The organism is Streptomyces sp. NPDC032745, assembly GCF_055579465.1.
Genome location: NZ_JBVING010000008.1, coordinates 159875 through 217545 on the forward strand (window position 1 = coordinate 159875; position 57671 = coordinate 217545).

Below are 57671 nucleotides of genomic sequence, written 5' to 3' on the forward strand. Positions count from 1 at the left end.
GTCCTTGCCCGGAACCTCCTTCGTCACCTCACCCGGAACCTTCTCCGTGTCCTTGCCCGGAACCTCCTTCGTCACCTCACCCGGAACCTTCTCCGTGTCCTTGCCCGGAACCTCCTTCGTCACCTCACCCGGAACCTTCTCCGTGTCCTTGCCCGGAACCTCCTTCGTCACCTCACCCGGAACCTTCTCCGTGTCCTTGCCCGGAACCTCCTTCGTCACCTCACCCGGGACCTTGTCCGTCCCCTTCTCGGGGTTCTGGCCCGTCTGGGTCCCCTTGTCTGTTTCCCTTTCCTGCTCCCTGCCCTTGTCCTTCTCGGGGAGCTTGTCCACCGGTCGCGAATCGGTCGGGGGCAGGACCGGGTACGGCGAGTCGGGGGTTTGGCCCTTCGGGGGCGGGACCGCGTGGTCGTGCTTGCCCTGTACGTCGCCGCTCGCCCGCTCGTACCAGCCCTTGCGGTCGTGGTCGAACATCGTGACCGTCTTCACCGGCCTCTCGGCGGGCTTGACCGCAACCAGGTCGGAGGACCGGAACGACGACCACTCCTTGCCGCTGTACGTCTGCTTGCCCTTGACGGCGACAGGCGGGGCCAGGGGGTTGCCGCAGGCGCAGCGGACGCGAGGTACGCCGCGGTTGTCGACCAGGACGGGCGTACCGGCCTGCAGGACGGCCTGATAGCTGGTGGGCGCGGCGTTCTTGTACCCGTGGTTGGTGACCCGGGTGTCCCAGCCGAGCCGGACGGGAGTCAGCGACCGTAGATACGAGGGGATGTCGGGCTGCTCGATGCTCAGGGGGGCGGCGAAGGCCTTCCCCTTGTCCTTGTGCTGCGAGAGGAACTGGATCTGCTTCTCGACGTCGCAGCTCGCGAGGTTCCGCGTGCCCCCGTAGAGCCCCGGGTACGCACCGTTGACCTCGAGGGTGCGCGCACCGGCCGTGCCGTCTTTCGGCCGAGCAGCAGCCACAGGAACGACTCCGGTGTCCGCGGATTCCGCGGCCGTCGAGGGGGTGAACGGGTCGGGGCCGGCCGCCGAGGCGGCCTGCAGGAAGACCTCTCCGCCGACTGCCTTGTTTCCGCCCATGACGGTGAAGGCGAGGACCACCGCCGTTGCCATGGCCACGGCGGTGCCGGCGCTCAGCAGCGTTCTGCGCGACCGCCACCCGTGAGCCGACCCCCCGCGGCGCCGGCCGGGCTCACCCGGCTCGCCACTGACGGTCGGCGGCCCAGGAGGACCAGGGGGCCCAGGAGGACCAGGAGGCGGCGGAGGCCCCGGCGGCGGAGCCTGCTCGTCTGTCGGCCGACCGGACAGCGGACCGGACGGGGGCCCGGTGGGGCGCTCGGACGAAGGAGGTAGGGAACTCACGACACACTCCCCCCGACGAGGGACATCGGGAAAACAATGGTCATTCGCATGTGCTCGCTCCTAATCGTCAGTATGACCTCCGAGTCCTGGAGGCGTGAATATTGAAAATTTCGCTCCCGCGAAAAAAGGTGAAGAGGCGCCCGGACGGGCCCGTCTCTTCCACGTGTTGACGCGGGAAGGGCCAGCGGGTGCGCGTGAGCCCATGCCTTGAGTAAGCCCTCTACTTCGGGTCGCGTCACGTTCCGGGTTTTCGTGACTTGACGAATGGCGATAGCGGTCCCCGGTGGCGGACGCGGCCGCTCTTGCCCACTCCAGCGCCTGGGACATGACGGGGGGAGCGGGTTTCGCCATGCGGGCGGGGGACGCGCGGGCGGCCCTGGAACGTGCCGCGTCGGCTGCACGAGTCGTGCAGCCGACGCTTGCTCTGCGGGCGTGCTGTACCGCCACCCCCACACAGCAGTAGCCGGAGAGGCGACGGGCCTCTCCGGCTACTGCTGTGTGGGGTGGTTCCGAGTGTGGGCTGCCAGGCCTCACTGGCCGAGCTTCTGCTTCAGGTTCTCCTTGACCTGCAGCTTGATGTTCTGCTTGTTCACCTGGCCGCCCTTGCCCGTGCCGTCGCCACCCACGGCGGTCGCATCGCCGGTGTTGACAGCATCGGCACTGGCGTTGCCGCCGGTGGCGTTACCGGTGGTGATCACACACTTGCCCTTGCAGTTGCCGACGCCGCTGGAGGCATTGCCGCCCTTGGCGGTACCGCCGACGGTGGTGTTCTCGGCGTTGGCGTCGCCGCCGGTACCGATGCCGTCGGCGCTGTCGTCCTGGAGGAGGTTGACGGCCTGCTGCGGGGCGGCGGTCGGTGCGGCCATCGCGGTCGCCGGCAGGGCGATGCCCCCACCGACCAGCGCAACGGAAGCTCCGGCCAGGACGATACGACGGGTCCAAAAACGCTCAGACATGATGATTCTCCATTCGGTTCCAAAAGGGTTTGCATTCCGCCCCGCAGAAAAGGCCGGGGATAATGTTCCGGCCTCGTGTTCTCCGGGAGTTCCCCGGTGAGGGCGTACTCCAAATAAACCCTGCAGGGGCACGTGCGTCACGCCACTCGAATACGTGGCTTGACCCCTGGAACCGATCTTGGTAAAAGCCGCCGTCGGCCGATGCGGCCCGGCCCGCGGGCGTCCGCGACGCCCGCGGGCACGAAGGCGGCGCGCACCCCGGAACCCCACGCCGGTGTGGCCCGCCTGGACTCCACCGGCCGACTCGAGGTGAGCGCCGCGCGCCCGGGCGGAATCCGGGGTTTGCGCGCTTGGCGGCCGGCCCCGGGTCCTGCTACTTCAGGCCGATCTCTTCACACGCGGGCTTGAACCTCCCGGTGCAGATCTCGTCGACCGTGTAGACGCCGTCGTCGACCACGGTGGACTTCACATTGCTCCTGGTCAGCGCAACGCCCGGAACGAGGACCGAGGGCACGCCCTTGGTGGTCGGGCTGTTGACGATCTGGTTGATGATTCCGTCGATCTTCTCGCCCTTGGCGAGGGCAACGGCCATCTCCGCGGCGGCGGCGGCCTCCGGCGCGTACCGCTTGTAGACGGTCATGTATTGCTCGCCCGCGACGATCCGCTGCACACCGGCCAGTTCGGCGTCCTGGCCCGTGACCGGGGGCAGGTTGGAGATTCCGGCTGTCTTGAGGGCGTTGATGATGCCGCCGGCCATCCCGTCGTTGGCGGAGTAGACGCCGACGATCTTTCCCTTGCCCAGCGCCGTGAGCGCGGCCGACATGTTCGTGTTGGCGTTCTCCGGCTTCCAGTCGACGGTGTCGTACTCCTTGCCGACATTCACCTTGTCGTCGAGGACGGAGTGCGCACCGGACTTGAACATTTTGGCGTTCGGGTCCGTGACCGAGCCGTTCATCATGACGATCTGGCCGTCCTTGGCCTTGTCGCCCAGCGCCTCCAGCAGTGCCTTGCCCTGGACCTTACCCACGTCTTCGTTGTCGAAGGAGGTGTAGGCGTCGATCGGGCCTTCCGCCAGGCGGTCGTAGGCGATGACCGGAATACCGGCGTCCTTGGCTTTCTTGACCGAGCCGGCGATGGCCTTGGCGTCCACCGCGTCGATGACGAGGACGTGCACCTTGTTGGCAATCATCGCTTCGACCTGGGAGTTCTGGGCGGCCGCGTCCTGTTTGGCGTTGGCATAAACCACTTTGCCCTTGCCTCGCGTGAATTTGGCGACTTCCTTCTCGATCAGCGGCTTGTCGAACTTCTCGTAGCGCGCCGTCTGGTCCTCCGGAAGCAGGAGGCCGACCTTGACCGCGTCACCCGTGGCCGAGGCCCCGGGTCTCGCGCCGGAGTCCTCATCCGTACTGCCGCAGGCACTGAGCGAAACGGTGACCGCGGAAGCAACGACCGCAACGGCGACTCGACCCAGATATGTGTTCACGATGTAAACCTCCCTGACGAGGCCCTGTACTGGCGGCCGAGGTAGACGCAGTCAACTCGGCGCCGACACCACCGTCAAGAAGTGAACTATTAACGAGATGGCAACGTTGCCATCACGCTCCGCATCCACACAATCCAGGGATTACTACGCCTTTTCAGCACGATTGACTCCCCGATAGCAGTTCAACTTTTGAATAGACCACCCGGACTCTGACTACCCGTCGACGCTTGAACGTCGGGGTCGGCCTGTAGAGGCCGTGTGAAAATCCGCCCCCAGGCCCCACCGATCCGCGACGCAGCATGCCTGAGCGGAACCGAACGTGACACGGTGGACACGTCTTGCAGTCGGCCATCACAGCTTGGAGGGCATCCCGTGATGTACGCACGCCAGAAGAGGGTCCGGTCGGTGACACCCACGCGCCGCCGATTGGCGACGGTCTCAGCGGCCCTCGCAGCCGCCTGTGCTTCGGCCTTGGTGACCGCAGTACCGGCGAGCGCCGAGGTCAAGTCCACGTGCGGGACCTACATCTGCGTGGCCACCGCCTATCAGGGGCGCGACTACGTCCAGGACATCACGGTCACCACCAGGGACGGACTGCCGGGGACGCTGCGCGCCTTCGTGGGCGACTACCGGGGGAGCAAGGCCGGCGTGTCGCGGGCCCGGTTCGTCATCAACCGGGAGTTCAGGGCGTATCCGCGGTTGGCCGTCTGCGGCGGCCTGGACCGCAGTGGCAGGGTGATCGAGAACCACTGCGTGATGATCCCCTGACCGCTCCCAGTACCGGCGGCTCCGCGCCCCGCCATCCGGTCCTTCATCGAGCGGGCCCCGGCCGAAGCCGGGACCCGCTCGATCCGTCGAAGATCATCGGGTGCAGAATGGCCGGTATGTCGATAACAAACACCCCCAAGACGGCATCGATCGACGACGCTTCACCGATCGGCCACACCCTGGCCCGCGCTTTCGACGACGACCCGATGATGCGCTGGTTCTTCCCCGACGCCGCCACACGCGAGGCGGGGCTGGGCCGCTACTTCAGCACGATCTTCACGCGCCAGTACGGCCGGCACGGCGTATGCGAACGCACCGGGGCGGCGGCAGCTTTCTGGGTGCCGCCGGGCGCACAGGACAAGGCCGTTCCCGACGCGGAGACCATCCGGGAACTCGAGGAGATCCTGGGCGACCGGGCTCCGCTGTTCCGCGAAGCCGTGGCGGCGGCCGCCGGGCACGGACCCCAGGAGCCGCACTGGTACCTGGCCGTGGTCGGTGCGGACCCGGCCGCGCAGGGTCAGGGACACGGAGCCGCCCTCCTCCGCTCGGGCCTCGCCAAGGCCGACGCGGCCGGCCTGCCGACGTACCTGGAATCCTCCAAGCCGTCCAACCTCCCGGTCTACGAGCACTTCGGCTTCACGGTGCTCGGCGAGTTCCAGCTCCCGGGCGGCGGACCGACCCTGTGGCCGATGCGCCGCGCGCCGCGCCACCCGGCCGACGCCTGAGGCTTTCCCGGCGGCCCGCGAGAAGCCGCAGCCTGCTGAACAGCGGGCTGCGGCCCCCGGCCCCGCCGTGTCGGAGGTCGCTGGAGCCGAGGGCCGGGCCGGTGGGGCCCGGCCCTCGGTACTCTGCTGCGTCACATTTCCGCGACGGCCTCCAGCGGGCTCAGGGCGGCTGCCCGGCGGGCCGGGACGGCTGCCGCGATCGCGCCGATCGTGAGGGACAGCAGGCACACGAGGAGCAGCGTCCCCCAGGGCAGAGCCAGGGAGTACTGCGTCATCGCGCCGTTGGCCAGAGCACCGACCGTCCAGGCTCCGAACAGCCCTCCTGCCAGGCCCAGGAGTGTGCCGAAGGCGGCGACGGTCACCGACTCCAGGCGGATCATCCGCCGGATGCCGCTGCGGTCCATGCCGATGGCGCGCAGTACGCCGATCTCTCGGGTGCGTTCCGAGACCGACATGGCCAGCGTGTTGACGATGCCGAGTGCGGAGATCACGGCGCCGATGGCGAGCAGTCCGTACATCAGGGTCAGCAGGTTGCCCAGCGAGCCGGCGGCCTCCTGGACGAGTTCCTTCCGCTCCTTCACCTGCGCCAGCGGGCTGTTGCCCACGGCGGTGCGCAGCCGGTCCTCGGTGGCCGCGGAGACCGCGCCGCGGTCGGTGCGGACCAGGATCCGCTGGATGGTGCCGGTCTTGAAGCTGTGCTGCTGCACCTCGGTGCGGTCGCCCAGTACCTCCCCGGCGGTGGGGTTGTCCTCGTAGACGCCGACGACGGTGTACTGCTCGAGCTCCTGGCTGCGGCCGATGCGGGCGCCGAGCCGGCTGCCGGTGCTCAGGTGCTGTTCGCGGGCGGTGGTGACGGAGACGGCGATCCGGCCCGGTCCGAGGTCTTTCAGGGAGCCGCTGACGAAGTCGAGCTTCATGACGGCGTTTACGGCGCCGGGGTCGACGCCGGCGATCCCCTGGACACCCCCGCCGGGGGTGAACACGACGGAGTCCGCGACGGCGGCCGCCGTTTTCACCCCCGGGGTGTCGGCCACCCGCTTCTCGGCGGCCGGGTCGATGGAGGTCATCGTCGTACGGCTGCCGATCACGTAGTCGGCGCCGAGGCCGGCCGCGGCCTGCCGGTCGAGTGCCTGCCCGCTGGAGTTGCCGATGACGGCGAGCCCGGCGACCAGGGCCGTACTGATCATCAGGGCGGAGGCGGTGGCCGCGGTGCGCCGCGGGTCGCGCAGCGCGTTCTCGCGGGCGAGGTGCCCGGTGATCCCGAAGCGGCCGGTCAGTCGTCCGCTCAGCCGGATCATGGGGGCGGCGAGAAGCGGCGCCAGCACGATCATGGCGACGACGAAGAGGGCGCAGCCGAACATCGCGTTCTGCAGGTTCTCCTCCGAGGCGTCCTTCGCCCCCATGAGCGATACCAGCAGCCCGGCGCCGACGGCGAGCAGGGCCAGCCCCACCGCACCGCGGACCCGGGATGCGGTGGCGGTGGGCGGCTGCTCCGCCGAGCGCAGCGCCTCGATGGGTGCGACCTTCGCCGCCTTGCGGGACGGCAGCCACGCGGCGAGCACCGTGACGCCGACGCCCACGCCGAGCGCAGCCACGACGGGGAGCGGACCGATCACCAGGGGGCCGCGGGGCAGTGTGTCCTGCGAGGTGCTCAGGATGTCGGGCAGTACGGAGGCGATGCCCAGGCCGAGCAGGAAGCCTGCCGCCGACGCGGCGAGGCCGACCAGGATGGCTTCCCAGAGGATGGAGCGGACCACCTGGCGGCGCGAGCAGCCGATCGCCCTCAGCAGTGCGATCTCCCGGGTACGCCGGGAGACGAGCATGGTGAAGGTGTTGACGATGAGGAACGAGCCGATGAACAGCGAGACCCCGGCGAAGATCATCGGCATCTTCTGGTAGCCCCGGGTCAGCGTGTCGAGGTACGTGGCCTGCTGGGCGGCCTGGGCGGCGCCGCTGACGGCCTCGGCCCGGTCGGCCGGGAGCAGGGCGGTGACCCGCTCGGAGAGCGTGAACCGGTCGGTGCCGGGCGTCGCGGACAGGTCGATCGAGGTGTACCGGCCGGGGGACGCGAACAGCTGCTGGGCGGTCGCCTTGTCGAACAGGGCGAGGGTGCCGCCCGCGGTCACCCGCGTGTCCTGGGTGGTGACGATTCCCACCAGCCGCTTCTTCATGACCGGGCCGTCGGTGGCCAGCGTGACCGTGTCGCCGATGCCGAACCCGCCTGCGGCGGCCGTGCCGCTGTCCACGGCGAGTTCGTCGCCGTTGCGGGGGGCGTGGCCCTTGACCAGCGGATGGCGGCTGTCCTTGCCGCCCTTGCCCGGTACGTAGGCGCCGGCCAGGTTCGCCCACGCCTTGCCGGCGCGCAGCGGAGCGCCGTCCGCGCCGTTCAGGGTTGCCGAGCCGTCGGCCGCGGGCCGCGCGGCGGCGACACCGGGTACGTCGGCCAGTTTCCGTACGAGCGCGTCGTCGAGTGCTCCGGGCTCGTCGTCCGCGGCCCCGGGCGGGGAGTCCTTCGGGGTCACGGTGACCGCGATGTCCGCGAAGTTCTTCGACGCGGCGGCGCGGTAGGCCGCGGCGGAGGACTCCGCGAAGACGAGGGTGCCGCAGACGAACGCGACACCCAGGCAGACCGCGAGGACGGTCATGACCAGACGGGCCTTGTACGCCAGGACGTTGCGCAGGGCTGTTCTCAGCATGGGCAGCTTTCAGGGACGTGGGGGTACGGGAATGTGGGACGCGGGCGCCGGGGTGAGGCCGGGTCAGCTGGTGCGGGAGCGTGCGGCGAACGCCTTCATCCGGTCCAGGACCCGGTCCGGGGTGGGGTGGGCCATCTCGTCTTCCAGACGGCCGTCGGAGAGGAAGACCACGCGGTCGGCGTAGCCGGCGGCGACGGGGTCGTGGGTGACCATGACCACGGTCTGGCCGAGCTCGCGCACCGAGTCGCGCAGGAAGCCGAGGACCTCGGTCCCGGCGCGGGAGTCGAGGTTGCCGGTGGGCTCGTCGCCGAAGATGATCGCGGGGCGGGAGACCAGGGCCCGGGCCACGGCGACGCGCTGCTGCTGCCCGCCGGACAGCTGTCCGGGCCGGTGGCCGAGGCGCTGGGAGAGGCCGACCATGGCGACCACGCGGTCCAGCCACTGCCGGTCGGGGCGGCGTCCGGCGATGGTCAGCGGCAGCGTGATGTTCTCCAGCGCGGTCAGCGTCGGCAGCAGGTTGAACGCCTGGAAGATGAACCCGACCCGGTCGCGGCGCAGCTCGGTGAGCTGCCGGTCGTTCAGCGTGCTCAGTTCGGTGGTGCCGATGCGGACGGAGCCGGAGCTGACCGCGTCGAGCCCGGCGGCGCAGTGCATCAGGGTGGACTTGCCGCAGCCGGAGGGGCCCATGATCGCCGTGAACTCGCCTTCCCGGAAGGCGATGCTGACCTGGTCCAGGGCGACGACACGGGTGTCGCCGCTGCCGTAGACCTTCGACAGGTCGCTGGTGGCGGCCGCGATCCCGGCGGTCGTCGGATACGGCGCGAGGGCGTCAAACGGTGCGGCGGTCACGGGGGACTCCTCTTCGGGTGCCAATGGGTGCACTTCGAAGGGTGTCCGGGGCGTGTATCGGGAGCCGGGGCGGCCGTGTATCGGCGTCCGCGTCGCTTCGTATCGGTTCTGTAGGGGCGGGGCCGCCGGGCCGGGTGGTCAGGTCGGCAGGCGCAGCGTGGCGACGGCGCCGCCGTCCGGGGCGTTGTCCAGGCGCAGCTCGGCGCCGAGGACCCGGGCCTGGCCCAACGCGATGGTCAGGCCCAGGCCGTGACCCGAGCCGCGCTCCGCCGCTCCCGTGTGGAAGCGGCGCGGACCGTCGCGCAGCAGGTCCGGGGGGAATCCCGGGCCGTGGTCGCGTACGACGACCGCACGGCCCCCGACGGTGACCTCGACTGTGACCTCGACTGGGGTCGCGCCGTGCCGGTGCGCGTTGACGACGAGGTTGCCGACGATCCGTTCGAGGCGGCGCGGGTCGGTCTCCACCGCCTCGGCGGACTCCCCGCCCGGCGCATCGGCGACGACGACCTGCGCATCGAGTCCGGTCCGGGCCACGGCCTCGCGGACGACTGCGCCGAGCGGCACACGGGCGCGGACCGGCTGCTCCGCGCCCGCGTCCAGCCGGGAGATCTCCAGCAGGTCCTCGACCAGGCCGCGCAGGTCCCGTACGCGGCCCCGGAGCAGATCCTCGGTCTCGCCGGGCGGCAGCAGGTCGGTGGTGACCAGCAGGCCGCCGACCGGGGTGCGCAGCTCGTGGGCCACGTCCGCGGTGAACTGGCGCTCGGCGCGCAGCCGTCGGCCGAGACTGTCGGCCATGTGGTCGACGGTGGCGGCGATGTCGGCCACCTCGTCGCCGCCCTTGATCGGCCCGGTACGGGCATCGAGGTCCCCGGCGGAGATCCGGACCGCCGTCTCGGAGACCCGGCGCAGCCTGCGGCCGAGCAGCCCGGCCCCGTAGACCGCCAGGGGTACGGCCGCAGCGAGCGAGACCAGGGAGGCCACCGCCATGCTCACGTCGAGGCGGCGCAGCCCGTGGAGGTCCGAGTTCATGTTGAACCGGACGGCGAGCACCGGGCTGCCCGGGCCGCCGACCCGCTGGGCGCCCCAGACGCTCGGCCCCAGATTGCCGCTGACGTATCCGTCGTAGGCAGTACGCCGGTTGCCGTCGGCCGGGTGGCGCAGTACGTCGGGCAGGCCGGCGGGATCGAGTTCGGCACCGTCCGCCAGCGTTCCGGTGCGCCGGTAGGTGTCCATGGCCGAGTAGACGGTGTTGAACGCGTCCCGTTCGGCCCGGCTGCGGATGTCGCTCGCGGTCCACAGATGGACCAGAACGCCCACCGCCGCCGCGACCAGGCAGGCGGTGGCCGCGGCCAGTGCGGCGATCTTCCGGCGCAGGGACGCGCGGGCCGGTCGCAGCCGGTGGAACGTGCGCACCGGCCTCAGCGCCTGAACTTGTAGCCGAAGCCGCGGACCGTCTCGATCCGGTCCCGGCCCAGTTTCCTGCGCAGCCGCTGCACGCACAGGTCCACGACCCGGCTGTCGCCGTCCCAGCCGTACTCCCAGACGTTGCGCAGCAGGGTGTGCCGCTCGAGCACGACGCCCGGGTGGGCGGCGAACTCCAGCAGCAGCTTCAGCTCGGTCGGGGTGAGCGCCACCGGGCTGCCGGACACGAACACTTCCAGGCCGCCGGTGTCGATGGCCAGGTCCCCGAAGACCAGCCGGTCTCCCCCGTACGACGGTGCCTCCTCGCCCGCAGCGCGCCCGGTTCCGGAGGCAGGCGCGTAGGTGGCCCGCCGCAGCAGCGAGCGGATGCGTGCCACGAGTACGTAGGTGTCCACGGGCTTGACCACGTAGTCGTCCGCGCCGGCCTCCAGGCCGGCGACGACGTCGAGCCCGTCGCCGCGAGCGGACATCATCAAGATCGGCACCAGGCTGGTTTCCCGGACTCTGCGGCACAGGCCGATCCCGTCCAGACCGGGCAGCATCACGTCCAGGATCAGCAGGTCGAAGCTGTCGTCGCGGAAGGACTCCAGCCCCGCGAGCCCGTCGGCCGCCGCCTTCACCTCGTAGCCGTAGCGCTCGAGGGCGACGGCGAAGGACCGGCGCATCAGCTCGTCGTCCTCCACCAGCAACACGCGAACGGGGCGCGGCGAGGCCGGAGCAGGGGTGGGCGAGGACACGGGACGACTCCTGTTCGGGCGGGCCGGGTGAGGTATCGGTCCCGTGTGCGCTCACGCACGGCCGGCGACCTGAAAGGAACGATACGGCAGACACCGGGCGCGCGGACCGCGTCGCGCGCCGGACACACATCGCCCTCCCGGGAGCCTCCCGCATCAGAGAACATGCAGGTCAGATGGGGTTTCGGGGATCGGGCGGACGGCGGATCCAGGGCCGTCCGGTGCTCTGTGGGCCCTTCATCGCTCAGGGCCTGCGCGCCGTTTCGATGGGCAACCAAGCGCTGCCTGATACGCCGCAGATACAAAACCCGCCCCGGCAGCGGCGCCCGGGGCCGTTGGTTGACATGGAGCGCACTCCAACACCTAGCGTCCTGGGCAGATGATCCCGACATCAGGAGGCAGCACCATGACCGACGTCCTCACCCGGCACCTGGGCGACCTGGCGGTCTCTGCACAAGGCCTGGGGTGCATGGGCATGAGCCACGGCTACGGCGCCTCGGACGACACCCGGTCGATCGCGACCCTGCACCACGCCCTCGACCTCGGGGTGACCTTCCTGGACACCGCCGACTTCTACGGCGCCGGGCACAACGAGGAGCTGATCGGACGGGCCGTCGCCGGACGCCGCGACGAGGTGGTGCTGGCCACCAAGTTCGGCTTCGCCAACCGCCTCGGCGAGCCGACCCTGGTCCGCGGGGACGCCGCCTACGTACGGCAGGCGTGCGAGGCGTCGCTGCGCCGGCTCGGGGTCGACCACATCGACCTCTACTACCAGCACCGGGTCGATCCGCAGGTCCCGATCGAGGAGACCGTCGGCGCCATGGCCGAGCTGGTGCAGGCCGGCAAGGTCCGTCACCTCGGGCTGTCCGAGGCCGGCGCGGGCACCGTCCGGCGGGCGCACGCGGTGCACCCGATCGCCGCGCTGCAGAGCGAGTGGTCCCTGTGGACCCGCGACCTGGAGGCGGAGATCGCCCCGGTCTGCCGCGAGCTCGGCATCGGCCTGGTCCCGTTCTCCCCGCTCGGGCGCGGATTTCTGACCGGCCGGTACAGCTCGGTCGAGGGGCTGGCCGAGAACGACGTACGGCGCACTCAGCCGCGGTTCGCCGACGGCAACCTCGAACGGAACCTGGCGATCGTCGCGAAGCTGAACGAGCTGGCGGCGGCGAAGGGAGTCACCGCCGGCCAGCTCGCCCTGGCCTGGGTGCAGCACCGGGGGGACGACGTGGTGCCGATCCCCGGCACGCGGCGGCAGCGGTACCTGGAGGAGAACCTCGCGGCCCTGGCCGTCGAACTGTCCCCCGAGGACCTCGCCGCCATCGAGGCCGCGGCCCCGCCCTCGGAGATCGCGGGCACCCGCTACGACGCGACCAGCCTCACCTTCGTCAACAGCTGAGCCCGCCGCGGCAGCGGGTCTTCATGCCCGGCTCCGGCCGCGGCACCGGGTCAGCTCGCTGACCGGGGTCAGCCGAGCTGGCGGCCCAGGAAGTCCAGCATCCGCTCCGCCGCGACGGTCCAGTAGGGCCAGCCGTGGCCGCCCGGTTCCAGGACCACCTCGGCGTCCACGCCGCGGGCCGCGAACACGGTGCGCAGATCTTCGGTGCCCGGCAGGTAGTTGGTGTCCTCGGTTCCGCAGCCGAGGTGGTAGCGGGTGCGCCGGAGCCGGTCGGGGGCGGTGCGCCGGATGATGTCGGCCAGGTCGTACTCCCGGGCGCGGTCCGTCAGCCGGGCGGATCCGGCCAGGTCCCGGCCGAAGGCATGGCCGTAGAAGCGGTTCCACTCCCCCATCGGCATCGCGCGATAGCCCTCGTCGGTGAAGTGTGCCGTGCTCAGCCCGGCGGCGGCGCCGAACAGGCCCGGGTACCGCAGGGCGTACATCAGCGCGCCGTAGCCGCCCATGGAGAGCCCGGCGACGGCCCTCCTCTCCGCCCGGCCGCCCAGCCCGTGGGCCTGTTCCACGGCCGGGACGAACTCCTCGATGAACATGTCCTCGTAGCGCAGGGCGTCGGCGCCGGATCCGGCGTCGTTGATGTAGAACGTCTCGTCCTGGCCTCCCCCGGGCGTGCCGGGGTCCCGCCGGGCGTCGGGCATGACGAGGGCGCACGCCGGGATCCGGCCCGCCGCGACGGCCCGTTCCAGGGTGGGCACAATGCCGCCCTTCACGACCCAGTCGGTGTGCTTCCCGCTCGCTCCGTGCAGCAGGAAGAGGACCGGGATCCCGCCGTCGGGCCCGCCGCCCGGGGTCGCGGAGCTCACCCCGGCCGGCAGGTAGAGGCTGTACGGGACGTCCCGGCCGAGCAGCCGGCTGCGCAGGGTCGGGTCGGTGCGCAGCGAGCCGCCCCCGGAGGCGGACGGAGCGGGCGAGGTGGCGGACGGCTCCGGTCCCGGCGCCCCGGAGACCCGCCGCAGCAGGAAGGCCGCGGATGCGGCCGCGAACGTTCCGCCGGCTCCGGCCGCGAGCAGGGAACGGCGAGCAGGAAGTTTCACGAGGATTCCCTCACGCGGCCGGGCGTTCACAGGACCGGGCACATGACACGGACCTCACACATGACACGCCCGGCATCCGCATCGGGGCAAGCAGCCGCGCCGGAGAAGCCGCCCAGGTCACCACCCGGTGGGCTACCGGCTCCGGCTCGGGCTCCGGCCGAATGGGGACACGTACGGCGCTCTCGGGCCCGCGGGGTCAGTGGTTGCGGGTCAGGGCGGCGGGGGCTCCGGCCGACTGTGCGCCTTCCGACTGGAGCGTCAGCCGGTCCGGTTCGTCCAGGGTCAGTACGTAGAGGTTGCCCCGGGGGCAGTCGAAGGAGGCCGCGCGGTCGGTCGGATGGCTGGTCGCTGCTGCCAGGACCGCGGTGTTCCCCTTGATCTGCCGCAGCTCGAGGGCCTCCGTGCACCCCAGGTTGCGCCCGCTGGAGACCTCCTTGACGTCGCTGACCTGGCGGCCCACGATCTCGCCCGCAGCTCCGGCCTGCAGCGTGACCGTGACGGCGAACTCACCCGTCCGCGCCCGGGTGATGCCGTCCGCGTCCGGCGTGCCGGGCCCGATGCCGGACCAGGTGCCGACCCAGGACGCCGGCAACGCCGCTGCGGAGGAGGGCGGTACGGACGGTGTCGGTGAGGCGGTGGGGGGCGCGGCCCTGCCACCGTCGCCGCCGCTCCCGGGAAGCCCGATCGCGAGCGTGACGACCGTCGCGAGCGTGACGGCGCCGATGGCCGCGCCGATCACCAGGGGCCGCCGGGACGAAAACGGAGTACCGGGAGCCGTGGCCGGCGGCACCGGCGCGGCGGCAGGGGGCGGGGCCGGCGACTGCGGCGGCGGAACCGGCCGAGTGCCGGGCCCCGCAGGGGCGTGGGCGGGCGGCTGCGGTGCGGTGAGCAGACGCGTGAGTTCGGCCGCCCGGCGGCCGACGTCGGCGACGAGGGCCGGGGGCACCTCCCTGCTCCAGGCCTCCTCCTCTGCGGCGCCGAGCCGCGCCCGTACGTCCTCGGCGGTCGGGCGCCGGTCGGGGTCCTTGGCCAGGCACTCCCGCACCAGTGGGAGGAGTGCTTCGGGCACGCCGTCGAGCAGGGGCTCGTCGTGGACGATCCGGTACAGGAGGCCCGGCAGTTGCAGCTCCTCGCCGCGGGCCAGGAAGGGGCTGCGGCCCGTCGCCGCGTACACGAGGACCGCGGCGAGGGAGAACACGTCGGCCGGCGCCCCGGCCACGGCGCCGGTCGCCTGCTCCGGCGCGAGGAAGCCGGGCGTGCCGATGACCGCGCCCGTCTGGGTGTGGCGCGGGTCGCGCACGGTGCGGGCGATGCCGAAGTCGATCAGGAAGGGCCGCTCCGGGCCGAGCAGCACGTTCGCCGGCTTGATGTCGCGGTGGACGACCCCTGCCGCTCGTACGGCGACGAGCGCGCAGGACAGCTCCCGGGCCAGGCACCACACGGCCGGCTCCGCCAGCGGCCCGTGCCGGTGCACCCAGTCGCCCAGCGACGGCGCGGCGATGTACTCCGTCGCCAGCCATTGCGGCGATGCGCCGGGCGGGCTGAAGTCCACCACCGAGACCGTCCATGCGCTGCGCACACGGTCGTTGGTGCGGATCTCCCGGGCGAACCGTTCGGCGAAGTCCGGCTCCAGACTCAGTTCCCGGTGCACCGTCTTCAGGGCCAGCGGCCGGCCCGACGGTGTCCGGGCCAGGAACACCTCGCCCATTCCTCCCTCGCCGAGCCGCGCCAGCAGGCGGTAGCCGCCGATCTCCGGCAGGTCACCGGGCCGCAAAGACTCCACCGACTCCCCCGTCCCCATGGCCGTTCGCCGACCCGTGGTGAACGGACCGTCCGGTGGGCCAATTTATCGGACGATCTCATGGATCGGAGGGTCACCGGAGGCGGTGTCCGGCCGGCTCGACGGCCGGACACCGCGCGTGGGGTCAGGAGATGGTGACGAACTTCGCGATGCTCGGTACCCCCTGGGCGTCGAGGGCGAAGAGCATGTAGTTCCCCGGCAGGACCACACCGGTGTCGGCGGGGATGGACACCGTGTACGCGCCGGTTCCCTTGGCCGTGGACACGAGGGGGACCCGCCGCTGGTCGTTGTCGGTGGAGTGGGTCGCCGCCGCGGCCCGCATCAGGACGAAGGACGCCACCGGGGCCCCGGTGCTCACCGTGAGCGACGCGCCGGGGGCCGCCCGGGAGGGCACGCCTGCGGTGATGACGGGACGCGGCTTCGGCGATCCGTCCGCGTTGAGCAGGTACGGCGGTGTGAAGACGGCCCCGTCGGCGTGGTTGGTCGCGCAGTCCCCGCACAGGCCACCGCCGCCGGAGAAGATCCGCCCGTCCGGCAACAGGTTGGCCACGCTGTGGTAGTTGCGCGGGATGGCCATGGTGGCGAGCGGGGTGAAGCTACCGGTCGACGGGTCCCAGAGCTCCGGGGCCAGCACCGAGGTCGCGTCGCTGAAGGGCACCGGATAGGCCTGTCCGCCGAAGACGGCCACCTTGCCGTCGGGCAGGACGACGCTGTTGCTGAAGGCGCGGGCGTGCTCCATGTCGCCCGTACGGGCGGCCTGCACCTCCTGGCCGCCCGAGATGCTCACGGTGTAGGCGCGTCGCGTGGCCGGGGTCTTCTCGTAGGCGGGCGAACCGCCCAGGGTGAGCAGTTTGCCGATGTCGTACGCGACGGCGTTGCCGGTCATGGCGTCCTGGCTGTCGGCCCGGGTGCCGGCGCCGGTGATGCTGCCCGGGCCGCTGGTCGAGATCCAGTTCATCTGCCTGCTCGGGCCCAGCTGCAGTACCTTGCCCCCCGAAGTGGCGTACAGCCACATGTGGTTGTCGGCCCGGTACGGTCCGGCCGGGTCGGCGGTCAGCGCCGGAACGGCCGAGACCCCGGGGAGCCTCCGCCACGTACGGGTGTCCGGCGACCAGGCCTCACCGGCCTTGTCTCCGGTGGCGCCGCTCCAGGATCCGCCCAGGACGAAGGCCTCGCCGGTGGAGAGCAGCGTCATGGCCTGGTAGCCACGGGCGATGTTCATGCTGGTGGTGGCGGACCAGGCATCGGTGGCCGGGTCGTAGATGCTCGCCTTCTCCGCGTTGCTGCCGCCGGTGACCAGTACCCGGCCGTCGGCCAGCATGGCGATGCCGGGACAGAACATGTCGTGGCCGGTGTTGTCGATGCGGCGCTGCGTGACCTTGCCGGTCTTCAGGTCCAGGATCGCGGTCTGGGTGTAGCCGTTGCTGCCGCCGAAGCGGTCGACGGCGTACGCGGACCAGGCGAGCAGCTTGTCGCCGGGCAGGGCGGCGGTGGCCACGGGTACCAGGGGGAAGCCGGTGATCCGGTCCCAGGCTCCGTGGGCGGCCGGGCTGGCCGGTCCGCTCAGGCGTATCTCCCCGGCCGAGGTCCACGGGCCGCGGCCGCCGGCCTCGGTGGTCACGGTCAGACGTATGTAGCGGGCGGTCTCGGTGCGGGTGAAGGTGGCGGTCTTGACGGTGTCGTCGTCGCGCCAGGTGCCCGCGGCGACCGGTGCGGCGAAGGCCGTGCCGTCGGTACTGGTGGTGACGGTGTACGCGCCTGCCCGGCCGTTGGGTCCGTCCGGGCGGGGGTGGTACACGAGGGCGGAGACGGCCGCCGTGCGGTGCATGTCGATGGTGATGCTGTGCGGCAGGGGGGCGGGGGTGCCGGCCCACTTGCTGTGCCAGATGGTGCTGTCGTTGCCGTCGAGCACGTTGGCGGCCCGGCCGCTCTCGCCGCCGGTCTCCTCGTCGCTCGCCGTGGCCGTCCAGCCGGTCCGGGACAGGTCGACGGTGGCTGCGGGGGTGCCGGGGTCGCCCAGCAGGTTGATCTCGGCGGCGGAGGTCCAGGGCCCGCGGCCGCCGGCCTCGGTGAGCGCCGTCAGCCGTACGAAACGGGCCCCCTGCGGGGCGAACCCGAGTGTCTTGGCACTGCCGTCGTCGGCCAGCGTGCCGGAGGCGACCGGGCTCGCCCAGGCCTGTCCGTCCGTACTGACACTGATGCCGTACTCGCCGACGCGCCCGTTGGCCCCGTCGGCGCGGGGGCGGTAGAGGAGGGCGGAGACGACGGCCGTGCGGTGCATGTCGATGGTGATGCTGTGCGGCAGGGGGGCGGGGGTTCCGGCCCACTTGCTGTGCCAGATGGTGCTGTCGTTGCCGTCGAGCACGTTGGCGGCGCGGCCGTTCTCGCCGCCGGTCTCCTCGTCGCTCGCCGTGGCCGTCCAGCCGGTCCGGTCGAGGAGGGGAGCCGTGGGTTCCATGGCGTTCGCCGGTGCGATGCCGTGGTGCGGTGACTGCTTCGCCGTCTGCTGGTCGAACGGAACGGGTGCGGGTCGGGGTACCGGGGCGCGGCCGGCTGCCGCCGGGCCCTCGACCCCGAGCCACGGCATCAGACCGACCAGCAGTGAGCCGAGACCGAGGGCGATGAGCAGGTGGGAACGGCGTAACACGCGGAAAGAGGCGAGGAAGCGTCGCCTGTTCTGCAATCTGACCTCCTGGGGCGAACCGGTGAACCCCATGGAACATAGGTCCACACAGCCACAACCCGCCTGAAATGGAGGAGAGTTGGCGCGAAACCGCATCGGATGACCGGTGGACCGCTGCCGGCTGCGACGAGGCCGGTCGCATGACGGGCCTGTGAGTTTCTCGCGGCTTCCGCTGGTCAGGGCGGCGACGGCCGGCCACCGAAAAGTTTCTCGAAGAAGTACCAATCCGGGGGCGGTGGCGCTCCGAAGTAGCGACGAGACCCTCACCGGGAGCTCACGTCAAACCCGTACGATCTGCGCTTCCCCCCGACGGGAAGCGCGGAACAGGAGCGAATGTGATAGCCAAGCGCACTGGTCGCCTCGTGGTGCTCGCCGCCGTGCCCGCCGCCGCCGTGTTCCTGACCGTAGGGCTCTCCGGCCCGGCTCTCGCGGAAGGCGGGAAGGCGTACCAGATCGATCTGGCGCAGCTCAACAACTCCGGTTCCCGGGGCACGGCGATGCTCAGCCTCAAGGGCACTCAGCTGACCGTGCAGATCGAGTCCGAGGGCATGGTGCCCGGGTCGCCGTCGGCCCAGCACCTGCACGGCTCGACCAACGGGCACGACTTCCAGTGCCCGGACGCCAGTGACGACACCAACGGCGACGGGATCCTCAGCAACACCGAGGCCACCGTCGACTACGGCGACATCAACATCTCGCTCACCACCTCCGGGGACACACAGGCAGCCAGCGGCCTCGCCGTGGAGCGCATGCCCGTCGCGAACAAGCAGGGCAAGGTCTCGTACAAGCGGACGATCACCGTCTCGCAGGCCGTGGTCGACCACATCAAGGACCTGCACATCGTGCAGCACGGCATCGACCGCAACAAGAACGGCAAGTACGACTTCGAGGGGGCCGGCAAGAGCGAGCTCGACCCGAAGCTGCCCCAGGAGGCCACTGCTCCGACCAACTGCGGCATGGTGATGGGCGCGTCCGTGGGATCCCTTCCGGTCGGCGGCGTCGAGACCGGCGGCGGCGCTCCGCAGAGTGCGGCGGCGCCGGCGACGGTGACCAGCGGGGCGGCACTCGCCGTGTCCGCGGCGGTGGCGGGTGCTGCGGCCGGTGCGTTGTTCGTCGCGCGGAGGCGGGCCGCCTCGGTCCGCGTCCGTACGCAGACCACGGCGGCCGCCGCGTGAGGGCCGGCGAGACCTCCGCATCGACCGTGCTTCGCGCACCCGCCGCATCCACCGTGCGACCGGGCCGCCGCCGGGCCGCGGGCGCCTTGGCCGCCGCCACCCTCGCCACGCTGCTTCTCGCGGGCTGCGGGGGCCAGGATCCGGCGGCGCCCGCTCAGGGTCAGGCCCCGCAGGGCGGGGCGCCGGTGAGCGGCAGCGCCGGAGGCACGCCCACCGGGCAGGCATCCGCCGGCGGCCACAACTCGTCGCCGGAGGGCGGGGCGCAGCACGGTTCCGGTGCGGGCCAGGCCAAGCCCGCCCTCGCCCGGTCGGAGCCGCAGAGCATCTCGATCCCGTCCCTCGGCGTCTCCAGTTCCCTGGAGACTCTGCGGCAGAACGCGGACGGAACGATGCAGACCCCCAAGGACCCCGGTCTCGCGGGCTGGTACGAGCCGGGGCCGACACCCGGCTCGCAGGGGCCCGCCGTGATCGCCGGCCACGTCACGTGGAACGGCGCGGCGGCCGTGTTCGAGAAGCTGAAGACGATGAAGGCCGGTGACACGATCAAGGTGACCCGGCGGGACAACAAGACGGCCACGTTCAAGGTGGACCGGGTCGCCGAGTACCCGAAGGCCGAGTTCCCGACGCTCGAGGTCTACAAGAACCTCGACCACGCGGGCCTTCGCCTGGTCACCTGCGGCGGAGACTTCGACCCGAAGAAGCACTACTACGACAGCAATGTGGTCGTGTTCGCCAGCATGACGGGCACCGCGTAGTCGGGCCGGCAGGGCGCGAGGCCGGCGAGCGCGAGGTGAGACACCCCTGGCGGACAGCGGGGGACCCCGGACCTCCCCCCGGGATCCCCCGTTGTCAGCGCCGTGCGGGTCACCAGTGGTCGTTGCCGTCCCGGCCCGACGGAAGATGACGGGATCATCCGGGGTGCGGTACGAAGTCCCACGTGAACGAAGAGATCCAGCCCGCGACCGTCCGTGTGTTCATCGCCCTCGCCCCGCCCGACGACGCCAAGGAGGAACTGGCCCGGGAACTGCGGCCCGCCTACCACGCCTACCCGGGCATGCGGTGGAACCGCATCGAGGACTGGCACATCACCCTGGCCTTCCTCGGTGAACTCCCGATCGCCGCGGTCCCGCTGCTGCAGCCGCCGCTGGCCGCCCTCGCCGCAGCGCACCGGCCCCTGGAGCTGGCGCTGCGCGGCAGCGGTCACTTCGACCACCGGGTGCTCTGGAGCGGGATCGACGGGGAACTCGACGGACTGCACCTGCTCACCGCGCAGGTGCGTACCGTCGTCAGGGAATGCGGGATCGCCTTCGAGGACCGGCCGCTGCGCCCGCACCTGACGCTGGCCCGCTCCCGCCGCAGCGACGCCTCCAGCACGGTGGAAATCGCCGCCACGCTCGACGAGTTCACCGGCCGCCCGTGGCAGGCCGAACGCCTCCACCTGGTCGGCAGCAACATAGGCCGCGGCCCCGGCCCGATCCACTACCGCGACATCCAGGCCTGGGAATTCACCGGCCGCTGAAACCCGTCAGCGGAAACCCTGCATCGGACATCACACCGCTCCCGGAGCCGCCCTCCCGCACAATGGAGGCCGGCGAGCGGGAGGGCGCGGCATGGTGGACGAGCAGGCCTCGGTACGGGTGGAGCGGGACGGCCCGGTGTTCACGGTGATCCTGAGCAGGCCGGGGGTCCGCAACGCCGTGGACGGTCCGACGGCGGCACAGCTCGCCGATGCCTTCCGCCGCTTCGATGCCGACGAGGACGCCGCCGTCGCCGTGCTGTGGGGCGAGGGTGGCACCTTCTGCGCGGGCGCCGACCTCAAGGCCATCGGCACCGAACGCGGCAATCAGGTGCTCGCGTCGGGGGACGGGCCCATGGGGCCGACCCGGATGCGGCTCGGCAAGCCGGTGATCGCGGCGGTCGCGGGGCACGCGGTGGCCGGGGGCCTGGAGCTGGCGCTCTGGTGCGATCTGCGGGTGGCGGAGGAGGACGCGGTCTTCGGGGTGTTCTGCCGCCGCTGGGGCGTACCGCTCATCGACGGCGGTACGGTACGGCTGCCCCGCCTGATCGGCGAGAGCCGCGCCATGGACCTGATCCTGACGGGACGCCCGGTCACCGCCGCCGAGGCGCACGGGATCGGGCTCGCCAACCGTGTGGTGCCCACGGGGCAGTCCCGGGAGGCCGCGGAGGCGCTGGCCCGCGAGATCGCCGCGTTTCCCCAACTGTGCCTGCGCCACGACCGGCTGTCCGTCCTGGAACAGCACGGGCTGGGCGAGGCGGAGGCGCTGGCCGGAGAGTACCGGCACGGTCTGGTGCCGCTGGCCGCGGGCGAGACCCGGGCGGGAGCGGGCCGGTTCGCCTCGGGCGCGGGGCGGCACGGCGCGTTCGGGGAGTGAGCGGCTCGTGCCGGGCCCGGCGGCGTGCCGCGCCCGGTGGGGCGAGCGGACTCAGACGACCGGCTCGCCCATGCCCAGCAGGTTTCCCTCGCTGTCGCGGAACCAGGCGGCGCGCTCTCCCCGTGCGCCCTTGCTCGGGTAGTTCCCCTCGATCTCGGCGATCCCGTCCTTGGTCCGGAACCCCGGCACGTCGATCTCTTCGAAGACCACTCCGCGCTGTCCCAGTTCTGACACCGCGGTCTCGATGTCTTCGACCTCCAACGCCATCTGGGTGAAGGTGCCGGGCGAGGCGCCCGTCGACTCGAACAGGACGAACTCCGTGCCCGCGCACCGGTACAGCAGCCCGCCGGGCCGTTCGTCGACGGGCTCCAGACCCAGCTGCTCGGCGTAGAAACGCCGCGCCCGGTCCAGGTCCTGGGCCGGAAGCCTGGTCGACACGCGTGCCCGGGCAAGGATGTTGCTGTCGTCTGCGCTCATGGCTCCACTGTGCCGTGAGCCGTGAGCCGTGAACCGTGAACCGGAAGGACGGGCCGCAGGCGCGTGTCACCGTGCGGATCCGGTACGGCGGTCGGCCGCGTCGAAGCGGGTCAGGGACAGGGCTCCGGCGTGCAGGGCGCCCTCCAGCGCGCGCCGTGTGGCCCGCTCCAGCCCGCCCAGCGCCTCCTCGGTCTCGTCCGCGGCGTCCCGGGCGATCTCCGCGGCCACCTCCCGTTCCGGGGTACGAGGCCCCAGCTTGCTCACCGCCGACGCGGCCCGGGCCGGCGTGAGGAGTCCGGTGGCGTGGGCCAGCAGCCAGCCGGGTACGCCGGCCGCGCCCCCGGCGGGCGCCCGGTAGGGGCGGGACCCGGCGAAGCGCTCGTCCTCGGCGAAGGCGGGCTGCTTGAGCTTGGCCATCGGCGGGGCGGCCGTCCATGACTCCCCGGCGGGTTTGACGACGATGCCCTCGGCGAGATTGTCCGGCAGGGCGGGCAGCCCCAGGAGCGCGGGCAGCCGGGTCGGGAAGACCACCGGCAGTTGCCCGACCCGGGCGAGGGTGCCACGCGCCAGCAGGGGCGCGCAGTGCAGACCGGCCGCGTCCGCCGCGGCCCGCAGCACCTGGTCGGAGACCCAGCACGGGCCGTCGTCGGTGGCGACGGTCGCGTCGAACGGCAGCCACAGCAGCTCCGGTGCGTACCAGACGCCGGTCTGCACGGGCTCGGCTCCCGGCGCGGGGGGTGTGTCGGGGTGCGGATAGCGGCCGCCCGCGAGTTCACCGTAGACGGTCACGGAGGCCGAGGCCGCAGCCTCGTACCGCTCCCTCAGCAGCTCGGCGCACCGGCTCGCGGCGACCGCCAGGGCAGGCCAGATCCGGCCGACGCCGAAGAAGTCGTCCAGGCCGCCGTCCGCGAGGAGTTCACGGCGTTTGGCCGGGCGCGGGCCGGTGTCGTCGCAGACGACGGCGAAGTTGGCGCCGTGGATCTTCTCCTGGGCGACCCACTCCCGCCCGCCGGTCTCGCCCAGCCGGCGGCCGGCGGGGATCTTCGGATACGGGGACCAGGGGCGGGGTTCGGTGTGCACGGGCCGATGCTAAGCAGGCCGGTCGCGCGCCGGGGGATTTTCCTCCCCGAGCGCCTGGGCAAGGGGGCCGGGGTGAGCCGACCGCCGGCTGAGCACCGCGGCCTCCGGCCCGAAGGCGACCACCAGCGCTCCGCCCGGCGCGGCGACGAGCGCTCCGACCGGCAGCGGGAACACGTACTCGGTCCCCACCTCGCAGCCGGTCGCGAGATCCCAGAACTGCACCGTCCGCTCCTGGCCGACGGCCACCACGGCCCGCCCCGCGGTGCCGGTGACGGCCATGGCCCGGCCCGAGCCCGTGTGGCGTGCCGGGGCGCTGCCGATCTGCCGCCCGGCGGCCAGGTCCCACAGGCGCACGGTGTCGTCCCGGCCCCTGGTGACCGCGACGGGCTGCCCGTCCACCACCGCGGTCGCCACCGAGGTCACCCAGTCGGTGTGTCCGGTCAGGGGTTCGCCGGCCTGCCGTCCAGTGGCGAGGTCCCACACGCGGACCGTCCGGTCCCAGCTCCCCGTGACCGCGACGGGCCGTCCCGCCAGCTCGGCGGTGGCCACGGCCAGGATCCTGCTGGAGTGTCCGAGGAGGGGTTCGCCGACCTGGCGGCCGGTGGCGAGGTCCCAGATGCCCACGCTCCGGTCGGAGCCTGCGGTGACGGCGACGGGCCGGCCGTCGAGCACTGCGGTGGCCAGGGCCAGCACCCTGCCGTGGTGGCTGGGAAACGGCTCGTGGAGGTACCGGCCGCCCAGCAGTTCCCGGACGTGTACCCTGGCGTCCGGCGCCGCGGTGACGACGACGGCCCGGCCGTCCACCACTGCGGTGGCGAGGGCGGACACCTCGCCCTCGAAGCCGGTGAGGGCCTCGGCGGCCTGCCGCCCGGTGGCCAGGTCCCAGGCCCGCACGGCCTGGTCGGCGCCTGCCGTCACGGCGGCGGGCCGTCCTTCGAGAACCGCGGTGGCGACCGCCAGGACCGAGCCGGTGTTCCCTGACAGGGGTTGGCCGCCCTGCAGGGTGCGGGTGAGATCCCAGGTCTTCACCGTGTGGTCCGCGCCTGCGGTGACGGCTACGGGTCGTCCGTCCACGACTGCGGTGGCAACGTCCCAGACCTGGCCCGTGTGGCCGCCGAGCGGTGCTCCCTCCTGCTGCCGGGTCGTCATGTCCCACACCCGTACCGTCCGGTCCAGGCCTGCGGTGACGGCGAGATTGCGCTGATCGGCGTTCGCGGCGGTGACGGCCCAGACGCGATCGGTGTGGCCGGTGAGCGGTCGGCCCACGGGCTGCCCGGTGGCCGCGTCCCGTACCTGTACCAGCCCGTCGTCCTCAGCGGTGAGGGTGACCGGCTGCCCGTCGAGCACCATGCTCTCCGCCGCACCGGTCGAGCCGGCTGCGCCGGTGCTGCTGCCCAGGTGCGACCGGCTGTCGCGCTGGCCGGTGATCAGCTCCCAGACGCGTGCTTCCCGGTCGGCCCCGACGGCGGGGGCGAGGTTCCGGCCGCTCGGTTCAAGGGTCTCCACGACCCGTACGCCGTCCGCCCCTCGACAACAGGTGGCCAGGTCCCAGATGCGCAGGGTCCCGTCGGCACCGGCCACGAGCGCGACGCGCCGGCCTCCGATCACGGCGGTCTCCACCCCGCTCGCGGCCGCGCCGATCCCGCGACCGGTCGCCACGTCCTCGAGGAGCATCCCCTCTCCGGTGTCGACCGTGACCGCGAAGACCCGCCCGTTCAGCACCGTCACCGCGGATACGTGCGGCATGTCCTCGGCGTCCGGACCCTGCAGGTCCGCAGGGGCGGTCCGGGGGTCGTCGACGGAGTCGCCGGTGGTCAGGTCCCACAGCCGCGGCGTCCGGTCCACCCCCTCGGTGAGTGCGAGAGAGCGCCCGTCGAGCGATGCTGCGCTCACCACGTCCAGGGACTCCCCCACCTGGCGGCCGGTGACCACGTCCCACACGCGGATGGCCCCGTCCGCTGCGGAAGTGAGCACCACGCGGCGCCCGTCCAGCACCGCCGTGTCCGTCACGTGCGCGAATGCGCCGACCTGGCGGCCCGTTGTCATGTCCCACAGGTGCGCGGTCCGGTCCACCCCGATCGTGAGAACGGCGCTGCGACCGTCCACCGTCGTGCTCTCCAGCACCCGGACGAACTCCCCGGCCTGGCGGCCGGTCGCCAGGTCGAACAGGAGCACCGACGTGTCGGTGTTCAGCGTGACGGCCACGGGTTGCCGGCCCGCCACGGCCGTGGCCACGGATATGACCTCTGCCGTCGTGGAGGACACCGGGTCGGTGCGGCCGGTCACCGGCTCGTGGAGTTGGCGGCCCGTGGCCAGGTCCCACATGCGCACGGTGTTGTCCCGGCTGCCCGTGACGGCGACGGGCCGGCCCTCGAGCACTGCCGTCGCGACGGCCCGCACCGGGCCGCTGTGGCCGGTCAGGGTGCGCAGGAGCCGGTGGTCCGCCGGAGGGCCGCCGGCCCAGTCCACCGCCCACTGCGCAGGGGGTTCCCCGGTCACTTCGGCAGCGGCCAGCCAGGAGGCCACGTCGCGGTCACCCAGCCGGGCCGCGTCCAGAGCCAGTACCTGCCGGCGGCGGGCGGCGTCGAAGTGCCGGTGCACGTCTGCCGAAGCCCGGTACACCGCAGCCACGGACCGGGCACGCGAACCGCACGCCCGGTCCAACAGCCCCAGGACCCGCTCGGGTTCGGCGGAGACGAGACGTCCCGGATCCGCGAACAGCTCATCCACGTCGCAGGGCAGGCCCTCGGAAGACTCGATCATGGCCCGAAGACTAGTCGCGGGCTCTGACACTCACCCCCGGGCCGGGCGCCGCTACCCGGGACTCATAGCGTCTCGCTCAGCGAGTCCGCCAGCCTGCGCCGCGCCGTCCGTGTCGCCGGTACCAGCGCCGCCGCCACCGCACCCAGGACCGCCCCCGTGACCACCGTCAACAGCACGGGCAGCGGAGGCAGTTGGGCGATGCCCGCGCCGATCCCGCTCGACGCGCCCTGGGTGTCCACCAGCCAGCTGCCGGACAGCGCCCCCACCGTCGTCCCCAGCACGGCGGATGCCAGCGCGGTCAGTCCGGCGGCGGTCACGATCATCGCGCCGATCTGCCGGGGCGTCAGCCCGATCGCCTTCAGCGCGAGCAGGTCCCGCCCCCGGTCGCGTACCCCCGTGCTGATCAGCGTCAGCAGTTCGGTCAGCCCGATCAGCGCGAGTACCGCGATCAGGGCGGCGATCACTGCGCGCGCCGGTTCCAGCCGGTCCACCGGATTGGGCGTCTCCCTGACCTCCAGCGTTCCGCCCGCCGCCACGGCGAGCGCGGCGCTCACCGCCCGCGGGTCCGCACCCTTGCGCAGCACCAGGGCGTGGAAGCCGGGCCGCAGCCCCGGATCGCGCTCCCGCAGTGCGTCGAGGGTCGTGGTGATCACCCGGCCCCCGGATTCGGGTTCGATGGTGCGGCCGACGAGGTGCAGGATCTGCGGCCGTCCCTCGACGGTCATCCGCACCCACGCACCGACCCGCACCCCGAGGAGGTCGAGCAGTCCCTGCCCGGCCACTGCCTCGTCCGGCCCGCCGGCCGCGCGGCCTTCCACCACCTTGGAGGGGTAGGGGTCCCGGGCCGTGCCCAGCCCGCGGAGCGTGATGGTGCCGGTCTGCCCCGGTACGAGCGCTGCCATCTCGGCGCCCGGATGGACCGTGGCGATGTCGGGGACCGCCGCGAGGGTCTTCTCCAGTTCCGCGTCGGACGACCTTGCAGGCTGCTCGGCCCGTACGGTCAGCGCCGCGGGCAGTCCCATCTGCGCGGGCCGGCTGCGGAACTGGTCCAGCGTCGACCAGGCGACGAGCGCGACCGTGATGAGGACCATCGGCAGGGCGAGCCGGGCCACCGCTACGAGCGTGCGACCGCGGCGCGGGAACGCCGCCCGCCACCCCAGGACCAGCGCGGGAGGCACCCGCATCCCGAGGGCCCGCCGGCCGAGCGCGGTCATCGGCGCGGCGGACGGCAGCGCCGCACGGGCCACCGGCACCGGTGGCACCCGTCCGGCCCGCCAGGCCGACAGCCCGGTGGCGGCCGCGATCAGCAGCACCGCCCCGCAGGGGACGCCGATCATGAGCACGGTGTGGCCGGGCAGGTCCTGCCAGACCGCTGCCGCCTCCCCGATCCGGCCGGGTATCCGGGCTCCGAGCAGGGCGATCGCCGCCGTGCCGAGGGCCACGCCGAGGAGCGCGAAGGCCAGATGCTGGACGAGGAAGCCGCGCGTCACCTGGCCGGGGGTGAAGCCGACCGCCTTGAGGACGGCGATGTCCCTCAGCTGGCCGCGTACCCGGGCACCGATCGCACCGGCTGCGGCGAGCGCCGCCGCGAGCAGCGCTCCGAGGCCGAAGACGGCGAACATCTGGCCGAGGAGCCGGTCGTCGCCGCCCGCCTCGGCCCGGGCCTGCTGCCATTTGGTGACCTGGGCCACCCGGTCGGCGCCGAGGACGGTGACGGCGCGCTGGACGATGAAGTCGGTGTCGTCCGGATCCTCCAGGCGCAGGCCCACGCTCTGCCCGGTGTCTCCGTGTGCGATCCCGTCGAGGGTGCCGGAGAGCACCCAGCCGATGCCGGGCCCGCCGCCCGGGTGGTAGCGGGGCTCGGCCACCTCGGCGATCCCGCTCACGCTCAGTACGTGCGGGGCGCCGTCCGGCCCGGTGACCCGTACGGTGTCGCCGGGCTCGGCCCAGAGCGCCCGCGCGACCGAGGCCTCCAGCACGACGGCGCCGGTGCCGGTGCCGGTGCCGGTGCCGGTGCCGGCCGCGGTGCCGCCGTCGTCGCGTTCGCCGTCGTCCGGCCGGGCGAGCCAGCTGCCGGCGGTGACGAGCGGCCGGCCCGTCTCCGGGGGCGCCGCCGGGGCCGCGCGCAGCGTCACGCCGACCCGCGCGCCGCGCGACTCGACCGTCGTCGCCGCGGTGCGGTAGGGACCTGCGAGGGCTGCGACCCCGTCCACGCCGGACAGGGCGTCCATGTCCGTCCCGGCGCGGGTCTGCAGCCAGATGTGCGCGCCGTGGGACTGGTTGAAGATCCGCTGCCAGGGGTTCGCGGCGTAGCTGAACAGTGCGCCGGCGAGCAGGAGCGAGGCGATGATCCCGGCGCTGGCCAGCACGACGAAGAGGGCTTCGCCGCGGTGTGCCCGGAAGTCTGCGTGCGCCCAGCGCAGCGTGGCCCGCACGGTCACCGCTTCGGTTCCGGGTCCAGGTCCAGTACGCCGGACACACCGCGGGCGGGCCGGCTCCGCCCGCCGCCGTCCAGCTGCGCATCGTCGGCTATGCGCCCGTCGAAGAAGCTGATGACGCGGTCGGCGGCACTGGCCATCCGGGCGTCGTGGGTGACCATCATGATCGTCTGGCCACGCTGGTGGAACCGGGAGAGCAGCCGCAGCACCTCGCGGGTGCCCTTGCTGTCGAGGCTGCCGGCCGGTTCGTCGGCGAGCAGCAGCGTGGGGTGGTTGACCAGGGCGCGGGCGAGCGCGACCCGCTGCTGTTCGCCGCCGGACAGCTCGCCGGGCATCGAACGCTCGCGGCCTTCGAGACCGAGTTCGGCGAGCAGTTCGGCTCGGGATGCGCGGGCCGCCTTCGGGGAGGCTCCGGCGAGCAGGGCGGGCAGTTCGACGTTGTCGGCCACGGTGAGGTTGGAGACGAGGTTGAAGAACTGGAAGACGACGCCGATGCTGCGGCGCCTGAGGACCGCCCAGCGGGCCTCGCGGTACTCGTCGACCCGCTCTCCGCCGAGCCACAGCTTCCCGCCGTCGGGCCGCTGGAGGCCGCCGATCAGATGCAGCAGCGTGGACTTGCCAGCCCCCGACGGCCCGGTGACGGCGACGAACTCGCCCGGCTGGACGGACAGGTCCACCCCGCGCACGGCATGCACCGCCGCGCCCTCGCCGTGGTGCGTCTTGGTCAGGCCCTCGGCGCGCACGATGGGCCGGGCGGGCACGGCAGGAGCGGTGGCGGCGTCGGTGGTGGCGTCGTCGCTCATTCCAGCTCCTCCTGACAGCGTTCCAGCCAGTCGAGGTCGGCCTGCAGGTGCAGCATGGCGCCCTCGATCAGCAGTTGGGAGATCTTGTTGTCGCGGTCCTCGGCCGCCGCCAGCTTGGACAGGTCCCGCATGGTGTTGAGGTACTGCCGCCGCTGCTTGTTGATCAGCGCGATCGGGTCGGCCAGACCCGACTGCGGTGCGAGTGCGAGCTTCATGAAGAACTCGTCCCGTACCCGGGGCTCCTCGGCGGTTTCCTCGAACCAGGCCAGCACGGCTTCGCGCCCGGCGTCCGTCAGCCTGTACGTGCGCTTGTTGGGCCGGCCCGACTGCTCGACGTCCTCGCCCTCGATGAGGCCGCTCTTCTCCAGCCTGCCGAGGGTGACGTAGATCTGGCCGACGTTGGGCTGAGGGTACGCGGCGCCCAGGAGCTTCTCAAGGTCCTGCTTCAGCTCGTAACCGTGCGCAGGGCTACGGGTGAGGAGCGCAAGGAGCGCCAGCCGCACTCGCTCCCCCTCCTTCCCGCTCCGTAGTCAACGGTTCACTCGGCAGCGGACCGGGTGCAGCCGCCGTACGTCTCGTCTGCCTGGACGTCTAGTATCGCCCATGCCTAACGGGTATATATAGGCCACGATGGTCGGCAGCGCAGCCGGATCGTGCACTGGGAGGAATCTATGCGGTGGATGCGTGCCGCGGGTAGAGCTCTCCTGGTCGGGGCGGTGGTGCTCGCGGGGTACGCCGGTTTCGGTGTGCACGCCGATGCGAGCCTGGCCGCGGAGGGCCGCGGACCCCTGACGCTCGTGACGGCGGGCGATCTGACCGACTACCTCTCCCCGCTCCTCGACGACTGGAACGACGGCCATCCCGACGAGCGCGTCACGCTCGTCGAACTGCCCGATGCGGCGGACGAGACCCGGGCCCAGATGATCAGCGAACTGCGCTCGGGCCGCGACCGGTTCGACGTGCTGAACATCGACGTCGCCTGGACGTCCGAGTTCGCGGCGGCCGGGTGGATCTCCCCGCTCGAGCGCGACCGCTTCCCCTTGGACGCCTTCCTGCGTCCGGTCGTCGACACCGCGACCTTCGACGGCCGGCTGTACGCGGTCCCGTACGTCACGAACGCGGGACTGCTCTACTACCGGAAGGACATCCTGGAGCAGGAAGGCGAGCAACCGCCGCGCACCTGGGCCGAGCTGGCCCGCCAGGCGCGCACGATCGCCCCGAAGTACGGACTGGACGGCTACGCCGGCCAGTTCCTGCCGTACGAAGGGCTCACCGTCAACGTCACCGAGGCCGTGCAGTCGGCGGGTGGTTCGATCCTGCGCGACGACGGCGCACGCGTGACGGTGGACTCCGACGCGGCGCGCGCCGGACTGCGGTTCCTCGCGGACGGGGTGCGGGACGGCTGGATCTCGCGCGAGGCGCTCGGCTACAAGGAAGAGGAGTCCAGGCAGGCGTTCCAGGACGGCCGGCTGCTCTTCCTGCGGAACTGGCCGTACGTGTACGCGGACGCCGGGGCGGCCGGGTCTAAGGTCGCGGGCAGGTTCGGCGCCGTGCCGCTGCCCGGACCCGACGGGCCCGGCACCAGTGTGCTGGGCGGCTCCAACCTGGCGGTGAGCAGCCATGCGCGGCATCCGGCGTCGGCGGCCGATCTGATCTCCTACCTCACCAGCGAACGGGTCCAGCGGCAGGTGCTCACCGAGGGCTCGCTGCCACCGGTGCGCGCCGCGCTGTACGAGGATCCCGAGCTGATCCGCGCGTATCCGTACCTGCCCACGCTCCGCCAGAGCGTGCTGTCGGCGGTGCCCCGCCCGAAGAGCCCGCGCTACGACCAGGTGAGCCTCGCCGTGCAGGCCGTGGCGCAGGACGTGATGGCACAGCGCCAGACGCCCGAGCAGGCGACGGCGCGGCTTGCGCGCGAGCTCGGGCCGCTGTCCCGCAAGGACTGATCGCACCACTCCGCTTCCTCCGCTCCTCTCACTCCCCCGAGGGCCTCTACTTACATGTTAAGTAGAGGCCCTTCGTCTTGCGCGTGGGTATTTCGGCACAAATCACCCCAGCTTTTCGCTGTTTCTGGACACATCGTTGACACCTTCCAGTCGCTGCTACTTAACATGCATGCATAACAGCGCACCGATCCGGGGCGCTCTCGCATTCAGCAGAACAGGTCGACGCGAGATGCTCAGCACCCTTCCGGCCGACACCGGCCACCCCTCCCGCACCACCGCCGCATCTGCCCCCTGGTGGCGCGACGCGGTGATCTACCAGGTCTACGTCCGCAGCTTCCTCGACAGCACCGGGGACGGCATCGGCGACCTGGCAGGCGTCCGGTCCGGGCTCCCCTACCTGCGCAAGCTCGGTGTCGACGGCATCTGGCTCAGCCCCTTCTACCCGTCGCCGCAGCACGACCACGGCTACGACGTCGCCGACTACTGCGGCGTCGACCCCGTCTACGGCGACCTCGCCGAGTTCGACCGGTTGGTGGCCGACGCCCGCCGCCTCGGGCTCAAGCTGCTGCTCGACATCGTCCCCAACCACTGTTCGAGCGAGCACCCGTGGTTCCTGGACGCGCTCGCCGCAGCGCCGGGCAGCGCCGCTCGCTCCCGTTTCCACTTCGCGCCCGGCCGCGGCCCGGACGGTGCCGAGCCGCCCAACAACTGGCGCGCCATGTTCGGCGGTCCCGCCTGGAGCCGGACCACCCGGCCCGACGGCACCCCCGGCGAGTGGTACCTGCACCTCTTCACGCCCGAGCAGCCCGACCTGAACTGGCGCGACCCGGCCGTGGGCGACGACTTCGAGCAGGTGCTGCGCTTCTGGCTGGACCGCGGTGTCGACGGCTTCCGTATCGACGTCGCCGCCGGACTGTTCAAGCACCCCGAGCTGCCCGATTCGGACGACCCCGGAGCGGACGAGCGCGCCCGCGACGCCGTCAACCAGCTGGCCTGGAACCAGCCCGAGGTGCACGACGTGTGGCGCCGCTGGCGCTCGGTGTGCGAGGAGTACACCGCCCGGGACGGCCACGAGCGGCTGCTGGTCGGCGAGGTGTCCGTGCCCACCGCGCGCGAACACGCCGCGTACGTCCGCCCCGACGAGCTGCACCAGGCGTTCTTCTTCGACCTGCTCAGCGCGCCCTGGGACGCCGAGGCCTTCCGGTCGACCATCACCGAGGCGATACGCGACATCGCCGGCACCGGCTCCACCGTCACCTGGGTGCTCAACAACCACGATCAGGTCCGTACGGTCACCCGGTACGCCGGCGAGCCGGGGGTGGGGGGCAGCGGACTGGGAGCCGCCCGGGCCCGCGCCGCCGCCCTGCTGATGCTCGCACTGCCCGGCGCCGCGTACGTCTACCAGGGCGAGGAGCTCGGCCTCCCCGAGGTCCTCGACCTGCCCGACGAGGTCCTCACCGACCCGATCTTCCACCGCACGGGCAGCCGCAAGCACGTCCGGGACGGCTGCCGCGTACCGCTTCCCTGGTCCGGGCACGCCTCACCGTTCGGCTTCACCCAGGAAGCGGCCGGCGCCAAGCCGTGGCTGCCACAGCCCGAGTGGTTCGCCGAGCACGCCACCGACCGCGCCCTGGCCGACACCCGTTCCTTCTGGCACCTCTACCGCGAAGGCCTCCAGCTGCGGCGCAGCCTGCCGCAGCTCGGCGAGGGCGCTCTGCGCTGGCTGGACGCACCCCCGCAGGTCCTGGCGGTCGCCCGCGGCGACGGCCTGATCTGCGCGGTCAACTTCGGCACGGAGCCGGTGCCCGCGCCGGTCGCCGGGATCCCGCTGCTCGCCAGCGGACCCTGCCCCGACGGCGTGCTCCCCGCGGCGACCGCCGCCTGGTGGACGGCCGAGTGCCCGACCCCCTGACCCCACCTGCCGACTTCCCCACCCGCCGGCCTCCCACGTGCCGACCTCCCCACCTGCCGACCTCCGGAAATGGACCTCATCATGCGACGACCCGGCAAGACGACCCTGCGCACCGCTGCCACCGCATCGGCGGCCCTCGCTCTCGCCCTCGGTGCCACCGCCTGCGGCGGCACCACCGGACCCGCGAGCGGCGGTGAACTGAGCGGCCAGACCGTGACCGTGGCCGGTGTCTGGACCGGCAGCGAGCAGAAGAACTTCAAGAAGGTCCTGGACGCCTTCACCGAGAAGACCGGCGCCAAGACGGTCTTCGTCCCCTCCGGCGACAACGTCTCCACCTTCGTCGGAAGCAAGATCGAGGGCGGCAACGCGCCCGACGTGGTGATGGTGCCCCAGGTGGGCGTGCTTCGGCAGTTCGCCAAGGAGGGCTGGCTCCTCCCCCTGTCCGGCCAGGCCGCCAAGACGGCCGGCTCCTCACTCGCCCCGGTGTGGAAGGACTACGGCACCGTGGACGGCCAGTACTACGGCCTGTACTTCAAGGCCGCCCACAAGTCGACCGTCTGGTACGCACCCGACGCCTTCGCCCAGGCCGGTGTCAGCGAGCCCAAGAGCTACGCCGACCTGCTGAAGGCCGGCCGCACCCTCGCCGATTCCGGCCGCCCGGCCTTCGCCGTGGCCGGCGAGGACGGCTGGACCCTCACCGACTGGTTCGAGAACATCTACCTCTCGCAGGCCGGGCCGGAGAAGTACGACCAGCTCGCCCAGCACAAGATCAAGTGGACCGACGACAGCGTCGTCAAGGCACTGACCACCCTCGGCGAACTGTTCAAGGACAAGCAGCTCGTCGCCGGCGGCGCCCAGACGGCGCTGGGCACCGACTTCCCCTCGTCGGTCGAGCAGGTCTTCGGCCCCGAGCCCAAGGCGGGCATGGTCTACGAGGGCGACTTCGTCGGCGGGGTCGCCAAGGACCAGTTCGGCAAGAAGCTCGGGGAGGACGCCAAGTTCTTCCCCTTCCCCGCGGTCGACGGCGGCACGACGCCGGTGGTCAGCGGCGGTGACGCGGCCGTCGTCCTCAAGGACGCCAAGAACGGCAAGGCCGGCATGAAGCTGCTCGAATTCCTGGCCGGGCCCGAGGCGGCCGAGGTCTGGGCCGGCGCGGGCGGCTTCCTGTCCCCGAACACCCGGGTCGACCTCGCCGCGTACGGCGACGACACCACGCGAAGCACCGCCAAGTCGCTGGTCGCGGCGGGCAACTCGGTCCGCTTCGACATGTCGGACCAGGCCCCGGCCGCGTTCGGCGGCACCAAGGGCGCGGGCGAGTGGAAGCTCCTCCAGGACTTCCTGCGCGACCCGTCGAACCCGCAGGGCACGGCCGCGGAGCTCGAGGCCGCTGCCGCCAAGGCGTACGGGAACTGAGGCGGCCCGCCATGGCTGACACCCTGACCGCCCGCACCCCGACCGCCCGCGCCGCGGCGAACCCGCGGCGCCGGGCCCAGCGAAGGAAACGCCGCCTGGCGATCGCCTTCGTACTGCCCGCCCTGCTCCTGCTCGGCGCGCTGGTCGTCTACCCGGTCGTCTTCTCCTTCGGCCGCAGTCTCTTCGACGCCAGCGGCGACCGATTCGTCGGCGCCGGGAACTACGCGGCGATCATCGACGACCCGGCCACCCTCAAGGCGATCCGCAACAGCACCATCTGGGTCGTCGTCGCCCCTCTCCTGCTGACCGGGCTCGGACTGATGCTGGCCGTGCTCACCGAGAAGGTGCGCTGGGCGACCGCGTTCAAGCTGGTGCTCTTCCTGCCGATGGCCGTGTCGTTCCTCGCCGCGGGCATCGTCTTCCGGCTCGCATACGAGCAGGACCCGAACCGGGGCGTGCTCAACGCGGTCGTCGTCGGCGTGCACGACACCTTCGACGACACCGCCGCCTATCCGACGGCCCGTGCCCGTGAGGGCCAGGGCCTGACCGGCAGGGCGGGCGGCCCGTACAGCACCCGGCAGACCGTGCGTCCCGGCGGTACGGTCGGCCTCGGCTTCGTCGGGGTGGCACCCGACGCGATACCCGCCGACGCGAAGGCCGCCGCCACCGCGACACCCGGCGCGGACGGAATCGGGGGCGTGGTCTACCTCGACTTCGCCCCCGGCGGCGCCGGCACACCGGGCAAGGTCGACCCGGGCGAGAAGGGCCTGCCCGGCATGACGGTCGAGGCCGTACGGGACGACGGCCGGGTGGCCGCGACCACGACCGCCTCCGCCGACGGGTCGTTCCGCTTCACCGGACTGGCCGACGGCGCGTACACCGTACGGCTGCCCGCGGCCAACTTCACGGCGCCGTACCAGGGCGTGAACTGGCTCGGCCCGGCGCTGGTGACGCCGGCCATCATCGGTGCGTACCTGTGGGTCTGGACCGGCTTCGCGATGGTCCTGATCGGCGCCGGGCTCGCGGCGATCCCGCGCGATGCGCTGGAGGCCGCACGGATGGACGGCGCCAGCGAGGGCCAGATCTTCCGCAGGATCACCGTGCCGCTGCTCGCGCCGGTGCTCACCGTGGTGTTCGTGACCCTGGTGATCAACGTGATGAAGGTCTTCGACCTCGTCTACATCATCGCGCCGGGACCGGTCCAGGAGGAAGCGAACGTACTGGCCACGCGGATGTGGCTGGTCTCCTTCGGCGGCGGCAACGACCAGGGGCTCGGGAGCGCGCTGAGCGTGGTGCTCCTGCTGCTGGTCGTCCCGGCGATGGTCTTCAACATCCGGCGTTTCCGAAGGAGCGGAGCATGAGCAGCCACAGCACCATCGAACGCCGGCCCTCCCGGCGGGCGACACCGAAGGTGAGGCCCGTCCGGGCCCCGTCCGCGCAGGGACCACGTCGCAGGAGCCGGCTGCCGCGCTGGCTGAGCAGCTCGGTCGTCCAGGGCCTGCTGATCCTGGTCGCCCTCGTGTGGATCACCCCGCTGGCGGGCCTGTTCCTGTCCTCGATGCGGTCCGAGCGGGACAACGCCTCCGACGGCTGGTGGACCGCGCTGACCGACCCGTCCCAGCTGTCCCTGGACAACTACAGCGCCCTGCTGAAGGACTCCGGCATCGCGGCGGCCTTCGGGAACACCGTCCTGATCTCGGTCCCCACCACCGTCCTGGTGGTCGGCATCGCGGCACTCGCGGGATATGCCTTCGCGTGGCTGGACTTCCCCGGCCGGGACGGCATCTTCTTGGTGGTCGTCGGTCTGCTGGTCGTGCCCGTGCAGATCGGGCTGCTGCCCGTGGCCAAACTCTTCGGCGCGGTGGGACTGTTCGGCACGATCGCCGGAGTCGTCCTCTTCCACGTCGCCTACGGGCTGCCGTTCGCGGTCTTCCTGCTGCGCAACTACTTCGCCGAGATACCGCGCGAGATGCTGGAAGCCGCCCGGATGGACGGCGGCAGCGAGTGGCGGATCTTCTCCCGGCTCGTGCTGCCGCTGGGCCGGCCGGCCATCGCGAGCCTGGCCATCTTCCAGTTCCTCTGGGTCTGGAACGACATGCTCGTGGCGCTGCTCTTCGCGGACAGCGAGTCCCAGCCGCTCACGGTCGCACTGCAGTCCCAGATGCGGCAGTTCGGAAGCAACATCGGCGTCCTCGCGCCGGGTGCGTTCCTGTCGCTGGTGGTCCCCCTCGTCGTCTTCTTCGCCTTCCAGCGGCACTTCGTCCAGGGCGTGATGGCCGGCTCGGTGAAGTAACCGGCGAGAAGGATCCAGTCGTCCCCGGTCACCGGCCCTTACGCAGTGGCCGGCGACCGGGGCATGATCCGCATGCGGTCTCCGTCGAACGCCACCGTCTCGCCCGGCAGGATCAGCAGGCCGGATTCGCCCTCCTGACAGGCGCGGCCCATGCGGCGGACCTGGACCGCCGGGCCGAGCACGCCGGCCATGAAGACGGTCGGGTCGACCTCCCACCCCCGCGCATCCAGCCAGCGCTCCAGCGCCTCGCTGTCCGCACTCTGCGCTCCGCGCGGCCAGTCGTACGTGCTCGCCATGCCTACCCCCTGTAGCTGGTCAAACCACCGGGCCAGATGGTGCCACCCGGCTCCGACAGCCGCAGGTGAATACCGAGGCCCCGTAGGCCGCCGAACCGGCGCATCCTGCGGGATCCATGGCGAGAACGGGAACCGCTCTGCGGATCGAAGGCACAACCCCGATACGCCTTGAATCCGTCAACGCCCCCTGTGAGCGACACCACTTGACGGTGACCGCCTTCCGGACCCGTCCCGAGCCGCCGGCCCGGAGCCGCCGTTGCCGGGGGCGCACCCGATGCGATCGGCCGGCCCATGGGCGACACCCGATCGGGGGCCCGGCCAGGCGCGTCGACCGCCGCAAACGCGACACGGGCGATAGGAGTAGCGGACTGGTCAGGCCCCTACCGCTGCGTGCGGGACCGAGGGGTCGAGGAAGGGTGAGGTGGCCGAGGTGGCGGAGTCTTCGAGGGACGCCCAGGACGACGGCGGTTCCGTCGAACTCGGAGGCTACCGGCAGGAGCTCAAACGGACGCTCGGCTCCTTCCAGGTGTTCGCGATCTCGTTCGCGTTCATCTCGGTGGCGGTCGGCATCTTCGCGACGTTCGACGACGTGCTGGTGAACGCGGGGCCGGTCGGGATCTGGCTCTGGGTGGTCGCGGCGGTGGGGCAGACGCTCGTGGCACTGGTGGTCGCGCAGTTCGCCGCCCGCATCCCGCTCAGCGGCTCCTCCTACCAATGGGCCTCGCGGCTGGCCAGCCCGAAGACCGGCTGGTGGTTCGGCTGGCTGACCTTCTGCTATCTGGCGATCGGCGTGGTGGCGGTCGACAACGCGCTGGCGAGCCAGGCGTTCATGCCGCTCGCCGGCATCGCGCCGGACGAGGACGTCGCACGCCTGATCACGCTCGTGGTGCTGTTCGTCCAGGCCGTGCTCGCAGTGGCCTCGACCCGCCTCGTCAGCCTGGTCAACTCGGTCGCGGTGGGACTGGAACTGGCGCTCGTCGTGGTGGTGGCGATCGCGCTCATCGTTGCCGTTGCGGTCTCGGGGAACGGCTCCGCCGGCAACCTCACCTCGCGCGGTGTCGCCGAGAACGCCCCCGACTACTTCGCCGTCGGCGGCGGGCTGATGGTCGCGATGATCATGGGCCTCGCCACCCTCGTCGGCTTCGACTCCGCGGCGAACCTGGCCGAGGAGGCCAAGGACCCCTATCGCACCGTCCCGCGCGCGATCGTGGGATCGGTCGTGGCGGCCGGAATCCTGGGCATGCTGTTCCTGATCACCCTCACCGTCGCGATCGAGGACATCCCCCGGATCACCGCCGACGGCTCGCCGGTCGCGGCGATCATGCGGGAGAATTTCGGTCCGGCGATGGAGAAGAGCCTGCTGGTCGCGATCACGTTCGCGTTCTTCGGCGCCGGGATCGTGGTGATGGTCGCCTGCTCACGACTCGTCTACGCGATGTCGCGCGACTCGCGCTTCCCCGCGCACCGCTTGATGCGCCGGGTCAACCCCCGGACACAGACGCCGATCCCGGCGACGGTCCTGATCTTCGCCCTGGGCGTCGTCCTGATGGTCGCGCTGCCGGGCGCCGCACTGCTGGAGCTGATCACGGCGTCGACGATCCTCCCCGCGGTCACCTACGGCTCGATCATCGTCCTCTACCTGTCGGTGCGCGGGCGACTGGCCCGCAAGAAGGGCGCGTTCGACCTCGGGCGCTTCGAGCTGCCGGTCGCGATCTGCGCGCTGGTGTGGACGGTCGGCGCTCTGTTCGTGCTGGTGGCACCCAGGGAGGCGTTCGTCTCCGTCGTGATCGTGGTCGGGCTGCTCCTCGTGGGCGGGCTGTTCTTCCTCGTCATGCTGAAACTCGACCGCGAGGCGCTGGAGACCGAGCCGGGAGACGCGAGCGCCTTCATGCACTGACGCGAAGGCTTCGTTGTCAGCCGGGCGTGCGACGATCCCAAGCATGATCGTCTCGCTGGAGCCCCTGCTTCCCACCACCGGCTCGCACGCTTCGACCACGTACGCCGACTGGGTCGCGGCGCACGACCCGGACGCGGCCGGCATAGCGCGTGACGTGATGGAGGGCATGCGCACCGAACTCGGCCGGTCCCGGGCCAAGCCCGGCCGGTTCGTGGACACGATGGCGGCGCGGGCGCGGCGGCTGCCGCCGGCGCATCTGCCGTGGTTCTGGGACACCGTGGGCCACCGGTTGATCGGCTACGGGAGCCGGCCCGGCGGGCGGGCGTACGCCGCGGCGCGGGCAGCCGAGGCCGAGCACGGACTCCCGGTGGATCCCGGATACCGCAGGGCCAATGCACTGCTGTTCGCAGCGGGCGGGGCCATGCCGGCCAAGGAGTTCGGGGCCCATCAGCGGTTCCTCGCCGAGACGCTGGACCCCACCGCCGCGCACACTGCGCTCGAGGCGTTCCTGACCGCGTGGGCGGGATCGGCGGCGGACCTGCCGGCGGATCTGGTGCGCCGGGTGCGGGCCTCCGCCAAGGCTGCCGGGCACGGGGACGGCGAGATCGCGCGGATGGTGGGCGCGATCCTGTCGGGCACGCGGAAGAAGTCCGTGCCGGAGGCGCTGCTGGATGCCGCAGGCCCGGTCCTGGCCGCCCATCCGCCGGCGGACGCGATCGCGGCGGGGCTGGTCGAGGTGTTCCCGGACGGGGTCACCGACGGCGGGGCATGGCTGCGGATGCTGATCGGCTGCGGCGCGGCCGAGGCCATGGCGGCCGGTCGGGTGGTACCGGAGGGCGGACTGCACCACTGGGTCGGGCACTTCGTGCACATGTACCAGTACGCGGCGCAGTCCGGCGGCGGCGTCGCGCGTCAGCAGCTGCCGGTGGAATTCCTCGACCTGGTCGGCCGGTTGGGGCCGCGACTGCGGTCGGAAGGCACTGCGGTGACGGTGCACACCACCCGGCACCACTACCAGGGTTTCGACGCGGACGTGTTGGACGCCTGTCTGGCGGCCGGGGCGGCGGTCGTGGACCCGGGCCCGGAGATGCGGATGCGCTTCTGGGCCGAGCGCTCCCGGCGGGACCTGTCCGCGCTGGCCGCCGACCCGGTGTTCGGCCCGCGTCTGGAGGGGACCGTACACGCGGACCTGCTGCCGCGGTGGGCGCCGGAACGGCGGCGTCGAGCCGGGTCGGCGGTCACGCTGCTGCCGGGCAACGAGGGCATCGCCCACGAGGTCGCGGGGCGCGTGGGCAAGCTCGTCGACACCGTCGCGGGCGGCGGCATGGCCGGAGCCGAGGAGGCGGTGGCCGAGCTGGAGACGCTGCTGGACCGGCCGACGGCATCGGCGCTCGACGGGATCTGCGACGCCCTCGCCGAGGCGGGAGCGGCGGGGGCGCTGCGGCGATCGCTGGCGGCCGGTCTGCCGGAGGAACTGGCGTGGCCGGCCCTGGAGTCGGTGTACGCGGAGTTCGCGGCGGGCGCCGACCCCGAGGAAGCGGACGGGGTGCTGCCGGGGGTGGCGGGGGTGACCACCACCTGGCCGGTGCTGACGGTGTTCGGGCGGGACCGGGCGGTCGCCGTCGACCCCGACGGCGTGCGGGGATCCTGCCGGTTCACGGTGCCCGACGACGCGACCATGTACGCGGTCCACTACGTGGGCGGCTCCTTCCTGGTGAGCTGGACGGTCAAGCCGAGCCCGTACCACTGCGACACCGCCGTCTGGGCCGACCGCCCCACGGAGGCGTTCACTCCGGACGAGTTGGGCGGTCTCGTGCCCTTCGGCGGCAGCCTGGACGGGGCGTACGGATTCCAGTTCGAGACCTCCGACGGGGGCGGGCGGCACGGCGGTCGGCGGGTGCTGCGTCCGGGCGGCACGGAGGGCATCGACCGGGACGAACTGCAACTCGGCGACGGTACGCGGATCTGGACCAACGCCGTGTTCGGGCGCCGGCCTTGGGAGGTGGTGGACCCGGTCACCGGGGAGCCGCAGGGCGCGGTCGCACTGCCGGACTTCCCGGGCCGCCCCGCGAGCCCCGACCCCGCCGCCGAGCCCTCCGAGGCCGGCATGACCCTGGCCGCGGAGGCCCTGCAGCTGGCACCGCTGCCCGCCGGTCTGGCCGGCTCCCCGCTGGGCAGCCGGGACGGGCTGGTCGGGACCCGGGTGCTGTTCCGCACCCGGCACCGCGATCACGCGCCCGACCACTTCCTGGTGGAGAGCGTGGACGGGCGCACGGCCCGCTTCGACATCGACCGGCCGGGGCAGGAGCCGTGGGCCCTGTGGGCACCGCCGGAGGGCCCGGTGGAGGACGTGGTCCTCGCCGAGGCGCAGACGCGGACGGGCGTGCGCGCGTACGCCGCCGACGGCGCCCTGCTGTGGGAGCTGGACGGGTACCACTCGCCCCGGCATCCGCGGGTGAGGCCGGTCCGGCGGGCCACCGCCTCGGGCGGTGTGGCCCTGCCACCCGCGTTCTGGTACCTGCTGCGGACCCGGGACGCCGCCGGTTCCCGGGCGCTGCGGGCCGTGGGCCGGGAGACGGCGGACGCACTGCTGGCGGCCGCCGACGCCGGTGCGGAGGTGCTCCGCGCAGCCGTGGCCCGGGAGTTGCCCGACGTGACCGACCCGGTGCTGGTCGAGGCGGTGGTGGCGGTGGCCGCCCGGGCCGCCCGGGTGGAGGAGCGCAGGCTCGCCCTGCACCGGCGGGTCACCCTGCTCGCCGGGGCGCCGTCGGCCCTGCCGGGCCGGTCCGTGCCGGACACCGAGCTGCTGCCCGCCCTGTTCGGGCTGGTCTCGGACGGGGAGCGGGACCCGTGGCGACGGAGCCCGGTCGTGCCCCTGGCGGCGACGCTGACCGCGTTGGCCTCCGACGGTGCCTGCTTGGCCGGGACCCTCGTGGAGGAGGTGCGCCGGCTCTCGCCGCCGGCGCCGCCGCACGACTGGTCGCAGCTGATGGGCGCGATCGACGCCGCCGCCTGGCGGGCTGCCGTGGCACCGACCCCGGACGGGGCCCGGGCCGCCCTGCTCGCGCTGCTGGACACCTGGGCCGACCAGCCGTTCGCCCGCGCGGGAACCCGGTGGTGGGTGGGCCGCGCGTCCGCCGGGCTGCTGGACGGGCTGCGCGCGGACGGGATCGCGGTGGCGTCCTGCGCGGTGCGGGCCGGCGGGCCGGAGTGCTGGTTCGTGGCGGCCGCCGCCGAGGACCCGACGGGCGACCCGGTCCCGGCTGCGGCGCCGCAGGCGCGCTGCGTCCGCGTGGAGCGGGACGACGCCGCCCGGCTGCGGGCCCTGGTCGCGGCGGTCGAGGCGCACGGACCGGTCCCGGTGCCGGAGTCGGCGGCCGCGCGCTTCGCCGAACTGACCGGCGTACGACGGGCGGTGGCCCGGCTGGTGGTGTCAGGTCTGGTCGGCCGGCCCGACCGCGACGAAGACCGCGCCCTGGTCCGCAAGGCCCCGTACAAGGCCACGCCGATGACGGCCGAGTCCTACGACCGGCTGCGCGCGCGGCTCGGTGGCACGGGCCGGCGGGCCGTCCTGGCGGCGGCCCTGCCCGAGGATCCGGCCGGGCTGTGGCGGCCCGGAGGGGTCGAGGCGGCCGTGGAGCGGATGGCCGAGGTGTGGCGGGAGCGCATCGGGACGCAGCCCGCCGTGCACGACGAGGCGGCCGACACCCTGGAGGCCGAGCTCGAACTCCCCGACGTGTGGGCCCGGCGGCTGGCGGGCGGGTACGAGGCTGCCGCGGACGCGACCGTGGAGGCGGCCGGCTGGGAGCTGGCGGCAACCCCGTACGGCATCGGGGCCGAGGTCCGGGCCGTGCCGCCGGCCGGGCCCGAGCTGCCCTACCGCACCCCGGTGGGCCTCTCGCGCCCGCAGATCGCGAGCGCGCTCGTGTGGGCGTGGACGGACCGGCCCGTAGGCGATCCGGCGGTGGCCGGCGCGATGGCCCTGTACGAGCGGCTGCGCGCCGAACTGGATCGCCCGGAGCTGCTGGTGGCGCTGCCCGGTGGGCGGGTCCAGGACACCTCGGCGCGGATCGCGGAGCGGTTCGGGCCCGGGCGGCTGCCGGTGGCGATGGACGGGCGCAAGGAGGAGGGGCCGGTTCCGGTGACCGCGTACGACTCCGGGCCGCTGGTGGTGTGCGCGCCCGGCGGTGCCTCCTTCCTGCGGCCCGCGGCGGTGGCCGACCCGGCGGTGTGGCAGCGGGTCCGAGAGGTCACCGACCTGGCCGAGGAGCTGGACCGGGTGGCACCGCTGCTGACCGGCGGCGGGCTGGAGCGGATGATGCTCCGGGCCCGATCGGGGGCGGTGCCGGCCGGGGCGTACGAGGCGGATCCACGGCAGTCCTGCCCGGAGCTGGTCGCGCGGGCGGCGCAGCAGCTGGGCATCGGCCCGGACGCGGCGGCGCTGTACCTCCAGCTGGCCACGCTGGCCGCACCCACCGACCGGAACGTACGGCGGTGGAACTGCTGGTCGGCCAAGCAGCATGCGCAGGCCCGGACGGAACTCCTCGGCACGGGCGCGGTGGTGGAGGCCAAGCGGGCGCGGGCGGGCCGGACCCTGTTCCTGCCCGGGGGGTGGACCGAGCTGAAGGCCCCGCACGTGCCCTTGGAGACCGTGAAGCTGGCGGCGCACGCGGTACGGCCGCTGTGGCGCAACCAGATCCACAGCCCGTTCGGGCGGGTCCTGCCGACGGCCCCGCTGCACGAGATGTTCACGGCGGCCTGGGAGCGGGTCCGCGGCGGTGCGGAAGGCGGTGCCGAGCAAGGCAGTGGCAGCTGAGGCCCGGCGGCGGCCGCCCCGGTGGGCGGGTCAGCCGAGGACGAGCGGCGCTAACCGTTTGCGGATGCCGCGCACCGCTGCACCGGCTCTCCGGCCGTGAGCCGATACCGGGCCCGGCCGTCGAGGAGCAGGGGCACGAGGGCCCGCAGGGGCTGGCGCAGCGCGACGAACGCACCACCGTCGGCGGCGGAGCGTACGACGCGTACGCCGTGGAGGGCGAGCCGGTCTCCGACCTCGGTGTACTGGGTGGCCGTGAGGCGGTAGCCACAGGGGGGATCGGCCAGGGTCTCGGCCTCCGTCGCCGGGCGGTCGTCGGTACCGCCCAGCAGGATCGGGCTCTCGTCCCGGTATCCGGCCAGGCGGGCGGATGCCGTCACCTCCGCCGGCGTGCCCGCGCGCCCGGAGAGGTAGGTGAACAGACCTCGAAGGCCGGTGAGCTGGGAGCTCACCCGGCGCCGGTGGTTCAGGGCCGGGTCGGCCCTTTCCACGGCGCCGGCCGCGTCGATGCGGCTTTCGACCAGCAGCGTGACGGCGTGTTTGATGCCGGCCGTGTTGCGCAGGATCCGCTCCTGTTCGTCGCCTGCGGTCTGCTTGGCGGGGGCGCCGGTCACGGGGTCGGTCCGGATGCCGTACGTGCCGGTGGAGTACCCGGCGGCGTGCGCCGCCTTCCGTACGAAGGCCCCGGACAGCGCGCGGGCCTGCGCGTACACCCCGGGGTCGGTGTTGAGGTTGCGCGGCCAGAGGTCGAAGAGGTCCTTGTCGTAGGTGCGGGGCGTCGCCCGGTACTCGTGCAGGTCGTAGACGACGTCGGGGCGCCGGTCGCGCAGTACGGCGGCGACCGCGCGTGCCTCGGGCGAAGTCAGGGCGATGTGATCGCGGTTGATGTCGGTGCCGTCCGCGTTGACCCGGGTGGCGGCGGCCCGGCCGTCCGGGTTGGCGGTGGGGACGACGAGGACCGTGGTGTGCGCCAGGAGGCGCCGGGTCGCCGGGTCGCGGGCGTACGCGAGGTCGCGGACGGTGGTCAGACAGGCCTCGCGTCCCGCCGGCTCATCGCCGTGCTGGCTGCACACCAGGAGGACGGTGACCGCGGCACGGGTGCTGCCCAGGCTCACGAGCCACAGCGGGCGACCGCGCGGGGTGGTGCCGATACGCCGCAGGGCGGCGTGCCCGCCGTGCCGGTCGACGGCGCCCAGCAGGGCCTGCTCCTCGGATTCCGTGGTCCAGCGCGCCCCGTACGTGGCCTCGAACCCCGTGCGGGGTGCGGCGTCGGCCGCTCGGGCGGGGGCGGCCGTCAGGGGCACGGCGAGAGTGACCGCGGCGAGACCCACGGCCGATGCGGCGACAGCGAGCCGGTGGAACTGCACAGGGGACTCCATCACGTCGAAAGGATCACGATGTGATGGCAACGGCTCTGGTGATCGATAGGTCACTCCCGCCCGGCGCGAGCCGGTGGACCACTCCTCCGAGGTGCTTCTCCGGAACATCATCCATAAGTACAAACTTGGATTATTTTACCCAACCGAGATGCTTGAAGGTGTGTCCGGTGGTCGCAACTCCCGGTCTGTCGGAGAAAACTGGTCCGCCGCCGAGAGCCGATACGCATGTCACCGACGCAGAACGTCACCCGAAACTTTTTCAGCAAAGCAATGCGGAGGTATCACGATTGAGCTGCACCAGGGCGGACAACCGAAAACCTGCAAACGGCCATCTGCCGAACCGTCGCATCGCCGCGGCGTTCACGTTCTTCCTCATAATCTCGCTGGCCAGTTTCACCGGTCCCGCCGCCCAAGCCCAGGCGGCCTCACCGTACGGCGCCAGGGCCGTCGCAATTGCCGCCTCCAAGCGGGGCGCACCGTACGTCTACGGAGCGACGGGGCCGAGGGAATTCGATTGCTCGGGCCTCACGCTCTACGCCTTTACCAAGGCCGGCCGGAAGCTTCCCCGGACGGCCGACGAACAATATGAACGTACGCGCCACATCCCACGCGTTCAGCGCGTGCCGGGCGATCTCGTCTTCTTCCCCGCAGGCGCGACCATAGGACATGTGGGAATCTACGCCGGTCATGACAAGATCTGGCACGCCCCACGACCGGGCACGCGCGTCCGGCTCGAGCGCATCTGGAGCGGAAGCGTCCGCTACACCCGTGCCACCTGACCGGGAGCCGGAGCAGGGACCGCGGTGGCCGACGGAGCGACGGCCCGCCCCCAGCGCCCGCCCCTGGAGACGGCCCGATGTCAGTGGCGCCTGCCAGACTCGCCTCGTCCCCGATCAGGAAGGCAGACGATGACCGAGGCACCCGCGCCCAAGCACTACGCACCCCGCTGGAACGGCGACACCCGCGAGGCTCCGCCTGCCGTGGGCAGCGAGCGGGAAACGCTGAGCGCGGTCCTGGACTGGCAGCGGGCCACCTTCGAGCTCAAGTGCGCCGGTCTGTCCCCGGAGCAGCTGTCCGAGAAGGCCGTGCCGGCGTCCGCGCTGTCCCTGCACGGCCTGGTCCGGCACCTGGCCGGCGTCGAGCGCTGGTGGTTCCGCATCCAGTTCGCCCACGAGGACGTCCCGCTGCTCCACTACTCCGACGACGACCCCGACCAGGACTTCGACAGCCTGGACGGTGACGTCGAGGAGGCCTTCGCCGTGTGGCGGGCGGAATGCGGACGATCCCGGCAGATCACTGCCGCCGCAGCCTCGCTGGACGAGACGGGGATCCGCAAGAGGACCGGCGAGCCGGTCTCACTGCGCAGGATCATGGTCGACATGATCGCGGAGTACGCCCGGCACAACGGCCATGCGGACATCCTCCGCGAAAGCATCGACGGCGCGACGGGGATGTGACCTGGCAAGCTGGCCCGGTCGGGATGCCACCGGGCATCCCGGAGCCGAGGGGAGGTCCTTGCGTGGGCGTCGGTGGAGTGCCGCGGGAACACGGCCCTGCCTCAACGGCTCGGCACGCGCCTCCCTTCGACCCGGAGCTGGGTGCCGCGCTGGCCGCCAAGGGCGAGGGGGCGAAGGAGCCGGTCACCCCGGAAGGCCTTGCAGCCAGGCAGGAGCGCGATGCTGCGGCACGGCCCAGGCCGACGGTTCGGGAGCTCCGGGCCGGCGGCCGGTTCGAGGTGGAGGAGCTGCGGGCGCCGGGACCTCGGGACGGGAGGGAGGTCACGCTCGTCAGCGCACGGCCCGCCGGGATCACCGGGCCGCTGCCGCTCCTGTACTACATGCACGGCGGCGGAATGATCATGGGCAATGCATGGTCCGTCCTTCCGCGGCTGCTGCGCGAGTGGGCCCTGCCGCTGCAGCTCGCGGTCATATCCGTCGAGTACCGGCTGGCGCCGCAGGCGCAGTACCTCGAACCCGTGGAGGACTGTCATGCCGGACTCGTCTGGGCGGCTGATCACGCGGCCGGGCTGGGCCTCGACCCGGACCGCATCATCGTCGGGGGCAAGAGCGCCGGTGGCGGACTCGCCGCAGCACTCGCCCTGCTGACCCGCGACCGGGGCGGGCCTGCTCCCATCGGTCAACTGCTCCTGAGCCCGATGCTCGACGACCGCACCAACACGTTCTCCGGCCATCAGATGGCCGGCCTCGACCCCTGGGACCGGACCTCCAACGCGACCGCGTGGCAAGCGCTGCTGGGCGACCGGTACGGCGCCGCCGGCCTTGCGCCCTACGCGGCCCCTGCTCGGGCAACGGATCTGTCCGAGCTGCCCTTCGCCTACATCGACGTCGGGTCGGCCGAGACCTTCCGGGACGAGGCCGTGGCCTATGCCGATGCGATCTGGCAGGCCGGCGGCGAGGCCGAACTCCATGTGTGGCCCGGCGCGTTCCACGGCTCCGACACACTCGCACCACGGGCGGCCCTCAGCCAGGAGGCCCGCGACGCCCGTTCCCGCTGGCTGCGGCGGATCCTCGGACGCTGACCCTTTCCGGACATGGCGCCGCGGCCCGTCCCCCGCCGGGCCGCGACGCCTCGCTTCAGCTCACCGCCGGGTCAGGCGGCCGGGTACCAGACGGTCCCGTTGCCGCCGTGCTGGGTGAGGGTGGCCTCGATGATGCTCCCCTCCGCGAAGTAGCGCGGGTGCTGCTGCAGGAAGCCGGCGAACGAGTCCAGGGAGGTGGCGTCACAGACGCCGTCCGTCTGGATGCAGTGGCGCTGCACCGGGACACCGGGGAACTCCTCCGGCCCGGTGCCGGGCGAGTACGCCACGAACGGGATGAGGACCCCCTCGGGGACTAAGTGCCAGAAGCCGGTGCCGGGCTGCATCGGGTCGGCGTAGAGCATGCCGTCGACCTGCGAACGGGGCACCTCCGTACCGTTGTCGGCGATCGTCTGGAGCAGCAGGTCGCCCACCCAGGCACCCTGGGAGTAGCCCGCGATCGTGAAGTGCGCCGTGGGATCGGCGCGGTACGTGCTCTCCAGGGCGGCCAGGGCGTTCCAGTAGCCCTGGTTCACGCTGTCGCCGAAGCTCGGCGCGAACGGCGCCGGCATCTCGTTGTGGCTGCCGACGAACGGGCCACCGCTGGCTACGTAGCAGACCGGAACCGCGATGCCGCCGTTCAGATGCAGGTTCGCGGCCGCGAAGCTCGTGGTGCAGTCGGGGGCTTCGGCAGCCGCGCCGGTTCCGCCGATCTCGATGTAGTAGTGGTTCACCGGGGCGGCGTGCGCGGCGGGCGGCACGGCGGCGGCGCCGGCGAGCACGAGGGCCGTCGACGCGAGGACGGACTTGAGTCGTCGGGCGAGCCTGCTCGGCTTCTTGCTGGACATACCGGTCAACTCCCTTGGGTCGGGGTGAGCGCCGCGTCGGGTGCGGCGACCGGTGCCCATCGTGCCGTTCGCGCTGGTCAGCGGACCATGCCAACGACCGGCCATATATGGCCGGTCGCCCAAGTACAGTGTTCCCACAGGGATCTGACAGGGATCTGACGGGGAATCCGACACGGATGGCAGGCCGGAGCATGGCCGGTGCGAGGGGCGGCTGAGTGACCAACCAGTTCGGCGCGCTGCTCCGCGGGCTACGGCTCGAAGCGGGGATGACGCAGGAGCAGCTGGCCGAGCGCTCCCGGCTGGGGGTGCGTACCATCCACCGGCTGGAGACCGGCAAACCCACCGATGCCCGAATGGGAACGGTGAAGCAGGTCGCGCACGCCCTGGCCGACGCGTTACGGCGCGACCGCGACGAGGTCTGGACGGAGCTGCTGGCCGCCCAGCGCGGTCACAGAGCCGCCGCCGAGGGCGTCTCCGCCACGCGCGCTCCCGTACCCGAGCCTCCCGGACCCCCCGAGCCAGTGCAGCAGGCCCAGCCGGCGCCACGCGCCACGCTGTCGCCGTCCCGGGGAGCCCTGGCCGAGGTCGCCGAGTCGCTCGCCCTCGACGTGTACAGCCGCTGCGTCCGCGAGGAGGAGCAGCGCCGGATCCACGACCCGTTCCCGCTGCCCGTACGGTGGCGGTCGGCGCCCGAAGAGCTGCTGGACCACTGGGACAACATCCGCGGCACTCCCCCCGGGGCCGTCTCCACCCCGCTGTCCCTGGACGGCGGCCTCGGCGATATCGCCGACGTCTACCGGCGCGTCCGGTCCGGACGGCTGGTGGTGCTCGGCCGGGCCGGCTCCGGCAAGACCGTTCTGATCCTGCGGTTCGTCCTCGACTACCTGCGCAAGCGCTCCGACGGCGAGCCCGTGCCGGTGGTCTTCAGCATCGGATCCTGGGACCCGACCGCCACCGCGCTGCGCGACTGGCTGATCGCCCGCCTGCTGCGCGACCACCCGAACCTCGACGCGCGCGCTCCGGGCGGCTCGACCCTGGCCGCCGCCCTGGTGGACGCCGGATGGATCCTGCCGGTGCTCGACGGGTTCGACGAGATCGCCACCGGGCTGCTCGGCCGTGCCCTGCAGGAGCTCAACACGAGCTCGCTGCCGCTGCTCCTGACCAGCCGTACCGAGCAGTTCGCCGAAGCCGTCACGGTCGAGGTGCTCCGCAAGACCGCCGGCATCGAACTGATGGACCTGAACACCGATGACCTGGTCCACTACCTGCCCCGCACCGCCCGCCCGACCGCACCCACCGACCGGAACGCACGGAGCGGACGGGACGGAAGAGCCGCCACCGTGTGGGATCCCGTCCTGGAGGGGCTCTCCGCGGACCCGGGCAGCCGGGCCGGCGCCAACCTCGCGAAGGTGCTGAGCACTCCGCTGATGGTCCTGCTCGCCCGGACCGTCTACAGCGACACCCCGGCCCAGGACCCGGCCGTACTGCTGGACACCACCCGCTTCCCGACCCCGGAGGCCATCGAGGAGCACCTCCTGGCCGACTTCGTCCCGACCGTCTACCGCCGCCGCCCCACCACCGCGGCCGGTGCGCACCATCTGCGCCGGCCCCGCACCTGGGACCCGCAACGCGCCCGGCACTACCTGGGTTACCTCGCCGAACACCTGGACCGGCCCGAGCAGCACGAACGCCAGGACCTGGCGTGGTGGCAGCTGCGGGACTCCCTGCGGCCGTCCTCCCGCATCCTGGCCGTCGTACTCGCCTGCTCGCTGGTCACCGCCGTCGCCGACTGGCTGGTCTTCCCGGCCAAGAACCTCGCCGCCGGCCGCAGCCCCGCGTTCGCACTGGGCGCCGGCCTGCTGGACGCGCTGCTGTTCGGCCCCGCGGTCGGTCTCGCCTTCGGGCTGGTCTACGGGCTCATGACCGCGTTCCGGATCAAGGCGTTCGAGCCGTCACGGGTGAGAATGCGGCTGCCCGGCCGCGGCCGGCGGGCCGGCGGCCCCTCCGCCCGCAGATTCGCCACCCTGTTCTCGGCCGGGCTGCTGGGCGGCTTCGTGATGGGCCTCGGGTGCGGGCTCGGCTTCACCGTGGTACCGCAACTCATCAACGGCCACCTGGTGGTCAACCCGGCTGTGATCGAGGCGACGGTCGTCAACTCGCTCGTGTACGGGCTCACGTTCGGCTTGGCGGGAGGCCTGGTGCTCGGGCTCGCGGCCACCCTGGAGACCCCGATCGACCTCGGCTCAGCCGCCACCCCGACGGACCTCCTGGCCATCAACCGCAGCATCGTGGTGCGCCAGACCCTGTTCCTCGTCCCCATGCTCACTGTGATGATCGCCCTCGGCGGGCGGCTGATCACCTCGCTCCTCCAGGATCTGGCCGGCCCGCTCCTGTGGCCCATGGCCGACGGGCTCGCGCTCGGCGCGGTCGGCGGGCTGGCCGGCGCGCTCTCCTACGCCCTGGCGTTCACCGCCTGGGGCCAGTGGGTACTCCTCACCCGCATCTGGCTGCCGCTGACCGGCCGCCTCCCCTGGGCCACGGTCGCGTTCCTCGACGACGCCTACCAACGCGGCGTGCTGCGCCAGGTCGGCGCCGTCTACCAGTTCCGCCATGCACGCCTCCAACGCCACCTCCTCACGTACGGCTGATCCCGTGCCCGATCTCCGCGGCGACCTCGGCGTGGGCGAGGTACTCCTCGATGCTGTGAGCCCGGCCGTTCGCGTTCTCCACGGCGATGTCGGTGAGCTTGCCCCAGGTCTCCCCCAGCGGACAGCCCAGGGCTACCGTGTCGGTGGGACACCAGGCATTGACCCAACGACGCACTCGGGCCGAAAGGCCGGGGCCGGGGGGCGACAGCCGGCTGTACACCGTGTCCAGCCCCAGCGGGCTGCCGGTGCTGACGAGCAGTGACACGTCCAGCCGCTCCGGGAGCCGGTGGACGAGGTCCATCCCGACGACCGTGCCGAGGCTGTGGGTGACCAGGACGATTTCACCGGAGGACGGCAAGGTGTCGAGCACGCTGGTCAGGACGGCCTCACGGACGGCCCCGTCGTCCAGGTACGCGTCGACGTCACGGAACCGGGTGGCGATGGCCAGCGCGTCCATGTCCGTCGTGGCGGCCAGCCAGCTCACCGCCCGGCGCAGACGTCCGGCCAGCAGGCTCCCGATGCTCTCTTCGGCCGTGCCGCCGTCCTGTGGCATCCCGGCTTTCGCCGCCGCCTGCAGGAGGAGCTGCTCGTACGAGCCGGTCGTCGACTCGGCGGCGAAGGCCTCCGCTGCCGAGTGGCCGTTCAGCTCGTCGAACGTGCCGGAGGCGGAGACGGCCTCGTGGCCTCCGGCGCTCTCCCTTAGCCTGATGGCCTCGATGATCCGGTCCGCGTAGAAGGGGAACCACACGTCCGCCGGGTCGACGGTGGGGAGACCGGCGCGGGTGAGTCCGTGGTTGAGCCCTGCCGTCCAGCCGCGGCGGAGCTCCTCGGGTTCGTGCTCGTGCTGGCTGCGGCCGTGGAGGAAGACCAGGTGCCGGCCGCCGGGGGAGGGAGCGCCGCGGGCGGGCAGACCGCTGCGGACCACTGCGGTGCCGCTCGGGCCGGCCGCCTCGTGCGGTGAGCCCGCGGCGGCGAGCGGGGACGGGGCCTCCACCACCGGGGCCGGGACCGGGGCGGAGACCGGAGAAGGAACCGGAGCGGACACGGGCGGGACGACGGGCACGGGAACGGGAGCGGCGACGGCGGGCCCTTGCTGGAGGCCGGACTCCGGCCCCATCTCCGCCAGCAGCGCACACTGCTCGGGTTCCGGCTGCAGCGCGGCGAGATGCTTGAGGATCGAGCTGACGCGCGCACCCTCGTTCGCGATGTAGTCGATGGCGTCGTCGGGGGCGCCGGGGCGCGCGATGTCGCCGTTCTTGAGCAGCCTGTTGCCTTGGGCGTCCTCCCTCGCCACGCCGCTGTGATGGAGGGCCACGACCTCCCACTGGTCGTTGAAGACCGGAGATCCGGAGTTTCCGCGCTCGGTGTCGGTCGTGTAGTGCAGGAACTCGGGCAGGCGGTCCTGGACGGTGTTGTCCCTGAAGGCGACCTCCTTGAACCGGCCCCCCGGGTGGCCGATGACGTTCACCCGTTCACCCAGAAGCACCTTGCCCTGCTGGATGCTCAGCCGGTTCCAGCCGAAGATCTCACCCGGGAGACGCCCGTCGGCTGCCGGGGCGACCGCCACCAGCGCGAAGTCGAGGTGCTTGTCCATGACGAAGAAGGCCGCAGGATCGAGTGCGAAGCGGACGGCCGCGTCGGGGGTGTTGTCGATGGTGTTCTGGACGTTGAACTCGATGAAGCAGCGCTGGCTGAACGCCTCGTCCAGCAGGACGTGCTGGTTGGTCATCAGCAGCCGGGGCGAGACCATGAAGCCGGTGCCGTGCGGCTGCTCGCGGCCCTCCGTGCGGATGGAGATCCGGGCTACGGTGGCGGCTGCGCGGGAGCCCCGCGGCAGGAAGCTCCACGGCTGGGACTCGTTGGCGATGTTGATGATGCGCTCGTTGGCGTCCGCCTCGGTGAGTGCCGTCGCGCGAACGCCGTCCACCAGCGCCGAGGCCGGGACGCCGCCCCTGTCGATGAGCCTGCCGGCCCGGGCGGCCATGTACTCGGCCGAGTCCGGGAACCGCGTCCCCTCGGCCTGACGCTCTTCCACGGTACGGCGAGTGCCGCTCGCGTCGCGATAGCGCCGGCTCGCCGCGGCCTGCTGCCGTTCGAGGGCCTCGCGTGCCTCGTCCGTCCCCGGCAGCTCAGACATGGCATCCACCGTTCCGTCGTCGAACACGTCACCTTCCAGGGAGCAGCCGTGGGACCGCGCCCGCAACAAGTGCGGGGCCACTTGAGTCGTCCCGTCGATGCGGCGGTTCCGCCCCCGCCCCATCCCGTACGGGGCGCAGGCCGCAGTGCGTCTCATGCGTACGGTCCACCCCGGATGCGGCACGTGCCGACACCTGGCCATGCTGGCCGAGACCCCACAGCAGGCAGTCCCCAGCCGCGCCGCAGGCGGAGGAGGAGTCATGGCATCTCTGGCTCGGATTCCGTTGGACGGCGGGGGCAGCCTTCTGGTCGAGGCCCCGGCCGACTTGGCGGGCCCGGTGAAGGCCGGTCTCCTCGGTGATGCCATTCACGACCTGCCGGGCAGTCTGCAGCAGGCGCTGGAGCCGATCACGGAGGCGGCGCGCGCCACCCTGGAGCAGCTGCGCAAGGCCCGCCCCGACGCGATCACCGTCGAGTTCGGCGTCGACCTCGCGGTCAAAGCCGGGGCGGTGATCGCCAGGACCGGAGCCAACTGCCACTTGAAGGTGACGGTCCAGTGGCAGAGCAAGGGCCCGTCCTCGACGAAGTGACCGGCCTGCTCACCGGGACGTTCGGTCACCGGGCCGGGGAGTCCGCACCGCGGGATCGGGCTACTCCGAGGGGTCGGGCTCGGAGCGCCAGTGGACTGCGCCCGTACCCAGGGCGATCGTGACACGGGGCCGCATGGGCTCGTCGCCGCGGCGGGACAGCAGCACGATCTCCTCGACCCGGGCCGACATGCTGCCCAGCCGGGCAGCGCACTCCTCGGCCAGCGGCCGCGGCTCGTGGGTGCGGCCCAGTGACAGGTGCGGTGTGAAGGTCGGGAATCGCCCGCCGCAGAGCGGGAACGGCTCCGTCAGGGCGCTCTGGAGCGCCGTCCAGGGGGCGAGGCCGGCGGCGGCCGGGTCGAGCCACACGGTGGCGTAGGCGCGGTGCCGGAAGGTACGCACCCCGCTCAGCCGGACCGCGAAGGGCTCCGTTCCCGCGAGGGCAGCGGCCAGCAGTGGGGCCGCCGCCGGAAAGTCGGCCTCCGGCACGAATCCGAAGACCAGGTTCACATGGGGCGGCCAGCGGCGGATCTGGGGGTCGTGCACCGTACGGATGCTCTGGATGACGGGCCACAATCCGGCCGGGGGCAGCCACACCACGGCGGTCCGTGGTGTGGGAGCCACCTCCATCAGTGCGCTGATCAGCCGCGGCCTCCGTCGGAGGGGCCGCGCACCGGGGCCGGGCGCCAGGGTGCGAATGCGCTCGCCGTGCGCGGCAGCAGGCTCGCCAGCTCGGGACAGTGCCGTAGGACGATGCTCGTCATGCCGTTGCGTTCGATCCAGTCCATGCCCAGCGGTGTGTAGACCTCGGGCCTGAAGTCGACCGTGAGGAAGCGGTCGCTCTGCAGCCGCCGGCTGGCCATCAGGATGAAGATGCGGAAGGCCGTGTCGCTGAAGCCGAAGCCCTGGGGCGGATTCTCGGCGAACAGCCCGACCATGGTGTCGATCTGGTCCACGTCACGGTAGACCTCCTTCAAGCGGCCGACCGTGTCCGGATCGGAGGAGAGGTCCTCGAAGCGGCGCAGGCGCGGCTTGTGCAGACCGGCCCGGAAGTCGTTGTACCGCGGCACACCGCGGCGCCGGGTGCGCACCAGGTCGACCACGGACAGGTCGATCACCTCCCCGTCCCGCTCGAACGCCTGGAGGGCACGGGGGTAGTTGTGCAGGGTGATCGCGCCGGGGTGGGCGATGCCGAGCGAGTACAGCGAGTTGGCCAGACCGGTCTTGCGGATGAGCGGCTCTGCCGCCGTGCCCTGCAGGTCGTTGAACCCGAGGGTGTCGAGTCGTCGCCCGAGCCGGTGGTCGACGATCTCGAAGTCGTCCGGCAGCAGCGGGTGCATGCGGTAGACGGTGACGAAGTCCTCGGTGAGGGAGTACGGCGCGGCGTGGTGGTCCGGCAGGGTCTTCGGGATGCCGGTCAGCGAGTGCGCCTCGAACAGCCACAGGCCCAGCTGCGTGAGCCAGTTCTTGGGCGGCCCCTGCCAGTTGGTCTTCAGCCCGATGTCGATCGTCTCGGTGGCGAGGATCGCGGGCGTCCACTCGACCGTGTGGATCTTGGCGATGAGAGCGGAGACGACGAGCCGCGCCGTGTGGTAGATGCGGTCCTCGTCCAGCCGCGGGTACTCCTGCCGCAGCGCCGCGCACACGGCGTTGTGCTCCCGGGCGAAGAGGGTGTGCATGGCGCTGAGGCCGAGCCACCAGCTCTCCGCAAAGCCGGTGAGGGGGAAGCCGTTCGGGCTGAAGGGCAGGTGCCCGTCCTCCAGGCGCAGCGCGGCGCCGCCGTCCGGCTCGCGCAGGGCCGTTCCGGCGTCCTTGGTCCCGCCGTAGACCTCCGAGCCGTCCCACCAGTGCGAGGCCGAGTTGCCGAACAGGATGGGCGGCGCTTCGCCGTCGGCGGCGCCGAGGCCCTCGTTCTCGGCGAAGCGCATCACCGTCTCGGGGCGTCCGCCAGGGGTGTTGCTCCAGGTGAGACCCGGCGGGAGCGGTACCTCGACGCTCTTCGTACCGGCCGGGTAGCGCTTGTGGTTGACCCAGTCGTGCACCTGGAACTGGATCCACGCGGCGGCCAGGATGTTCAGCGACCGTGCGGGGATGAACGCGTCTCGCTGCAGCAGCTCTCTGCTGACGGTGACCGGGTTGGGAGTGTCGAACAGGTCGGGCCGGTAGACGGGCGGGAGGTTGCGGCCGAAGGTCGATCCGACAGCCCCCATCTTCGGCGCGGACAGGTCGTTGTAGGTGCCGTCGTAGCTCCGCGCGACCCGCATCTGCTCGTCGACGGGTGCCGGCACCGGCTGGGCCTTCGGCGGAGCCTCGCGGATCTCGGTGTCGATGAGGTTGTGCCGGCGCAGCGCCTGCCGCAGCGTCACGAGGTTGAGCAGGCCGAGCCGGGTGGGCAGCCGGTGCCAGGGGACGAAACGGTTGAGGGCCTCGAACGCGGCGTCGAGCGGCACGCCCAGCACGGCGTTGCGGTGCGGTTCGGTGGTGACGAAGCGGTGGCCCAGCCGGTGGGCGCTGCTGGCCTCGTAGGCCACCTTGCGGGCACGGTTGAGGTTGCCCAGCGGCCGGAACTCCTCCGTCGTGTTCCACGGGTTGAAGACCAGCTGGTCGACCCGCACCGCGGCGGCCCGCGCCTGGGCGCTGTCGATGTCCTGGCGCGGGATCGTCAGCGTCGCCACCCGGACGACGGGCGCGTCCGCCTCCGTCCACTCGCTCGCTCCGTCCTCGATGGGCGTCCGGCGCGCGTCCACGTAGCGCTGGACGTACAGCTCGAAGACGACGTCCGCCTTCTTCAGGCGCTGTGCGAGCTCGTGGTGCAGGTGGTCGGGGTCGGTACGGGAGGGGCTCGGGGCCGGTGACGCGTTCGCGGCGGGGCGCAGCTGATAGCGCACGGGTCCCTGATCGCCCCACAGGATGGCGCCGCGGCTCCAGTACGTCTCCAGCGCCAGGCTGTGTACGGTGCGGCTCGTTCCGGCGCGTACGTTGCGTCGCATGCGCGCGGCCGTGGACCAGCCGACCGCGAGGGGCAGGGTGAGGAACAGCGCGGATGCCTTGCGGAGGGTCGTGTCGGCACCCGCCATGGCCTTCGCGAATTCGACGAACTCGCGTGCGTTGCGCGCATGCGAGACCGGGAAGCTCGTCATGAGGAGGTCGTGGGCCTCGTCCGGCCCCACCTCGATGCGCAGTGCCGCGCCCCGCAGGTCCGGGGCGTGGTCGGGCATGCGGGCGCCGTTCGCATTGGACAGCCGGACGGTGACCGGGTATTCGGCCGCGGGACTCGCGAAGCCGGTCCGCAGGTCCTGGGGCAGGTCCTGGACGAACGCCAGTCGGGCGTTCTCCACGCCGAGGACGGCCTTCGCGTGGAACGCCCGCTCGATGCCCGCCGCGCCGCTGCGCTTCCTCGCCTTGAGCTGGACCCGCATGAGCTCACGCGCGAGCCGCTCGAAGACGAGCCGTTCCGCTTGGGGGTCGCCGCCCACGTAGCGCTCGTACTGCCCGATCTCGTGCATCTGTGCCCCTTCCCGGAGGCGCCGGCCTCGTCGTCCGGACGCGGGGGCGCCGACGATGACGAGGCGACGTCGAACGGCTGCCCGTGACGGTGGCTGCGGGCATCTTCGTCACACGCAGCAACTTTGACCCACGCGCGGGGCTACGTCGCGCGGAGCAATGCAGACGGGTACACCGGGGTCGCGACCGGCCCGTCGCGCTGCGTGCCCGCGCACGGGCCCCTTCACCCGAATGGACCCGTGCGATCAGCCCGACCGGGTCTGCGCGGGGAGACTGATACGCAGGATGACGGCGCAGCACTGCATCGGATCGTCGTCCTCGCCCGATGCGGCAGGGCACGGAAGAGGGAGTGCCGATGAGAGTCTACGAGGCCA

42 protein-coding genes (1 of these 42 cut by a window edge) are annotated in these 57671 nt (G+C 72.3%); 20 read left to right on the forward strand and 22 right to left on the reverse strand.

The window, feature by feature from the left end; translation table 11 throughout:
* The 3 genes from ACZ5WG_RS21945 to ACZ5WG_RS21955 form a co-directional block, all read right to left on the reverse strand.
* Nucleotides 1-1110, reverse strand: a 1110-nt coding sequence (locus ACZ5WG_RS21945; protein ID WP_468725240.1) for a DUF6777 domain-containing protein, incomplete at its 3' end; no start/stop codon positions are given.
* A 779-nt stretch (nucleotides 1111-1889) separates the two neighbouring features.
* Nucleotides 1890-2315 carry a hypothetical protein gene (locus ACZ5WG_RS21950; protein ID WP_468725241.1) on the reverse strand — a complete coding sequence of 142 codons (426 nt, stop codon included), beginning with the start codon at nucleotides 2313-2315 and terminating at the stop codon, nucleotides 1890-1892.
* A 373-nt stretch (nucleotides 2316-2688) separates the two neighbouring features.
* Nucleotides 2689-3798 carry a sugar ABC transporter substrate-binding protein gene (locus ACZ5WG_RS21955; protein WP_468725243.1) on the reverse strand — a complete coding sequence of 370 codons (1110 nt, stop codon included), beginning with the start codon at nucleotides 3796-3798 and terminating at the stop codon, nucleotides 2689-2691.
* A 474-nt stretch (nucleotides 3799-4272) separates the two neighbouring features.
* Here ACZ5WG_RS21955 and ACZ5WG_RS21960 point away from each other — a divergent pair, with 474 nt between their 5' ends.
* Both ACZ5WG_RS21960 and ACZ5WG_RS21965 read left to right on the forward strand, forming a co-directional pair.
* Nucleotides 4273-4566, forward strand: coding sequence for a hypothetical protein (locus ACZ5WG_RS21960; RefSeq protein WP_468725527.1), 294 nt, complete (start codon nucleotides 4273-4275; stop codon nucleotides 4564-4566).
* A gap of 107 nt (nucleotides 4567-4673) precedes the next feature.
* Nucleotides 4674-5291, forward strand: a complete 618-nt coding sequence (locus ACZ5WG_RS21965) for a GNAT family N-acetyltransferase (protein WP_468725245.1) — start codon at nucleotides 4674-4676, stop codon at nucleotides 5289-5291.
* A gap of 131 nt (nucleotides 5292-5422) precedes the next feature.
* On the opposite strand, the gene ACZ5WG_RS21970 is transcribed toward ACZ5WG_RS21965, so the two are convergent.
* The 4 genes from ACZ5WG_RS21970 to cseB all read right to left on the reverse strand — a co-directional run bounded on the left by ACZ5WG_RS21970 (nucleotide 5423) and on the right by cseB (nucleotide 10923).
* A complete protein-coding gene (locus ACZ5WG_RS21970; protein WP_468725247.1) occupies nucleotides 5423-7987 on the reverse strand; it encodes an ABC transporter permease in 2565 nt (854 codons plus the stop codon).
* Nucleotides 7988-8050: 63 nt separating this feature from the next.
* The gene (locus ACZ5WG_RS21975) at nucleotides 8051-8785 is read right to left on the reverse strand and encodes an ABC transporter ATP-binding protein (protein ID WP_468725529.1); all 735 of its coding nucleotides are present in this window, start codon (nucleotides 8783-8785) and stop codon (nucleotides 8051-8053) included.
* A 189-nt stretch (nucleotides 8786-8974) separates the two neighbouring features.
* A complete protein-coding gene (locus ACZ5WG_RS21980) occupies nucleotides 8975-10249 on the reverse strand; it encodes a sensor histidine kinase (protein ID WP_468725248.1) in 1275 nt (424 codons plus the stop codon).
* A gap of 5 nt (nucleotides 10250-10254) precedes the next feature.
* The gene (cseB, locus tag ACZ5WG_RS21985; RefSeq protein ID WP_468725531.1) at nucleotides 10255-10923 is read right to left on the reverse strand and encodes a two-component system response regulator CseB; all 669 of its coding nucleotides are present in this window, start codon (nucleotides 10921-10923) and stop codon (nucleotides 10255-10257) included.
* Between the two features lie 475 nt (nucleotides 10924-11398).
* Between cseB and ACZ5WG_RS21990 the strand changes: the two genes are divergently transcribed.
* Nucleotides 11399-12385 (forward strand): aldo/keto reductase, encoded by a 987-nt coding sequence (locus ACZ5WG_RS21990; RefSeq protein ID WP_468725249.1) that lies wholly within the window; start codon nucleotides 11399-11401, stop codon nucleotides 12383-12385.
* A 68-nt stretch (nucleotides 12386-12453) separates the two neighbouring features.
* On the opposite strand, the gene ACZ5WG_RS21995 is transcribed toward ACZ5WG_RS21990, so the two are convergent.
* The 3 genes from ACZ5WG_RS21995 to ACZ5WG_RS22005 form a co-directional block, all read right to left on the reverse strand.
* Nucleotides 12454-13476, reverse strand: a complete 1023-nt coding sequence (locus ACZ5WG_RS21995; RefSeq protein WP_468725250.1) for an alpha/beta hydrolase — start codon at nucleotides 13474-13476, stop codon at nucleotides 12454-12456.
* Between the two features lie 196 nt (nucleotides 13477-13672).
* Nucleotides 13673-15259: a serine/threonine-protein kinase gene (locus tag ACZ5WG_RS22000; RefSeq protein ID WP_468725251.1), complete on the reverse strand. Its 1587-nt coding sequence runs from the start codon at nucleotides 15257-15259 to the stop codon at nucleotides 13673-13675.
* 142 nt (nucleotides 15260-15401) lie between these two features.
* The gene (locus ACZ5WG_RS22005; RefSeq protein WP_468725253.1) at nucleotides 15402-17924 is read right to left on the reverse strand and encodes a discoidin domain-containing protein; all 2523 of its coding nucleotides are present in this window, start codon (nucleotides 17922-17924) and stop codon (nucleotides 15402-15404) included.
* Between the two features lie 371 nt (nucleotides 17925-18295).
* Between ACZ5WG_RS22005 and ACZ5WG_RS22010 the strand changes: the two genes are divergently transcribed.
* The 4 genes from ACZ5WG_RS22010 to ACZ5WG_RS22025 all read left to right on the forward strand — a co-directional run bounded on the left by ACZ5WG_RS22010 (nucleotide 18296) and on the right by ACZ5WG_RS22025 (nucleotide 21528).
* Nucleotides 18296-19135, forward strand: a complete 840-nt coding sequence (locus tag ACZ5WG_RS22010) for a hypothetical protein (RefSeq protein WP_468725255.1) — start codon at nucleotides 18296-18298, stop codon at nucleotides 19133-19135.
* A 26-nt stretch (nucleotides 19136-19161) separates the two neighbouring features.
* Nucleotides 19162-19890 (forward strand): class F sortase, encoded by a 729-nt coding sequence (locus ACZ5WG_RS22015; protein ID WP_468725257.1) that lies wholly within the window; start codon nucleotides 19162-19164, stop codon nucleotides 19888-19890.
* A 182-nt stretch (nucleotides 19891-20072) separates the two neighbouring features.
* Nucleotides 20073-20654, forward strand: coding sequence for an RNA 2',3'-cyclic phosphodiesterase (thpR, locus tag ACZ5WG_RS22020; protein ID WP_468725259.1), 582 nt, complete (start codon nucleotides 20073-20075; stop codon nucleotides 20652-20654).
* Between the two features lie 91 nt (nucleotides 20655-20745).
* Nucleotides 20746-21528, forward strand: a complete 783-nt coding sequence (locus ACZ5WG_RS22025) for a crotonase/enoyl-CoA hydratase family protein (protein WP_468725261.1) — start codon at nucleotides 20746-20748, stop codon at nucleotides 21526-21528.
* A 51-nt stretch (nucleotides 21529-21579) separates the two neighbouring features.
* On the opposite strand, the gene ACZ5WG_RS22030 is transcribed toward ACZ5WG_RS22025, so the two are convergent.
* The 6 genes from ACZ5WG_RS22030 to ACZ5WG_RS22055 form a co-directional block, all read right to left on the reverse strand.
* Complete coding sequence (locus tag ACZ5WG_RS22030) at nucleotides 21580-22005, reverse strand: VOC family protein (protein ID WP_468725263.1); 426 nt, start codon at nucleotides 22003-22005, stop codon at nucleotides 21580-21582.
* Nucleotides 22006-22071: 66 nt separating this feature from the next.
* The gene (locus ACZ5WG_RS22035; RefSeq protein ID WP_468725265.1) at nucleotides 22072-23085 is read right to left on the reverse strand and encodes an RNA ligase family protein; all 1014 of its coding nucleotides are present in this window, start codon (nucleotides 23083-23085) and stop codon (nucleotides 22072-22074) included.
* A gap of 9 nt (nucleotides 23086-23094) precedes the next feature.
* Nucleotides 23095-25848: a WD40 repeat domain-containing protein gene (locus tag ACZ5WG_RS22040; RefSeq protein ID WP_468725266.1), complete on the reverse strand. Its 2754-nt coding sequence runs from the start codon at nucleotides 25846-25848 to the stop codon at nucleotides 23095-23097.
* A 62-nt stretch (nucleotides 25849-25910) separates the two neighbouring features.
* Nucleotides 25911-28283, reverse strand: a complete 2373-nt coding sequence (locus tag ACZ5WG_RS22045) for an ABC transporter permease (protein WP_468725532.1) — start codon at nucleotides 28281-28283, stop codon at nucleotides 25911-25913.
* Nucleotides 28284-28285: 2 nt separating this feature from the next.
* The gene (locus ACZ5WG_RS22050; RefSeq protein ID WP_468725268.1) at nucleotides 28286-29089 is read right to left on the reverse strand and encodes an ABC transporter ATP-binding protein; all 804 of its coding nucleotides are present in this window, start codon (nucleotides 29087-29089) and stop codon (nucleotides 28286-28288) included.
* A complete protein-coding gene (locus tag ACZ5WG_RS22055) occupies nucleotides 29086-29592 on the reverse strand; it encodes a PadR family transcriptional regulator (protein WP_030869259.1) in 507 nt (168 codons plus the stop codon). Before ACZ5WG_RS22055 ends, ACZ5WG_RS22050 begins: the two co-directional genes overlap by 4 nt.
* Before the next feature lie 168 nt (nucleotides 29593-29760).
* Here ACZ5WG_RS22055 and ACZ5WG_RS22060 point away from each other — a divergent pair, with 168 nt between their 5' ends.
* The 5 genes from ACZ5WG_RS22060 to ACZ5WG_RS22080 all read left to right on the forward strand — a co-directional run bounded on the left by ACZ5WG_RS22060 (nucleotide 29761) and on the right by ACZ5WG_RS22080 (nucleotide 36653).
* Nucleotides 29761-31035 carry an ABC transporter substrate-binding protein gene (locus tag ACZ5WG_RS22060; RefSeq protein WP_468725270.1) on the forward strand — a complete coding sequence of 425 codons (1275 nt, stop codon included), beginning with the start codon at nucleotides 29761-29763 and terminating at the stop codon, nucleotides 31033-31035.
* Between the two features lie 229 nt (nucleotides 31036-31264).
* Nucleotides 31265-32947, forward strand: coding sequence for a glycoside hydrolase family 13 protein (locus ACZ5WG_RS22065; RefSeq protein WP_468725271.1), 1683 nt, complete (start codon nucleotides 31265-31267; stop codon nucleotides 32945-32947).
* A gap of 78 nt (nucleotides 32948-33025) precedes the next feature.
* Nucleotides 33026-34360 carry an ABC transporter substrate-binding protein gene (locus ACZ5WG_RS22070; protein WP_468725534.1) on the forward strand — a complete coding sequence of 445 codons (1335 nt, stop codon included), beginning with the start codon at nucleotides 33026-33028 and terminating at the stop codon, nucleotides 34358-34360.
* Nucleotides 34361-34371: 11 nt separating this feature from the next.
* A complete protein-coding gene (locus tag ACZ5WG_RS22075) occupies nucleotides 34372-35721 on the forward strand; it encodes an ABC transporter permease (RefSeq protein WP_468725272.1) in 1350 nt (449 codons plus the stop codon).
* On the forward strand, nucleotides 35718-36653 hold the full coding sequence (locus ACZ5WG_RS22080; RefSeq protein WP_468725273.1) for a carbohydrate ABC transporter permease: 936 nt from the start codon (nucleotides 35718-35720) through the stop codon (nucleotides 36651-36653). The genes ACZ5WG_RS22075 and ACZ5WG_RS22080 overlap by 4 nt, the downstream gene beginning before the upstream one ends.
* A 38-nt stretch (nucleotides 36654-36691) precedes the next feature.
* Here ACZ5WG_RS22080 and ACZ5WG_RS22085 read toward each other — a convergent pair whose 3' ends face one another.
* Complete coding sequence (locus ACZ5WG_RS22085) at nucleotides 36692-36949, reverse strand: hypothetical protein (RefSeq protein ID WP_468725275.1); 258 nt, start codon at nucleotides 36947-36949, stop codon at nucleotides 36692-36694.
* A 430-nt stretch (nucleotides 36950-37379) separates the two neighbouring features.
* Here ACZ5WG_RS22085 and ACZ5WG_RS22090 point away from each other — a divergent pair, with 430 nt between their 5' ends.
* Together ACZ5WG_RS22090 and ACZ5WG_RS22095 are read left to right on the forward strand one after the other, a co-directional pair.
* Nucleotides 37380-38846: an APC family permease gene (locus ACZ5WG_RS22090; RefSeq protein ID WP_468725277.1), complete on the forward strand. Its 1467-nt coding sequence runs from the start codon at nucleotides 37380-37382 to the stop codon at nucleotides 38844-38846.
* Nucleotides 38847-38889: 43 nt separating this feature from the next.
* A complete protein-coding gene (locus tag ACZ5WG_RS22095) occupies nucleotides 38890-43662 on the forward strand; it encodes a hypothetical protein (RefSeq protein ID WP_468725278.1) in 4773 nt (1590 codons plus the stop codon).
* A gap of 50 nt (nucleotides 43663-43712) precedes the next feature.
* Here the strand turns inward: ACZ5WG_RS22095 and ACZ5WG_RS22100 are convergent, their stop codons facing one another.
* On the reverse strand, nucleotides 43713-45038 hold the full coding sequence (locus ACZ5WG_RS22100; protein ID WP_468725535.1) for a M14 family metallopeptidase: 1326 nt from the start codon (nucleotides 45036-45038) through the stop codon (nucleotides 43713-43715).
* Nucleotides 45039-45385: 347 nt separating this feature from the next.
* Between ACZ5WG_RS22100 and ACZ5WG_RS22105 the strand changes: the two genes are divergently transcribed.
* The 3 genes from ACZ5WG_RS22105 to ACZ5WG_RS22115 all read left to right on the forward strand — a co-directional run bounded on the left by ACZ5WG_RS22105 (nucleotide 45386) and on the right by ACZ5WG_RS22115 (nucleotide 47577).
* The gene (locus tag ACZ5WG_RS22105) at nucleotides 45386-45817 is read left to right on the forward strand and encodes a C40 family peptidase (RefSeq protein ID WP_468725536.1); all 432 of its coding nucleotides are present in this window, start codon (nucleotides 45386-45388) and stop codon (nucleotides 45815-45817) included.
* A gap of 129 nt (nucleotides 45818-45946) precedes the next feature.
* Nucleotides 45947-46495 (forward strand): DinB family protein, encoded by a 549-nt coding sequence (locus ACZ5WG_RS22110; RefSeq protein ID WP_468725279.1) that lies wholly within the window; start codon nucleotides 45947-45949, stop codon nucleotides 46493-46495.
* A 62-nt stretch (nucleotides 46496-46557) separates the two neighbouring features.
* A complete protein-coding gene (locus tag ACZ5WG_RS22115; RefSeq protein WP_468725281.1) occupies nucleotides 46558-47577 on the forward strand; it encodes an alpha/beta hydrolase in 1020 nt (339 codons plus the stop codon).
* Between the two features lie 71 nt (nucleotides 47578-47648).
* On the opposite strand, the gene ACZ5WG_RS22120 is transcribed toward ACZ5WG_RS22115, so the two are convergent.
* Nucleotides 47649-48422 (reverse strand): PE-PPE domain-containing protein, encoded by a 774-nt coding sequence (locus tag ACZ5WG_RS22120; RefSeq protein ID WP_468725282.1) that lies wholly within the window; start codon nucleotides 48420-48422, stop codon nucleotides 47649-47651.
* A 215-nt stretch (nucleotides 48423-48637) separates the two neighbouring features.
* Here ACZ5WG_RS22120 and ACZ5WG_RS22125 point away from each other — a divergent pair, with 215 nt between their 5' ends.
* The gene (locus tag ACZ5WG_RS22125; RefSeq protein ID WP_468725284.1) at nucleotides 48638-51070 is read left to right on the forward strand and encodes a helix-turn-helix domain-containing protein; all 2433 of its coding nucleotides are present in this window, start codon (nucleotides 48638-48640) and stop codon (nucleotides 51068-51070) included.
* Here the strand turns inward: ACZ5WG_RS22125 and ACZ5WG_RS22130 are convergent.
* Nucleotides 51057-53207, reverse strand: coding sequence for a trypsin-like serine peptidase (locus tag ACZ5WG_RS22130; protein ID WP_468725286.1), 2151 nt, complete (start codon nucleotides 53205-53207; stop codon nucleotides 51057-51059). The genes ACZ5WG_RS22125 and ACZ5WG_RS22130 overlap by 14 nt on opposite strands.
* 259 nt (nucleotides 53208-53466) lie before the next feature.
* Here ACZ5WG_RS22130 and ACZ5WG_RS22135 point away from each other — a divergent pair, with 259 nt between their 5' ends.
* Nucleotides 53467-53796 (forward strand): CU044_2847 family protein, encoded by a 330-nt coding sequence (locus ACZ5WG_RS22135; RefSeq protein ID WP_468725287.1) that lies wholly within the window; start codon nucleotides 53467-53469, stop codon nucleotides 53794-53796.
* Between the two features lie 60 nt (nucleotides 53797-53856).
* Here the strand turns inward: ACZ5WG_RS22135 and ACZ5WG_RS22140 are convergent, their stop codons facing one another.
* Nucleotides 53857-54423: a 2'-5' RNA ligase family protein gene (locus tag ACZ5WG_RS22140; RefSeq protein WP_468725289.1), complete on the reverse strand. Its 567-nt coding sequence runs from the start codon at nucleotides 54421-54423 to the stop codon at nucleotides 53857-53859.
* Nucleotides 54424-54434: 11 nt separating this feature from the next.
* On the reverse strand, nucleotides 54435-57299 hold the full coding sequence (locus tag ACZ5WG_RS22145; protein WP_468725291.1) for a peroxidase family protein: 2865 nt from the start codon (nucleotides 57297-57299) through the stop codon (nucleotides 54435-54437).
* A gap of 353 nt (nucleotides 57300-57652) precedes the next feature.
* Between ACZ5WG_RS22145 and ACZ5WG_RS22150 the strand changes: the two genes are divergently transcribed.
* On the forward strand, nucleotides 57653-57671 hold the 5' end (the start) of the coding sequence (locus ACZ5WG_RS22150; RefSeq protein ID WP_468725292.1) for a thiamine pyrophosphate-binding protein. Its footprint extends 1688 nt past the window's final position; 19 of the gene's 1707 nt are visible here — the first part of the coding sequence; the start codon lies at nucleotides 57653-57655; its stop codon lies off the right edge, out of view.

Excerpts from the sequence above, each read along its gene's own strand:
- ACZ5WG_RS21950 (WP_468725241.1), bottom strand. The coding sequence starts at position 2,315 with ATGTCTGAGCGTTTTTGGACCCGTCGTATCGTCCTGGCCGGAGCTTCC.
- ACZ5WG_RS21965 (WP_468725245.1), top strand. The coding sequence starts at position 4,674 with ATGGCCGGTATGTCGATAACAAACACCCCCAAGACGGCATCGATCGAC.
- ACZ5WG_RS21970 (WP_468725247.1), bottom strand. The coding sequence starts at position 7,987 with ATGCTGAGAACAGCCCTGCGCAACGTCCTGGCGTACAAGGCCCGTCTG.
- cseB (WP_468725531.1), bottom strand. The coding sequence starts at position 10,923 with ATGCGCCGGTCCTTCGCCGTCGCCCTCGAGCGCTACGGCTACGAGGTG.
- ACZ5WG_RS21990 (WP_468725249.1), top strand. The coding sequence starts at position 11,399 with ATGACCGACGTCCTCACCCGGCACCTGGGCGACCTGGCGGTCTCTGCA.
- ACZ5WG_RS22025 (WP_468725261.1), top strand. The coding sequence starts at position 20,746 with ATGGTGGACGAGCAGGCCTCGGTACGGGTGGAGCGGGACGGCCCGGTG.
- ACZ5WG_RS22030 (WP_468725263.1), bottom strand. The coding sequence starts at position 22,005 with ATGAGCGCAGACGACAGCAACATCCTTGCCCGGGCACGCGTGTCGACC.
- ACZ5WG_RS22040 (WP_468725266.1), bottom strand. The coding sequence starts at position 25,848 with ATGATCGAGTCTTCCGAGGGCCTGCCCTGCGACGTGGATGAGCTGTTC.
- ACZ5WG_RS22050 (WP_468725268.1), bottom strand. The coding sequence starts at position 29,089 with ATGAGCGACGACGCCACCACCGACGCCGCCACCGCTCCTGCCGTGCCC.
- ACZ5WG_RS22060 (WP_468725270.1), top strand. The coding sequence starts at position 29,761 with ATGCGGTGGATGCGTGCCGCGGGTAGAGCTCTCCTGGTCGGGGCGGTG.
- ACZ5WG_RS22065 (WP_468725271.1), top strand. The coding sequence starts at position 31,265 with ATGCTCAGCACCCTTCCGGCCGACACCGGCCACCCCTCCCGCACCACC.
- ACZ5WG_RS22075 (WP_468725272.1), top strand. The coding sequence starts at position 34,372 with ATGGCTGACACCCTGACCGCCCGCACCCCGACCGCCCGCGCCGCGGCG.
- ACZ5WG_RS22080 (WP_468725273.1), top strand. The coding sequence starts at position 35,718 with ATGAGCAGCCACAGCACCATCGAACGCCGGCCCTCCCGGCGGGCGACA.
- ACZ5WG_RS22085 (WP_468725275.1), bottom strand. The coding sequence starts at position 36,949 with ATGGCGAGCACGTACGACTGGCCGCGCGGAGCGCAGAGTGCGGACAGC.
- ACZ5WG_RS22095 (WP_468725278.1), top strand. The coding sequence starts at position 38,890 with ATGATCGTCTCGCTGGAGCCCCTGCTTCCCACCACCGGCTCGCACGCT.
- ACZ5WG_RS22100 (WP_468725535.1), bottom strand. The coding sequence starts at position 45,038 with ATGGAGTCCCCTGTGCAGTTCCACCGGCTCGCTGTCGCCGCATCGGCC.
- ACZ5WG_RS22110 (WP_468725279.1), top strand. The coding sequence starts at position 45,947 with ATGACCGAGGCACCCGCGCCCAAGCACTACGCACCCCGCTGGAACGGC.
- ACZ5WG_RS22120 (WP_468725282.1), bottom strand. The coding sequence starts at position 48,422 with ATGTCCAGCAAGAAGCCGAGCAGGCTCGCCCGACGACTCAAGTCCGTC.
- ACZ5WG_RS22130 (WP_468725286.1), bottom strand. The coding sequence starts at position 53,207 with ATGTCTGAGCTGCCGGGGACGGACGAGGCACGCGAGGCCCTCGAACGG.
- ACZ5WG_RS22135 (WP_468725287.1), top strand. The coding sequence starts at position 53,467 with ATGGCATCTCTGGCTCGGATTCCGTTGGACGGCGGGGGCAGCCTTCTG.
- ACZ5WG_RS22140 (WP_468725289.1), bottom strand. The coding sequence starts at position 54,423 with ATGGAGGTGGCTCCCACACCACGGACCGCCGTGGTGTGGCTGCCCCCG.
- ACZ5WG_RS22145 (WP_468725291.1), bottom strand. The coding sequence starts at position 57,299 with ATGCACGAGATCGGGCAGTACGAGCGCTACGTGGGCGGCGACCCCCAA.